The sequence below is a fragment of the Halorientalis salina genome, assembly GCF_005049285.1.
GTDB lineage: Archaea > Halobacteriota > Halobacteria > Halobacteriales > Haloarculaceae > Halorientalis > Halorientalis salina.
The window spans coordinates 1-57671 of record NZ_SOSC01000015.1 but is presented as its reverse complement, the minus strand read 5'-3'; the positions used below and the strand labels follow the sequence as shown (position 1 = coordinate 57671).

Genomic DNA, 57671 nt, shown 5'->3' with positions numbered 1-57671 from the left:
GACGACGATACGTTCCGCGTCCAGCGTGTCAACGAGGTATACGAACAGTTAACGGGGATATCGAATGCTGAGATTGCCGGGAAGACACCGACTGAAGTCGTTGGCGACGAGATCGGGGGTGAAATCGAGTCCCACTATCGGGACTGTGTGAAACGTCGGGAAACGATTCAGTATCTCGAAGACATCCCAGTTGATGGTGAATCACGGCAGTGGGAAACAAAAGTGACTCCGATCATAGAGGAAGGGAATGTCGAGAAACTTATCGGTGCAATGCGCGATGTAACGGAGATGCAAAACGTATAGATATTTTATACGCTGAGCAGGCGCAATACCACGGCCTTCAGGCCGTGGATACGCGCCGTCACTCAGTGATCCATTCCACCGACTCCGACAGGGCCGGATATTCCACCGTTCTCAAACCAACCTTTACAAGAAAACGAGTATAAGCGATTATACAGGCGTTTCACGATGCTGGATGTCCACCGCACCTACCGAGCGAAAATCCGCAACCACTCGCAGGTCGCGGAGTCGCTCGACCGGCACGGGTGGTCGGCCAGCAAGCTCTGGAACGTCGCCAACTACCACTCCCGAGAAGTGTGGGAAGAAACCGGGGAGATCCCCGACCACGAGGAGTTGAAAAACGAGTTGAAGACCCATCCAAAATACAAGGGACTCCATTCACAGTCCAGTCAGCGCGTTCTGGAGGAACTCGCTGAAAGTTTCAACTCGTGGTACTCCTCAGACGACGAACGGGACAATCCGCCCGGCTACCGCAAAGAAAACTACTACGACCAACAGGGCCTCCGCGTCCACGAAGAACACCCGCGTTCCACCGTGACGTGGAAGCAAAACGGCATCCGTCACGACACCAAGAACAACCGCGTTCGCCTGTCAAAAGGTGCAAATCACAAGGACCGTCCCCGAGCGTGGGAATACATCCTTGTCGAGTACGAGACGCGGCCCGGTGTAGCGGTTGATAACCTGCAACAGGTTCGCGCTGTCTACGACCAGCAGAAAGAGCAGTGGGAACTCCACCTCGTCTGCAAAGACGAGATCGAGACGCCCAACGCTCCCGGCAACGAGACAGCGGGCATCGACCTCGGCATCAGCAACTTCGCCGCCGTCGCCTACAGTACTGAGGAAACAGGCCTCTATCCCGGAAACCGCCTGAAACAAGACGGGTACTACTTCTCGAAAGAAATCGCCAAATGCGACGACAGCAGTGGCGACAGGGCCACTCGACTCCACAACAAGTGGTCAGAACGCCGCACCCACTTCTTTCACTCCTTAGCGAGACACATCGTTGAACGGTGTGTTGAGAAGGGTGTTGGTCGCATCAACCTCGGGAAGCTCAACGGTATTCGAGAGGACGAGAACGGCGGGTCGAAGAACTGGGGCAAGCACGGCAACCTCGACTTGCACGGGTGGGCGTTCGACCGCTTCACCTCGATTCTCGAATACAAGGCAAAGGTTGAGGGCATCAAGGTCGTGGAGGTGTCCGAGCGAGACACGAGTAAAACGTGTTGCGTGTGCGGTAGAGAAAACGACAGTCAGCGTGTTGAGCGTGGCCTATACGTCTGTGAGGCGTGTGATGCGGCGTTCAACGCTGCGTGAACGGGGCGGAGAACATCCGCCTCAACAGCAACCAAAGTAACTCCGAGTCTGCGTCCAGTTTGGACAGGGATAGGAGTACCGGCTGGTTGGCACAGCCAGCAGTCCACCTGTATGACCTCTCCTGCGGATTCCAACCGCAACGAGAGATGGTGGACTGCAAACCTTAATATCCCAACCTCGGGATTCCTCCGCCTTCAGGCGGAGGAGGATGTCAAGTAGGGAGGTATTTGGTTCCGACCAGAACTGCTGAATTTGGCTGTCAGGAAGAGTCACTCACCGATCAGTCCAGCAGTATCGAACTCGAACCGAGCACCACCATCTCCTCCGTCAGTGACCGTTACCTCCCAGCCGTGAGCCTCTGCGATGCGCTTGACAATCGTGAGACCGAAACCTGTTCCCCCAGTTGCAGACGTGTGACCTGGTTCAAAGACCTTGTCGCGGTCGTCCGGTAGAATTCCTGGGCCATCATCTTCGACATAGATGCAGTCCTCACCAGCGCGTCCAACCCGGACCGTTACATCCTCTACGCCATGTTCCACTGCATTGCGGAACAAGTTCTCGAACACATGTCGGAGCCGATCACGGTCACCTCGTATCGTGAACTCATCGTCTATTTCGAGCGTCGCCTCGGCTGTCTCGACTCCAGCCCAACATTTACCCACCAAATCCATGACCGGAATTGAACTCATCTCACCGATAGTCTCTCCCTGCCGAGCGAGCGTCAGCGTGTCTTCTATAATACTCTCCATCCGTTCCAGCGAATTCAAAAGCGGAGCGAGGTGCTCCTGAAATTCGTCGTCAGTCCGCTCTTGGAGAATCGTTGCCCGTGACTGGGCGACGTTGAGTGGATTTCGGAGGTCATGAGAGATAACGCTTGCAAACTCGTTGAGTCGGCTATTCTGTCGCTGCAGTTCCTGCTCCCATTCTTTGCGCTCGGTGATATCACGACTGCTCACCAGTATCCCACCAATCACGTCATCGTTGAGTCGGCTTCGGAGCGTTGATTCGATCCAGCACCACGAGCCATCAGCCCGCCGAAACCGTGTCTGAACCGTCTTCGTTTCAGCAGGAGTCTCCATCACGTGCTCGATAGCGGCAGCAACAGCCGTCTTGGTTTCATCTGGCTGATAGCCGAATCCGTCGGTGCCAATCAACTCTTCTGGCTCGTATCCCAGCACATCTTCAACAGCAGGGCTGACATACGTTATTGTCCCTCGGGAGTCGATGATCGTCGCGATATCGGTCGAACTTTCGATAACCTGCTTGGACTTCTCTAGTTCTTTTTGAGACTCCTTGCGCTCGGTGATGTCCTGGAACGTCCCGTGGACGGCAACGATTTCGTCATCCTCGTAGATTGGCTCTCCGCGCGTACGAACCCAGCGTACGTTGTCGTCCGTCCTGACAATCCGCAACTCCAGGTCGTACGGTTCGCCTTCAGTAGTGAGGCGGTCGAAGGCCTCCCTGATAGTGTCTCTATCGTCTGGGTGATAGAACTCGATCCCCTCTTCAGGTGTCGGGTTCGCATCCAGCGGCAGTTCGTGGATGCGATACAATTCCTCAGACCATCGCATTCTCTCGGACTGTAGGCTAACCTCCCATCCACCGACCTTTGCGACTTCCTGAGTGTCTTTCAGGAACTGGCTGGTCCGCTCGAGTTCCTCTTGACGTTGCTGGCGTGTGAGTTCCGTCCCGACCCACTGTGCCATAATCCGAACTAACGACTCCTCAGCGTCTGTGATTGGCGCTTCACGAGATTCAGGACGCGAGAAATTAAGTGTACCATACCGGTGGTCATCGACGAAAACGGGAACCCCGATGTAGGACTCCATACCCTTGTTTTGATACGCTGGATGGTCCTTGACACCACCATCATCTGAACTGTGAAATGAGACTGGTCCGTCCGCTTCATAGACCAGCGAACAATACGTATCAGTGAGATTGAGCGAGTCCCCGGGTTCGATGGCTTCGGCAGGGCCCACGACGTCCCGGACTGTGTACTCGGAGCCGTCGATCTCCGAGAGAATCCCGACATCGAGATCGAGATACGTCGCTCCCAGATTGAGCAGGTCAGTTATTCGTTGGTTGAGTGTTCGCTCTGCATTGGTTACTATTTTCGCGAACGATTTCAGGGCGTCGTTTTGTTCTGCGATTTGCTCTTTGTTTTCTTTGAGTTCCTGCTCGCGCTGTTTTTCCTCAGTGATGTCCTGTTGAAAGCCGACAAAGTGTGAGGGGCCGTTCTCAGTTTGGACTGGTGCTATCGAAACACGATTCCAGAACTGCTCGCCATCCTTGCGGTAGTTGCGAAGTTCGACGGTTACTGATTCTTCAGCCGCAATGGCGTCACGCATTGCTGAGACTGGTTCCTCGTCGGTTGTCTCGCCCTGCAAGAACCGACAATTGCGACCCCGGATTTCCTCGGCAGCGTACCCTGTAATCTCTTCGAATCGCTCATTGACGTACGTGAGTGGATTGTCATCCTGCTGTGGATTGGATAATGAAACGCCGATCGGTGCAGCCTCGATGGCGCGCGTCTTCGCCTCAAGTTCCTGGACCCGTTGTTTGCGCTCGGAAACGTCTTCGATGATTCCAATAATATACTCTGCCCCGCCTATTTCTGTGAGATTTGCCGTCATTGACCCCCAGAACGTCTCTCCTTCAAGCGTCGTCAATTGGACCTCGTACTGCTCGACAGAGCCCGTTTCTCGTAACTGCTCACTGAATCGTTTTCGCTCGTCCGGATTTGCATAGGTATCTCCTGGAGCATGGTCCTGTAGTTCCGACTTCGAGGACGCACCAAGCATGTCGACTGCGGCCTGGTTGACGAATTCGAACCGTCCCTCTTCTCCAGGAGTATTGATACCGACAGCGACGGGAAGCGCCTCAATCGCCTGTTCGTATCGTTCGAGGTCCAACCCACGCTCCTTGCGTTCAGAAATGTGGGTAAAGAAGACCGATACACCATCCTCGTCAGGATAGACACGGACCTCAAACCACCGATCAAGTGCCTCGTTGTACCGTTCAAACGTTTGTTCTTGCCCCGTTTCGAGAGCCTCGGATATTTGTTGTTCCGCAACAGTGTCAGCTACTTCCGGAAAGGCATCCCGGATATAAGTTCCGCGAAGTGATTCTTCGGTCGCGTCAAGGAGTTGTTCTGCACGTGGGTTCGCAAATGTGTATTCGAGGTCACTGTTCAGACTGACAATGGCGTCGGAAACGCGATTGAGCACATTACTGCGCAGTGTCTCTCGACTGTCCGACTTGGTCATGGAATTGTCGTCTATAAAGGTCGATTTTTGTTAAGCATATTCATCGTGCTGATGGCATTACCCAATGACGGAGTCCAGTAGGAGTACAGAGCTTACGCGATTCACCTATGGAAAACGCTGCTACCTGAACAAACCACCGTTGGCGACAAAATGATTACGCCGCCTCGGAATCTGCTCCCCTTCCGGCCGATAGGCGGTCCTCATCGTGATGCGGTGCGGTCGCGGTCTGGCGACAGCAGTCGCTCATGGAAAGCCTCGGCCGGCCGCTGAGGACCGCCCGGTCGGCGGTCCTCAGATTCCTCGTCTACGCGCTTACACCAGGTGGATCGTACACTTCGCCTCGGGTGAGCATGTGGTACATCGACACCAGCATCTTCCGCGCTGTCGCCACAACTGCTTTCTGCGAGTTCTTTCGACTCGCTAACCGATCGTAGAAGCGGCTCAGATACTTGTCGTTACAGGTGTGGACTGCTGTATGAGCAGCCTGAACGAGCAACCACCGGACGCGACTTGATCCACGTTTCGAGATGCTCCCCTCGATCCGCGAGTCGCCGGACTCGCGGATCACCGGGTTCAATCCGACGTAACTGACAACCGCTTTGGCACCGTCAAACCGACTGATTTCACCCAACTCCGCGTAGATCGTCAATGCTGTGTAGTAACTCACACCGGGAATCGTCATCAGCAGCTGGGTCTCCTTCAGAGACCCAGCGCGTTCTTCGATGCACTCTTCGAGGTTCTGGATCTCTTCGGTGAACGTCTCGATCACTTCGAGATACGACTCCAGCACCGAATCCCACGGCGTCGGGAGCGAGAGTTCCCGCAGGAACTCTCGTCCCTCATCAGTCAACGGCTTCACATCCTCGCTGATGCCGTGATCAGAGAGCAATCCGTGAATCTTGTTGGCATACTCTGTCCGGTGTTCGACTAACGACTGTCGCCCGCGCACGAGTGCGCGGGCTTCCCTGATCTCGTCGGTCGGAACATAGCTCTCAGGCACCGAGTTCAGCCGCACCATCCGCGCTAGCTCTTTCGCGTCGACGCGATCAGTTTTCTTGTCGGTGTCAGCGATCTGATTCAGTTCCTTCGGGTGAGCAACGGTCACATCCAAATGCTCCGACAGCGTATCGTGGATGTGGTAGTAATTGCTGGTCGCCTCAATTGCGGCTTGTGCGCCAGCATACCGCTGGGCGAGGTCGTCGAGGTTCGCGTTCTCGACGCGAACCTCTTCGACGATCTCTCCAGCCTCATCCATTACTGCCACCTGTGCGTACCGTTTGTGGACATCAATTCCGAGGTACATGGTCTGTTCACCCGGGACGCCAGTGCGTGAAGCAGAGATTCACCTATTCGGGCTTTCCCGACTGGCGCGCGGCGCGCCAGTCGGGCTGTAACGCCCATGACTCGGCTTCTTTCGCACACGGACCAGTCACTCCCACGTGCTCTGAGGCACGGAATCGCGTTCGGTCTCTTGCGCCCCATGTCTTGTTTCACGCTCTCATGGAGTAGCAGCGTTTCCATCGAGTCACTCCCGCCCTGTTCGCTCCTCGGTTCCGACTGAGCGTCGGAACACTCGTCACTCACGGGAAGGGCGGGATTCTCTCGCTGTATCAAGATAGCAGTTGCCAGCAGGAGTTTTTAGATGAGAATGGGTCATCGGACCCTTCATAAGATGGTGAGTACACGCTGGACTGCAGTGAGTTGGCTGCTCACTGTGTCCGCATATTCAGCACGGTGCCTATGCCAACCGAGAGCGAGATTGAACGGTCTGTACAGGCACCTACAGATGAGGGAACCAATACCCAATCTGCACTGATAGTCGAAGACGAGACAGTACCAAATCGGAAACAACCGACTTAGCCGTAGGAAACTGGAAGAATCGAAGTTGCTGTACTGGCTGTGAATGCGGAACAATTTCGCCACAACACAATAACCCGTCCCGTGCCAAGGCGACTTGCATGGAACGACGAAGCTTTGTTTCGGCCGCCGGAACGCTTGGTGCCCTCCTCTTCGGAAGTGGGACAGCCAGTGCGACGCGTGAGAAGCGCGGGACACAGGCCCAGGATGATCGCCCGTCGCCGCCCGCGAAGACGGTCCTTCACCTGTCAAGTGGTGAGATGACTGCCTACAAGGGCGCTCTGATGAATGCACAGAACCTGCTGGCGGACGAGACGGTGCCCGTGAAGGAACTCGTCTTCCTCGCGAACGGTCCGGGTATCAAGATCTACACGCCGTCGAGCCAGGAGAACGAATTCTACGACCGCATCAACTCGTTGCAGGAGCGCGGAGTCACCTTCCGAGTCTGCCAGAACGCCATGGACATGTTCGAACTCACGGAAGACGATTTGATCGACGGTGTCGAACCCGTTCCTTCTGCCGTTGGCGAACTTGCCCGACTCCAGGAACTTGGCTTCGGTTACATCAAGGTCCCATAGCGAGCGAAGAAGGCACCTGAACAGCCACCGATCTCATCCGTTATGGCCCCTTCTTTTGTAGCCGGTGTATGAATCAGTTGGTGCCAGCACGCCGAACCGATCGGCCAGAGATAAACGAGAATGCTGTGAAGAATATAACCTCCGTATTCAGCATGCTGTTCTTGACAGAACCTGAGTTATTCCGACTGAGGTCAGTGATACAGCGTACACAGCGACCATCCGTCGATCAGCGATTGTTTTTCTCAACTGCTGCCAGGTTGGATGGACGCAGATCCCAGTGAGAGTTGCTCCCTCCATTCAACCAGCGAACGAAAGCAAAAGCGCACCCGTTCAACCGGTACTCGCTGCGCTGTCGGGTGGTTTTTAGCGCTCAAACCCATAGGCGCTGCAGGCTTTGGTCCGATAAACGGACGGAGCTACCTTTAGTTAGAGAATTAACAGCGGCCACAAATTGGAATACTCTTCGCGTGATTGGGTTACCCAGAAAAATGTACTGACAAGTCTTTACACGTCATAACATATAACCCCTTCCGCAGCAAACCATTCTCTATGAGCGGCTCAAGCTACGATAAAACGATACAATTCCGTGCCGGGGCCGAGAAAGAGGCTGCGGAGATCCTTGATGAGATACATATTGGCGGAGTCAATGTGAGCGAGCTTGCCCGAACTGGGTTGGTTGAGATGCTCCGCCGGTCGCTGGACGAACAAGACGAGATCGCGGTCTACGAACGATACAGCCGCGATGAAATCGGCGAAGATGTCGCTCGGGTTCTCCTTGGCGAGAAAATCGACCAGATGGAAGCGGAAAAAGACGCCTTCGAGTCTGCAATGGAGCGAGATACCTCAGACTTCCTCGCAGATAGCGATGGCGAGTGAGCCTCGCCACCCGATCCTATAGTAAACACTAGAAGTAATTGCTCACTTTGAGAACGGAAAGTTGGTCGAGAGCGGTGTCGATCGCTGTTGTAAGATCGTCGAGCGAGTCAAAGAACCGATTGCTGAGTGCCGCTTGGAGCTGTCTTCAACACTCCTCGACCGGGTTCAACTCCGGCGAGTACGAAGGCAGCGTAACGAAGGCGAGGTCGTCACGGGCCGCCAAGTCCGTGACGGCCGACGCCTGAAAATACGGTGCTCCATCCAACACGACGATCAAATCATCTTCAAATTCTTTGCATAACGCAAGAATGAAATGTTTCGCATGATCGGCGGTGACGTACTCTTCAAATCAGGAGAAAAAGCGATCACCGTTCTCGGTAATCGCGCCCAGTAGATACGTCCAGTCGCGTTGGCCAGACAGTTCGACAAAGGGCCGCCTGCCGCGCAAAAACCACGCGGCACGCGGTTTGACGTGGAGGGATTTCTTGGTTTGATCGAGGCAGACTACGGTGGTGTCCATCTCCCGCCGCTTTTTTTGAGTTCGTCGTGGAACTCTTCTTGCTCGCCTTCGTCGGCTTCGGCGGCTGAACGGCGTGGTTTCTGATAACTCAATCCCGCTTCTTTCAACAACCGCCGACAACTCGGGATTGAGTATTCGACATTGTACGTTTCCTGAAGATATTCCTGGGCGACCGCCGGCGACCACGCCGGCGCGTCGATCCCGACTTCTTCGGGTGGATCGTGAACTGTTTCTTCGAATTTTTCTTGCTGTAATTCTGAGAGCTTACGCTTTCTCCCAGTTCGTTTATCATCAGATACAGCCTGCTCAAGCGACTCGTCGGTCTCGAGTCGCTTGAGCCAGCTATAGATTGTGCGTCACTCGACATCGTACCACCCGGCTAACTCGGTTTGTGTGACTCCATTCTTGTACGCGATTGCCGCTAATAGCCGTTTTGTTGGCTTCTTTCCCTCTACATTGTCGAGAGCTCTTTGCAGTTCTTCGACAGAGATCTCGTCAAGGTGATCCACTGTCTACTGCAACACATTTCGAGTAAAAAGTTCTACCGGATACTATAGGTATACGACGGTAGTGTCGTCGACGCACCTGTTGGAGATGGAACCCACTACTGAGGGTGGAAGGGTCCCGAAAGCGACTACGAACTCGGCACTGTCGACAAGTAAGGCCGAGTCGTTGTCGGCTATCAGTTCGACTGGCGATCAACTGTCCGGGGTCCAAAACGCGACCAGGTCTATGTCAAGACTGGTTCCTCCGGTTCCATGGCGGCATCCAATCCCAATTCGAAGTCGACCACAATGCAGTAGATCTTGACAGTCAGGAAATAGAAGCGAAACATTAAAATCTGCCAGACAACTAGGAAATCGCGGACGTGCAACGAACGTGCCCTGAGTGCAGTATTCCGGGAACAGACCAACTCTCCCCCACCATGAGTTCATCAGAATCCCCCCGACAGAACGAACCGGTATCGGCAGTTGACCTACTCACGTTCGAGAAAGAAATTCTGTACGCGATCGCAGAACTCGAAGTCAGCAGTCAGGAATCGTACGGGCTCGGGATCAAACGCGAACTGGAAGCCGTGCTCGACGAAGATATCAACCACGGACGGCTGTACCCCAATCTCGACAACCTCGTCTCCAAAGGCCTCATCGAAAAGTCCGAGCTTGACAAGCGAACCAACCTGTACCATCTCACGAACACTGGAAAAGACTTGATCCAGGACTACGACGATCGGCTCAGCGACATCGCCAACAAGATCTAGTTCGAGCAGAGTTCTGTTCCAAACCTTTTGTGTCAATATTGCGGTTGTGCGACCGTCGTAGACGTTTCTCAGTATGTATGGTGACTATCTCTGTCCCGATTGTGGTTCGTGCACGAACGCTCACGATCCGCAGTGTAGCTACAATCAGGCCTCTCATGCCGATGTGGAGAAGGAGTATACTGATACCATCAGTCGTTTAAACCAATGAATGTCATAACCTGAGAATAAACCTAACAATTTAAAAAACTCGATTTTGTACGCCAAAGTATGGCCAGTAAGAGAACAACATCATCTAGTAGGTCTGACCATTCACAGAGCATTTTTGCAGGGAAACAACTCGCAGAAGAGGAATTGCGAGAAACCCTCAAGAACAATATTCGTGCCATCATGGAGTCGACGGGAGCTGCAATGCGGATTCTCGATCTGGAGTTCAACGTCGTCCTCGAAAACGAGATGATGAAAGAGATGGGTGGCGTCGAAGCCGAAGAGAATGACTCGCTGAAGTGTTTCGACCAGTTCTGTAACCCTGAGGTGTGCGGGACCCCGAACTGTACGCTGAAACAGATCGTCGATGAGGGGCAAGACGAGATCCGCGTCGAGGTGGAGAAGGAGAGCTACGACGGGCGTGTGATTCCCACCGAGCTGGTGGTCAGACCGATTCACGACGAGCAGGGGAACGTGGTCGGGATTAGCGAGACCTTTCACGACATCTCCACGCGACGCGAGGCGACTGGGAACATCAAGAGTGCCGTCGACGACCTGAAAGTCTCATCCCAACACGTCGCCGAGAACTCCGAGGACATCAGCGCGCAGGCGAGCAACCAACTCGAGTCCATCAGCGAAGTGGCGAGCGAGGTGTCCTCGCTCAGCGCGACTGTCGAGGAGATCGCCGCCACAGCCGACGAAGTCCAAGGGATCAGCGATACGGCACGTGAAAAGGCGGAGAACGGAGAGGATGAGGCCACCGAAACGATCGAGATCATGGACCAGGTGGAGTCAGCGTCCGATGACGTGATGGGTGACGTCGAGGAACTCCAGGAGAGCATCCAGCAGATCGACGAACTCGTCGATGTGATCAACGACATCGCGAGCCAGACGAATATATTGGCGCTGAACGCCTCCATCGAAGCCGCACGCGCTGGTCAGGCCGGCGAGGGCTTTGCCGTCGTCGCCGACGAGGTCAAGAGTCTCGCGGAGGAGTCACAAGAACGCGCCAGTGAAATCGAATCCATCGTCGGTGACATCCGCGAGAACACTGACGACACAGTCCAGAGCCTCAAACAAACCAACGAGGTCGTTGAAGATGGCGTCGAACGAGTCAACAGTTCGAGCGAAACGTTCCAAGAGATCGCCTCAGTCGTCGAGGAGGCCTCCGATGGGATCGACGAAGTCGCAGCCGCGACCGACGATCAAGCTGCGAGTGCTGAAGAAATTGCAGCAATGGTTGACGAGACAACAGATGGCTTCCAGCAGGTTGCCGATGAAGCACAGCAGATCGCCTCCGCCAACGAGGAACAGACCGCACAAATCGAAGAGATCAGCCGTGACGTTGATTCATTGAACGAACTCGATATCCAATCCGAACTGTAACGACGAGTATCTGAGTCGCTTCTACGAGCGGTTAGCGAGTCGAGAGAACTCGCAGAAAGCAATCGTGGCGACAGCGCGGAAGATACGAGTGTGGTCACATCGGGCACCGGAACGGCGACGAGTTCCGGTGCCAGAACGACGAGTGTTGGGTATCGGAGTACCACGCAGACATCAACGCGGCGGTCAACATCGCTGACCGCCATGACCCGTGGGGTGAGAGCCTACCGCTGAAACCGGCGGGCGATGACATCTCACGGGATGGGAGCACCTGTGACAGCGCCAAGACCTCGTTCGAGACGGCGGAGCCGTCTCGTGATCACGAAAGACGCGACGCGTCTTTCGAACGACACCGAGAGACGAGCGAGAACCCTCGTAGATGACCCTCTCGACGTTCCACGGGTCGGAACCCTCTGCCAGCAACAGCGAAACGTAGCTGGTATTCCCGTGCCGGGAAGCCACCCCGTCGTCGGGCTTTGCCCGACTGCCTGAGGGATCTTCGATCCCCTTCCGTTTACGGCGCGGAGGATGTCACGAAGCCGGGTTAAATCCGTGGTCAGTCATCTATCCTTCGTGTCGAAAAAATAGCGTGTATGTGTGAGATTCCACCGTGGGCCGAAAACGACGCTCCTCAGAAGCCGGGCATCAGATCGGCCGGGCCGAACACGCCGTACTCCCCGGCGCGGTTGCGACGAACGCCCGCCTTCAGATACCCCAGCGCCGGACCGTTGACGTTCGCTTCCATGCTGGTGTCATCGTCCAACTGGAACGTGTTCGTGCCGGTCTCGCCGTCGAAGGTTGTCCCGGTAACCCTGACAGTGGTCGTCGTGGGCTTTGCATCGGAGGTCACGTCGAGGATGCCACCGACGGTCACGTCTTCTTTGTCACAGATGCCGGCTCGTTCTAGCAGGACATCATCTGCGTGTTCCATGTCCTCGAATTCAATGACGCCCCCGTGATCGTCGATGACGGCTTCGATCTCCTCGTCGCTCATCTCGCGGGCGTCCTCGATGGTGTACCCGTCCAGATGAGCAATGTCCTCGCGGACGGTGCCGCGGTTGTCCTCGTAGCCGGATTTGAGACCGACGCCCCACCAGATGTCGACCGACTTGACTTCGACGAACGACTGGGCGGCGATGGCCGCGGCCCCAGTCAGGAGTCCCGGCGTGGCACCGGCTCCACACACGAAGGAAATTCTCGAATTCTCGAACGTGTCGGCCTTCTCGTCGAGCAAGTCGATGACGCGCGAGCGCTTGAGCACGTCGACGAGTACGCCCTCGTAGTCGGCCTCTGCAAAGCGGTCTGCGACACGAGGGATGAAGTCGTGCTCGAAGTTCGGTAGCGCGATGAGCACGGCGTCGATAGCATCGCTAGCATCGATAATGTCCTCGATGGGTGTCTCGGTCGGGTCAGCCTGCACCGAGGCCGCGACACCTTTGTCATGACCGGACTGCTTAACGCCGCCGTTGGCGTTGTTGGCGGCGGCGGTTGCGCCACCGTCGCTCGCGATGTTGCCCTCTGTCGCCGCGAGCAGTTCGTCCACGTCCAGTCCGTCGTGGTCGACGGCGACGCCGTGGCGGTCACAGGCCGCGACCGGCCTGAGATTGTCCTTGTCTTGGGAAACTTCGAGCGTTCGTCGTCCGATGCCACCAGTTCCGAGTACTGCAAAGTTGATGTCGTCCATATTAGTCGTCGATTTCAGCGTTGCTCGTTGCCGTTCTTGCTGCCGTTTCGATCGTTCCATCGTTAGCAAGACCGTCCTCGTCCGCGCGGGCTTTGACGGCCTCCTTGTCGAACTCGTTGGCGTCCATGTTCGGCTTGAGTCCGGCTTCTTCCATCACCTTGATATCGTCTCCAGCTGACTGTCCGCCTGTGGTAAGGTAGTCGCCGGTGAGAATCCCGTCGGCACCGGCCTCGAACGGCAAGTGCTGTTCGTCCGTGTCGAGGTTGACCTCGCGGCCACCAGTCAACCGGACCCGTGCCTCGGGATGGAGCAGTCTGTAGACGGCGATGGTTTTGATGATCTCCTCGGTAGAGATGTCGGCCGCCTCGCCGAGTTTCTCGCCGAGCGCTGTTCCGGCAACTGGGTTGAGGATGTTCACCGGAAGCGATGAGACGCCGATGTCCTGGAGTGCGATGGCTGCGTCCACGCGATCGGTCGGGGATTCACCCATACCGAGGATGACGCCCGCACAGAGGTCCATCCCGACGTCATTGGCGAGTTCCAGCGTTTTCACGCGGTCCTCGAAGGAGTGGGTATCGATTATCTCCGGAAAGAACTGTGGCGAGGTCTCGATATTGTGATTGTAGTGGTTGATGCCTTCGGCGGCGAGAATTTCGGCTTCCTCCCGCGTGAGGATGCCCAGGCTAGCGTCGACTTCGACATCGGTCTCATCTCTGACGAGCCTGATCGCGCGGATGACGTCGGCCCACTCCTCGGGTCGCTTGTCCTTCGAGACGCCTTTTTCGGCGACGACGATGCCGAACCGCTGAGCACCGTCGCGCTCCGCGCGCTTGGCTGCCTCGAGGATCTCCTCAGGGTCGAGGAAGCCGTAGGTCTCGATGCCGGTATCGAAGTGTACGGATTGGGCACAGAACCCGCAATCCTCGGCGCAGTTGCCTGCCTTCGCGTTTACGATGGAACAGGCATCGACTGTGCCGTCGCCCAACTGCGAGCGCACGTGGTCGGCTGCCGCTGCGAGTTCATCAACCGGCTGGGACAGCAACGCCAATCCGTCAGTCCGGTCCAACGTCTCCCCGTCGAGTACGCGTGCGACCGCTTTACCGATCGTTCGGTTGTCCGTTTCGTAAACCACGATACCAGTACTGGTTTACAGCATCAAAAACATTTTGTTATTTCAACCGCCGATCAAGTTCCTCAATTACCCTCCCCTGACTGCTCTGTTCCGGGAGTCGATTTCGAGGGCTTGACGAGAACCGGTATTTTCGCACCGAACCAACGTGATTCTGGACCGAACTGTTAACTCCCAGTTGATCTAGAGTAGATGTATGTACGACGAAGACGAGCTCGAATCCATCAGGAAGCAACGCAACCAGTGGGAACAAGAGACGCTAGACCCGGTACTCGACGCCCACGGCGAGCGCCGTAAGCGGTTCGCGACCGTCTCGAACATGGAGACTGACCGTCTGTACACGCCCGAGGACGTAGCCAACTTGGACTACGAGGACGACCTGGGGTTCCCGGGGGAGGAGCCATTCACTCGCGGGCCGTACCCAACGATGTACCGCGGCCGCACGTGGACGATGCGCCAATTCGCGGGCTTCGGCACCGCAGAGGAAACGAACGAACGATTCCACTACCTCATCGAGAACGGCCAGACTGGGCTCTCGACGGCGTTCGATATGCCGAGTCTGATGGGGCTGGACTCCGACCACAAGATGAGTGATGGGGAAGTCGGCAAGGAAGGTGTCGCTGTCGACACACTCCGTGATATGGAAATCCTCTTCGACGGGATCGACCTTGGCGAGGTGTCGACTTCCTTCACGATCAACCCGAGCGCGCCGGTCGTCTACGCGATGTACGTGGCGCTAGCCGACCAGCAGGGCGTTTCCCGCGATGAGATACGGGGCACCTTCCAGAATGACATGCTCAAAGAGTTCATCGCTCAGAAAGAGTGGGTCGTTCCACCCGAGCCATCCCTCGATGTCGTGACGGACACCGTCGAGTTCGCCATCGAGGAGACTCCGAATATCAAGCCCATCTCGATTTCGGGCTATCACATCCGCGAGGCAGGCTCGACGGCCGTGCAGGAACTCGCGTTCACGCTCGCGGACGGGTTCGCATACGTCGAAGACTGTCTCGACCGCGGTATGGACGTCGACGAGTTCGCCCCACAGCTTTCGTTTTTCTTCAACTCGCACAACTCCATCTTCGAGGAAATCGCGAAGTTTCGTGCCGGCCGGCGCATTTACGCACGGGTTATGGACGAGTGGTTCGGTGCCGAGGATCCGAAGTCCAAACAGATGAAGTTCCACACTCAGACGGCCGGCCAGTCCCTGACCGCCCAGCAGCCTCTGAACAACATCGTTCGGGTGACGATCCAGGCGCTCGCGGGCGTGATGGGCGGGACACAGAGCCTCCACACCAACAGCTTCGACGAGGCGCTGGCCCTGCCTAGCGAGGAGGCCGTCAGAGTCGCGCTTCGAACGCAGCAGATCATCGCTGAGGAGTCCGGTGCGGCTGATATCGTCGACCCGATGGGTGGCTCGTTTGCCATCGAATCCCTGACCAACGAAGTCGAGGAGAAAACCATGGCCTACATCGAGGAGATCAAAGAGATGGGCGACGGCTCCGTTCGGGACGGCGTTCTCGCCGGTATCGACCAGGGCTACTTCCACCGCGAGATTCAGGACTCGGCCTACGAGTACCAGGAACGCGTCGACGCTGGCGAGGAGGTCGTCGTCGGCGTCAACGAGTACAGCATCGAGGAGGACACGCAGCCGGACGTGCTCAAAGTCGACGAGGACGTGCAGGAGCGCCAGCGCGAGCGCCTGGCCGACGTCAAAGCCGAGCGCGACGACGAGGCCGTCGAGGCGGCACTGGCGGCTGTCCGGGACGCCATCGAAAACGACGAGAACGTGATGCCCCCGATTATCGAGGCCGTCAAGGCCTATGCGACGATGGGCGAGATCATGTCCGCCTTCCAGACGGAGTACGGAAGCTACCAAGAGACGGTCACGCTCGCCTGACCGGCCCGTCGCTCTTTCTGCTGCTGTCGTCACCGATCGTCACAGGGCAGTGACGGCACCTGCTACAGGTCGCGACCCAGCGTGTGGACCTCGTCGTTCGGGCAATTATCAGATATCTGAACTATACGGTTCGAGAAAGTAAAGAAGGACGTCATGGGACTAAACGGTCGAGAACGATCCGTGCTCGATGCGAGGGCGGTCAATTATCCCTGGCCGACCATCCGGTCCTCGTCGTCCCAGTACTCCTTGCGAATCTCGTATTTTTGGACCTTGCCGGTCGCAGTTTCGGGCAGATCATCCTGGAACTCGACGCTCGTCGGCGCCTTGTAGTGAGCCAGTTTGTCCCGGACGAACTCGATCACGTCCTCCTCGGTCGGGTCTGCTTCGGGCTTGGAGACGACGATTGCCTTGGGCGTCTCGCCCCACTTCTCACTCGGAACGGGGACGACGGCGGCTTTCTGGACGTCCGGGTGATCGAAGAGGACGTCCTCGACTTCGATAGAGGAGATGTTCTCCCCGCCGGAGATGATGATGTCCTTCTTGCGGTCCTGGATGGACACCATCCCGTCCTCGTCGATGGTTGCGAGGTCGCCCGTGTGGAAGTAGCCGGGCAGGCGGTCGTTGAACGCCTCCTCCGTGATCTCGGGCTTGTTGAGATACCGGTCCATCACCTGATTGCCGCGGACGACGATTTCGCCGATGGACTTCCCGTCGCGGGCGAAGTCGGACCCGTTCTCGTCGACGACGCGTACGTCCGTACAGAGGGTTTCGGCCCCCTGTTTGACCTTGAGCGAGCGGCCGCGCTCGGCGAGGCGTCGCGGCGAGTTGCTGGTCGTGATGATCGGGGCCGTCTCCGTCAGGCCGTAGATGTGGATGATCCGCCAGCCGAACTCGTCTTCGACGGTCTCGATGGTGGCCGTCGCGGGTGCGCTCCCGGCAGTCGCGATGCGCAGGTCACGGTCGCCCGTCGTCTCCACGTCGTTGTTCTCGTAGAACTGGATGAGGTTGTTGAGGACCGTCGGCGCACCGCACATGTACGAGACGTCGTACTCGCGAATCCGTCGGAGCGCGTCTTCGGCGTCGAACGTCCGCTGGCAGACGTGGGTGGCGCCGGTGCCGGTGATGGCGTACGTGTGCCCCCAGCCGTTGCAGTGGAACATCGGCAGCGTCCACAGATAGTTGTCGTCGTCACGGATCTCCATGTGCTGGTTGAGCACGAGCGCGTGCCAGTGCTCGGTCCGGTGGGTACGGACGACGCCTTTCGGGTCGCCCGTCGTCCCGGAGGTGTAGTTGATGCTCGCGTCGTCGTCCTCGTCGATGTCGGGGCGGTCGGGTTCGTCGGTCGACTGGTCGGCCAACACCGCCTCGTAGTCCTCCCAGTCGCCGTCGATGCGGTCGGCCTCGTAGCCGATGAACGTCTCGGCAGGGACGCCCTCGCGAATCGGGTTCAGGTTCTCGGCGAACTGGTAATCCGCGATGACGGTGTCGGCCGCACAGTCGTCGAGGATATACTTGAACTCGTTGGGCTGCAGGCGATAGTTCAGCGGGACGAACACGGCACCGAGTTTGTTCGTCGCGTACAGGGTCTCGATGAAGTAGTGCGTGTTCGGCGCCAGCAGCGCGACGCGGTCACCCTGATCGATGCCGCGCTCTGCCAGCGCGTGAGCCAACTGATTGACCCGCTCGTTGACCTCTGCGTACGTGTACTCGGTCCCGTCGTGCGCGACGATTCCCGTCACGTCGTCGTAGTTATCTACGGCACGATCCAGGTAGTCGAGCGTCGTCATCTGACAGTGCATCGGTGATGACTAGACTATTTACACACCTCCGACTAATGTATTCTCCTACGAACACTCTATTATATCTACATTATGAGCGCAGTGAATGGCGTAATGGTCAATCGAATGGGGATTAATTCCCCGGCCACTCGTCCGTGGTCAGGGGTTCGCCATCGAGAAACGCCGCAATACCTTCGTAGGCATCATCAGTGGTACAGAGCTCTGCGAACCGTTCGTTCGAGCGGGCGACCGCGTCGTCGTATGTGTCGTCGGCCATGTCGTAGAACAGTTTCTTTCCCATCTGGACGGCGACTGGGCTTTTGGAGGCGATGGTTTCGGCGAGGTCCATCGCGGCCTCGACGTGTTCGTCCGCCGGGACGACGCGGTTCACGAGGCCCCACTCCCGAGCGGTGTCGGCGTCGATCAACTCGCCCGTCAGGAGCAGTTCCAGGCAGCGCTTCCGCGTCATCGTTTCCCGCAACGGGACCGCGGGCCCCATACAGAACAGTCCGACCTTCGGGGCCGTGGCACCGAACTGCGTGCCGTCGGCCGCGACGGCGAGGTCACAGGCGGCGACGAGTCCGAGGCCGTTCGCCGCCGCGTGGCCGTGGGCGGCCGCGATGACCGGCGTCCCCATCTCCCCGAGCGTCAGGAACGGCTCTTCCATCCGCGCGACCCAGGTCTCGTACTCGGATTCAGTGTCGTGATTCCCGTGTTCGGAGACATCGATGCCCGCGGAGAACGCCTGGCCGTTCCCGGAGATGACGATGGCACGCACGTCGTCCGTCTCCTCGAACGTCCTGAGTGCCTCGTCCAGTTCACTCGCCAGGTCCGTGCTGAACGTGTTCATCGCCTCCGGCCGGTCGAGGACGATATGCCCCACGTGGTCAGTTCGCTCGGTCGCGATGGCAGACGCGTTGCTCTCTGTAGTGTCCGATTCCATGCGTTGGCTAGGTCTCGGATGGAAAAAAACCCCCATGGTTGACGCGATCAAAAGCTGGGTGATGGCTCCGTTCGGGACGGCGTTCTCGCTGGCATCGACCAGGGCTACGTCCTCCGCGAGATCCGGGACTCGGCCGACGAGACCGACGATGAAGGGAGATTTTGGCTACCTTCCAGAACAGCGAACGGGCCAGCACGGCGAGGGAGCCGGCCGGAACGGTCGGAGCTACTGATCGCGGCCGAGGTCGTAAAACTCGTCGTTCGGCCGGATGTCCGCGAGGTGGACCAGTCGGTTCGAGAGGTTGAAGAAGGCGGCGACGCTCCCGATGTCCCAGATTGCCCGTCGGCTGAATCCGTGCTCTTCTAGGCGTTCGAAGTCCGCTTCGGTCACGCGCTCTGGGTCCTCGGTAAGCTTGACGGCGAAATCGAGCATCGCTTTGTGGGTGTCGCTTACGTCCGCCGTTCGGTGGTTGGTCGCGAGTTGCTCGGCGATTTTGGGCGCTGATGCGTAGATACGGAGCAACGCGCCGTGGCCCACGACACAGTACAGGCAGTCGTTGACGCCGCTTACGGCCACGATTATCATCTCCACTTCCTCCCGTTCGAGTGCCGTGTCCTCGACGAGAGCGTCGTGGTAGTCGAAAAACGCCCGGAAGTGGGACGGGCGATACGCCATGGCCGGGAAGATGTTCGGCGTGAATCCGGCCTGTTCGGTCTCGTCCTCGATTCGCTCCTGCAGGTCCGCCGGGAGGTCCTCGATGTTCGGTACCTCGAATCGTCGCATTACGTCGTTGGTCTCTGAGTCAGACATTCGTTCGTTCATTGTTGCTTGTAATCAAACACAATGCTTGCTGTCGCAGTCGGCCGATTGCTATCGCGCGTTCTCGACTTCGTCGAGGGCGTCGGGGTTCTCGATGCTGGACATGTCGCCCAGTTCCTCACCGGTGTAGGTGGCTTCGACGGCCCGGCGGATGATCTTGCCCGATTGGGTCTTGGGGAACTCGTCGACGAACAGCACTTCCCGCGGTCGGAAGGGCTTGCCGTGTTCTTCCCCGACGATGCCTCTGATTTCCGTACGCAACTCGTCGATCTCCTCGACGCCCGCCTCCGTAATGACGTAGAGCACCACGGCCGTTCCGGTCGTGTCGTCGGGAACACCGACTGCGGCGGCCTGATTCACGTCTTCGTGTTCCATGGCTGCGCCCTCGATCTCGGCGGGACCGACCTTCCGGCCGGCGACGTTGAGCGCGTCGTCGGCCCGCCCGTGGAGGAACCAGAGATCGTCCTCGTCTTTCTGGGCCCAGTCGCCGTGGTCCCACAGCGGCGGATCCTCGAAGGACGACCAGTACTCCTCGAGGTAGCGCTCGTCGCCGCTCCAGAGCGATTTCGTCATTGACGGACAGGAGTCGCGCGCGACGAGGAAGCCGCGCTCGTGCGTGTCGGCGATGGACTCGCCGGCGTGGTTCACGATATCGATGTCCATGCCGAGGCCGGGACCGCCGAGTGTGCAGGGTTTGAGCGACTGGGTCGGCATCGGCATGAGGAAACAGCCACAGATTTCGGTACCTCCGCTGATGTTGATGATGGGTGTGTCGCCGCCGCCAACCGTCTCGTAGAACCATTGCCAGGACTCGGGGTCCCAGGGTTCACCGGTCGACCCCAGCAGGCGCAGCGATGAGAGGTCGTGGCCCTCGACCCAGTCGTCGCCCTGCTTGCGGAGCGCGCGGATCGCCGTCGGGGAGATGCCGAACTGGGTGATGCCGTGGCGGTCGATCATCTCCCAGAACCGGTCGGGTTGGGGGTGGTCGGGCGCGCCCTCGTACATGAAGATCGTCCCGCCGAAGGTGTGATTGCCGATCAAGGTCCAGGGCCCCATCATCCAGCCGATATCGCTGACCCAAAAGAACCGATCCGCGGGTTGCAGGTCGAACCCGAAGTAGAGCTCCTTTGCACACTGCATCTGAACGCCCGCATGGGTATGAACGATACCCTTGGGTTTGCCGGTGGTGCCCGACGAATACAGCAGCATCGACTCCTGGTCGGCGGGCAGGGATTTCGTCTCGTATTCGTCGCTCTGAGTCTCGACAGCGTCAGCCCACCACTCGTCGCGACCGTCGGACATCGGGATCGAGAGGGAACTGTCGGGGTCGCTCGCGCCCAGTCGGTCGAAGACGATGACCGATTCGACGTCGGTATCGGCCTGGTCGATGGCATCGTCGGCGGTTTCTTTCAGCGTCACCTCGCTGCCGCGACGCTGGAAGCCGTCGCCGGTGAACAGCACCGAACACTCGGGGTCCTCGATGCGGGTCGCCGTCGCTTCGACACCGAACCCCGAGAAGATGGGCACGGCGATCGCGCCGACCTTGAAACACCCGTAGAGGATCGAGATGACTTCCGGCACCATTGGCATGTACAGTGCCACGGTATCGCCGGTGTCGATGCCGCGTGCTTCCAGGGCGTTGGCGACCGCGTTCGACTGGCGGTACAGTTCGTGGTAGGTGACCTCTCGAATGTCACCGTCTTCTCCTTCCCAGATACAGGCAACCTTGTTTCGAGTCTCGCTGTCGATGGCGGCGTGCCGGTCCACCACGTTGTGGCCGATGTTGAGTTCGCCACCGGGGTACCAGTCGGGGAACTGCGGGCCGTCGCTGTCGTCTCGCACCTGATCGTAGTCCTCGAAAAAGTCGATATCGAGGTAGTCGACCAGTTCGTCCCAGAACCAGTCGACGCCGGACTGATCGAAGCCGTCGATCTCGGTAGTCGTGCGCTCTATCAGTTCCTCGTAGTCGTCGATCGCGTAGGTCTGCATAAACTCCCAGACGTTCGTCGACTCGATGAACTGCTGACTCGGTTCGTGAACGATTTCGTCTATCTCCGGTGGTGTTTCTGTCATAACTATTTCCTATCTCGGGGGCCGTTGGTTGGCGAGCGATACGTCGGGATCGTAGGCGGTTGCCAACGGGAACGTCTATGTGCCCGCTGGCCGTGCTGGCGGATATGAAAACCGTCGTCCGGGCGAATTTCGACGCCAGCGTCGAGGCCTACAACAGATACGAGCGGCGAACCGGCCGGTTCACCGCACTGGCGCGCCTGCTGGTTGCCGAGATGAGTGCTCACGGCGAAGGTGCGTTCGACGCCGTCCTCGACGCGGGTGCGGGAACGGGCGTGAGTACGCAGGCGGTCGCCGAGCGGGCCGACAGGCCCGTCGCACTCGATATCAGCCGCGAGATGCTGACTGAAGTCGCGTCGGCGCCGCGCGTCGAGGCCGACTTCGACCACCTGCCCTTCGCCGACGACACGTTCGACGCCATCGCTTTTACCGCTTCGCTCTTCCTGGTTCCCGACCCGGCCGTCGCCACCCAGGAAGCGGCCCGCGTCCTCCGGTCTGGGGGCGTCGTCGGTGCCGTCGCTCCGGTTGGCTGGGTCACTGCGAACGGGACCGACGTCTTCGCCGATCTCGACCGCGAGTCGCGCTCGCCGACGGGCTCCGAGGACGTCGAGCGTGCCCTTGCAGACGAGTTCGCGGTCACCACTGGCACCTGGCGGTTCGCGACGACCGCAGACGACGTCCGGCTCTTCCACAGCATTCCGGCGATGGCTGCGCGGCTCTATCCGCGACTCGAAACCGAAAAACGCGTCGATAAGACACGCGAACTGCTCGATACCCTCGAAGGTACCTTCGAACAGCGCTGGCGATGGATCGTCGGCGTCGTCGAGTAGGCCGCCGCGCGTCTCGGTTCGCCAGCAGTGGGGCGCCATCGTTACTCCGCGTGTTCCCGTTTCAGCGAGAGCGCGGTCCGATCGAACTCACAGACGACGGGTTCCTCCTGGTCGTTCACTTTGAACACTTCGACGTGCATCGTGACGATGCCGCGCTCGCCGTCGCTGGTCTCACGCTTGTCGGTCACTGTCGACTGGACCCGGATCGTGTCACCGTGGAAGACCGGGTTCGGGTGCTCGACGTTGTCGTAGGAGAGGTTCGCGACGATGGTGCCGTCCGTGGTGTCCGGGATGGTTAGCCCGACGGCCAGACTCATCGTGTAGAGCCCGTTGACCAGTCGCTCGCCGAACTGCGTGTCCGCCGCGAACTCCGCATCCAGATGCAGCGGTTGCTGGTTCATCGTCATGTCGCAGAACGCCTGATTGTCGCTCTCGCTCACGGTGCGTCGCTTGTCGTGTTCGATTGTCTCGCCGACCTCGAACTCCTCGTAGTAGCGTCCTGTCATGGGTTTAGAGGATCGTCCCGTGTTTCTTGTCGGGCAGGTCCTTCTCGACGGTCTCGTAGAACGCAAAGCGGTTCGTCAGTTCCTCTCGGAGCGAGGAGGGCGGGACGATCTCGTCGATGACGACCTCGCTGGCCATCCGGTGGATGTCGATGTCCTCGCGGTACTCCTCGCGGAGTTCCTGCTCACGCTGTGCGCGTTCCTCCTCGTCGTCGATCTGGGAGAGCTTTCGGGCGTAGACGGCGTTAATCGCCGCTTCCGGACCCATGATCGCGATCTCGCCGCTGGGCAGCCCGATAACCGATTCGGGATCGTAGGCGGGACCGGACATCGCGTAGATGCCCGCACCGTAGGCTTTCCGCACGACGACGGACTGTTTGGGCACCGTCGCCGAGGAGGTGGCGTAGATCATCTTCTTGCCCTGTTCGAGGATCCCCTCCTTCTCGACACCCGACCCGGCCATGAAGCCCGGCGTGTCACAGAGATACAACAGCGGGATGTTATAGGCGTCGCAGGTCCAGATGAACTCCGCGGCTTTCTCGGCGGCGTCCGGGAAGATCGCGCCGGCACGGTGGTTGGGCTGGTTGGCGACGATCCCGACCGGGCGGCCGTCGATCCGGGCGAACGACGTGATGATCTCCTTCCCGTACTCAGGGCGGAGTTCGAGCGTCGACCCGGCGTCGACGACCCGGTCGATCACGTCGAACATATCGTAGCCCTTGTTCGGTTCCTGCGGGACGATCGAGTCGATACCCTCCGGCGAGAACTTCGGTGCCTCGCCGCTGGTCTGTGGCGGGTCCTCGTCAGAATTATCGGGGAGATAGCCGATGAGTTGGGCGACGAGTTCCCGCGCGTGTTCCTCGTCGTCGGCGACGAGATCCGCGCTGCCTGAGTACTGTGCGTGGACGTCCGGCCCACCCAGATCCTGCAGGTCGATCTTTTCGCCGGTGACCATCTCGACCATCCGGGGGCTGGCGATGGCCATCGCGCTCATGTCCCGGACCATGACGGTGAAGTCCGCGAACACAGGCGTGTACGCCGCCCCGGCGATACATGGCCCGTACAGCACGCAGATCTGTGGGACGCGCCCCGAGAGCATCGAGTGGTTGTAGTAGTACTTCCCGATGCCCTGGCGGTTGGCGAAAAAGCCAGACTGCTGGTCGATGCGACCGCCCGAGGAGTCCATCAGATAGAGGACCGGCCGGCCGGTTTTGAGCGCCCGTTCCTGCATCCTGAGGAACTTCTCGACGCCCTTCGCGGCCATACTCCCGCGTTTGACCGTGTAGTCGTTGGCCATGTAGTGCAGGTCGCGGCCCTCGAACTCCGCGGCCCCCGTGATGAGACCGTCTGCGGGTAACTGGTCTTCGGCGTCGAACTCCGCGAACTTGCCGTCCTCGAACAGGCAGTCCTCGCCGAACCACAGGTCGATTCGGTCCCGGACGAACAGTTTGCCTTCCTCGGGCAGTTGTTCCTTGTACTTCTCGGGCCCACCTTCGAGGATTTCCTCGATCTCGTCGATCAGTTCCTCCTCGCGAGCTGTCGGCCCGAGGTCGTCGTCCACCGGTTCCTCGGTCGATTGTTGAGACCCGCCTCCGCCGTCGTACGACGCGCTCCCAACTTCCTCGCCGCTGTCGACGACGAGTATCACGTCGTCCTGGAAATGGGTTGCCAGTGCATCGGCGATCGCCTGGGCCTCCGATTCCGTCGTGTCGTCTGAGACTCTGATTCGCATGTGTATTCACTCCAGCGTGACGAGCGTGTCTCCCATATCGACGCTCTCGTCCTCTTCGATCGGGATGGATTCGACAGTCCCGCTCGTGGCCGCGACCACGTCGTTTTCCATTTTCATCGCCTCCAGTACGCAGACGACGTCGCCCTGTGCGAGCTCGTCGCCTTCCTCGACCTCGACCGAGAGAATGGTTCCCTGCATCTCGGCGGTGATCGCACCCGCGGCTGCTACGTCCGGACTCCCGCTGCCGCCGGAGCCGCTGGAACTCCCGCCTGCGTCGGTCCCGCCAGTCGGGGCTTGCGGGAGCCCGTCTTCGACGACGACATCGAATCGTTTGCCGTCGACCTCGACGGCGAGTTCAGCTGTCTCGGATCCGTTGCCGGTACTGCCAGCTTCGGGCTCGGACCCCCACTGCTCGACGGCGTCGTCGAGATTCGCGTCGTCGAGGTCCTGATCGAGGTACTTCGTCGTGTGCTCGCCGCTCACGAACGTCTCGTCGTCGAGCATCAGCCGGTGGAATGGGATCGTCGTGTGGACGCCCTCGACCTCGAAGTGTTCCAGCGCCCGCTTGGACCGTTCGAGACAGTGCTCGCGATCTTCACCGGTGACGATCAGCTTGGCAATCATCGAGTCGTAATCGCCACCGATGTCGTCGCCCTGGCCGACGGCGTGATCGAGCCGAATCCCGATGCTCGTCGGCGGCCTGTACGTCTTCAGCGGCCCCGGTGTCGGCGCGAAGTCGTTGGCCGGGTTCTCCGCGTTGATGCGGTACTCGATCGAGTGGCCGTCGATCTCGACGTCGTCCTGCGAGAAGTCGAGTTCCTCGCCGGCGGCGACCCGCAACTGCCACCGGACGATGTCGATCCCCGTCACTTCCTCGCTGACGGTGTGCTCGACCTGAATCCGGGTGTTGACTTCCATGAAGTAGAACTCCCCGTCCTCGACGAGGAATTCCACAGTGCCGGCGTTGGTGTAGCCGGCTTCCTGGACGCCCTGGCGGGCGGCTTCGCCGATTTGCTCGCGGAGTTCGGCGTCGAGCGCCGGGCTCGGGGCCTCCTCGATGACCTTCTGGTGACGGCGCTGCAGTGAGCAATCGCGCTCGCCGAGGTGGCGGACGTTGCCGTGTTCGTCCGCGAGTACCTGTACCTCGATGTGTTTCGGGGCTTCGAGGTACTTCTCGACGTACACCGAGTCGTTGCCGAAGTACGCCTCGCCCTCGCGCTGGGCGCTTTCGAGCGCGTCCTCGACTTCGGCCTCGCTGCGGACGATCTTCATGCCACGACCGCCACCGCCGCCTTCGGCCTTGATGGCGATGGGATAGCCGAACTCCTCGCCGAGTTCGCGCACCTCTTCGGGGTCGTCGACCGGCTCGGTCGTTCCCGGAACGACCGGCACGTCGGCCTCCTGCATCACCGTCCGGGCTTTCGTCTTCTCGCCGAGGGTCTCCATCGCATCACTCGGGGGTCCGACCCAGGTGATGCCGTCGGCGTCTTCGACTTTCCGAGCGAACTCGGCGTTCTCGGCGAGGAAGCCGTAGCCGGGATGAATCGCGTCCGCGCCAGCGCGCTGGGCGACGTCGATGATCTCCGCCTGGTCGAGATACGAGTCGCTGGCCGGTGCGGGACCGACATTGTACGCTTCGTCGGCGTACGCGACGTGACCACTGTTGCGGTCGGCGTCGCTGTAGACGGCGACCGTCTCGATACCCAGTTCTTCACATGCCGCCATGACGCGGACGGCGATTTCGCCGCGGTTGGCGACAAGGACTTTCTCGAACATTAGTATGACTTGGGGAAGCCGAGCTGCTGGCTGATATGATTGTACGCCATCTGCTGGGAGACCGGGGCCAGGCGGGTGAGGTTGATCTCACGCCACCACCGCTCGACATCGTACTCTTTCGCGTAGCCCCAGCCGCCGAAGGCCTGCATCGACTGCTTGACCGCCTCGATGCCTGCGCTGACGGCCGTCGCCTTCGCAACGTTGGTCTCGTAGCCACACTCCTCGCCCTGGTCGTAGAGCCAGGACGCCTTCTCGCGCATCAGCGCCGCAGTCTCCATGCGCGCGTAGGCCTTCGTGATGGGGAACGAGACGGCCTGATGGCTGCCGACCGGTGCATCGAACACTTCGCGATCGTTGGCGTACTGGATTGCCGTGTCGGCGGCCAGTTTCCCGATGCCGGTCCCGGCAGCGGCGAAGCCGATGCGTTCGGGATTGAGCATATCGACGAGCGCCCACCACCCGTCGTCCTCCTCACCGAGCAGGTTCTCCTCGGGCACGCGCACGTCTTCGAGGAACACCTCGCAGGACTTCGAGTAGTTGATGCCGTGTTTATCGATGGGCGCAACGTCGATCCCCGGGGAGTCCATATCGACAATGAACAGACTAATGCCGTCGGTGCCTCGGTCAACCTCGTCGCGCGGCGTCGTCCGCGTGACGATGATCATGTTGTCCGCGCGGTCCGAGAACGTGATCCATGCCTTCTGGCCGTTGAGGACGTACTCGTCGCCGTCCTTCTCCGCTCGTGTCGCGACGTTCAGCGTGTTCGTCCCGGCCTCCGGTTCGGTGATGCCGATGGAGAAGTTGCGTTCGCCGTTGGCGATGTCGGGCAGGTACCGCTCTTTCTGAGCCTCGGTCCCGTTTTCGCGGATGCCGACGGCGGCCATGCCGGCAGTGAGCACCAAGTACCAGGTGCCGGCCATGCCACAGCCCTCCGCACAGAGCGTCTCCATCGCCAGCCCCATCTCTTGCATGCCCATGCCGGCCCCCTCGTACTCTTCGGGAACCAGCAGGCCGTGGAAGTCTGCCTCCGCGAGTTCGTCCCAGAATCCCTGGGCGAACTCTCCGGCTTCCTCTTTCTTGCGCCAATACTCCGGTCCGTACTCGGCCGCCACGTCCTCGGCGGTCGACCGAATCATCGAACGTTCCTGCGTTGTGTCGAAATTCATGATTGTTGTGTGAACGTAGTTCGATCTGGTGTTGGCGACTCCGTCCCCGCTGGATGCCGGTTAGGAGTCTGCTTCTGTCTCTTCTTCGGCTTCGTCTTGGAGCTCTGTCCGGCGGATCTTGCCCGTGACGGTCTTGGGCAACTCGTCGCGGAACTCGATTTCGCGCGGGTATTCGTGGGCCGACAGTTCCTCTTTCACGTGGGTTTTGATGTCATCTTTGAGGCCCTCAGATGGCTCCGTGCCTTCACTAGGTACGACGTATGCCTTAACAATGTTGCCACGTTCCGCGTGCGGTTTCGGAACGACGGCCGGCTCGGCGACGGCCTCGTGTTCGCCCAGCGAGCTCTCGACCTCGAAGGGTCCGATGCGGTAGCCCGACGAGAGGATGACGTCGTCGGCTCGCCCCTCGAACCAGAAGTAGCCGTCCTCGTCCTTGTGGGCGAGGTCGCCCGAGAGGTACCACTCGCCGCTGGGCCCGTCGACGAAGCACTTCTCGGTCTTGGCGGGTTTGTTCCAGTACTCGGCGAAGAAACAGGGGTAGTCGCCGCGCTGGGCGATCTCACCGGTCTCCCCCGGTGGGAGTACCTCACCCGTATCGGGGTCGACGATCTCGGCTTCGATGCCCGGAAGCGGCTTCCCCATCGAGCCGGGCCGGAGCTCCATCGTCGGGTAGTTGTTGATGATCATGTTGCCCGTCTCGGTCTGGCCGTACGTGTCGAGGATGGTGACGCCGAGTTCCTCTTTGCCCCACTCGACGACGCCGGCGCTGAGGGGTTCGCCGATCGAGAGCGCGTGGCGCAAGTCGAGATCGACGCCCTCCAGGACGTCCTCTTTCTCCCGGAGCATCCGGTAGGCCGTCGGCACCGAAAATAGCACGTTGATGGGATATTCGTCGAGCAGTTCGGCCCACTCCTCGGGGTCGAACTCGCCCTCGTAGGTGAACAGGGAGGCACCCCAGAACCAGGCACCGAGCGTGTTGATCGCGCCCGTCAGCCAGCCCAGGTCGCCGGTGCTCCAGTAGAGGTCGCCGGGCTGGAGGTCGACGGCGTACTTCTGGGTCGCGGCGACGCCAGCCACCCAGCGCTGCTTGTGGCGGACACCCTTCGCAAGGCCAGTCGTCCCCGACGTGTAGTACAGCATCGCGTCGTCTTCGCCACCGGTTTCGGCGACCTCGTATTCGGTGCTCGCGTCGTCGAGGGCCGTATTGAAGACCACGTCGTCCGCGGGTGCGCCACTCCCCCGGTCGACTGTGATAACGTGCTCGACCGTTGGTGCGTCGTCCAGTGCTGCTTCGACTGTCTCACGGTTGTCGGTCGTGGTGACGACGACCTTCGCATCGCAGTCGTCGAGTCGGTAGGAGATGCCGTCCGGCCCGAACCGCTCGTTGACGCTCCCCCAGACCGCACCGTGTTTGAGCGTCCCCACGAGTGCCACGTAGTGTTCGGGAATCCGGGGCATGTACGAGAACACCCGGTCCCCTTGTTCGACACCGAGGCCCTCCAAGACGTTCGCGAACTGGCTCGACCGGTCGGCCAGTTCCCAGAACGTCATCGTCGTCAGTTCCCCGTCGGTGCCGACCTGATACAGCGCGACTTTCCCACGATCGGTGGCGTGGCGGTCGGCGACTTCGTGACCGATGTTCAGTTCCGCCGGTGCGTCCCAATCGGCTTCCGCGTAGATGTCGTCCCACGAGAACGATTCACGCTCCATGTCGTAGTCTGAAAGATTGTGGCTCGCAACCATACACCGTCACAAATAGCACTCTGATATATAAACGTGGCCTATAATTTTTACTATATAAGTAATAGATTCAAAATATATTCGCGACATTCATGATATAATATCCTTTACGTATGGTGTAAACGAAGTGTTTACGATTCATAGGATCGCATATACTATTTCGTCCGGTAAAAAAGAAGACTCAGATCTAGTGTAACAGTACTCTCGTCGTATAAGTACGTCTCTTCAGGGCACACTACAGACGCGTTGGAGAATCGCATGGCGGACAGTTCGCATTTCGGCGTGGCCAAGACATCTCTCATTCTGGCAATGGGGATTCGTCCGTAGTATCGCCGACCCGTACGTCACACAGTGAAGCGAACCCAATATCCGCAGTAAACAACCTCGGGCGCGGTGGCCCGAGGCTTTTGTAGTTCCCTCAGCCGTGCGCTAGCACTCCCTGCTCGGCAAGCGAGCGGGATGAGGGTGGGCGGCTTACGCGCCCCGACCCGGACAGACGCACCAACCGAACCTGTGGTTGGGTTTTGTGATTCCGGTAATTCGATTCGGTTCCGTCGAGCTTCGCCTTCTCGCGCCACGCGATGTTCACCGACGCATTCCGGTCGCCGTGGTCTTGCGCTACATCACACTCGTCGTTCGTACACTGGAACCGCCGTCCTTGCCGATACCCACGCTCCCCACAGCACGAACACATCTTCGAGTTGTAGTAAGCGTCAACCGTGTCTGTCGGAATCTCTCGCCACGTCGCCTTGTACGAGACGAATTTCTCGAACTTGTGGAACGGCAGTTTGTGCAATCGACGGTTCATATACGTCCCGTACTTGATTTCGTCGCGGATACCGCTCATATCCTCGAACATGATAACCGGGTTCGAGAACCGTGCTGCGAACTCCACGACGGCACGGGAGAGACGGTGCAGCACCCACTCAGTGAATCGTTCTTCCTTGTCACCGAGTTTCCGGTGGATGCTCGTCTTGCCGTGTTCCTGACAGCGTTTCGTGATCGTATGGTAACGTTGGCGTTCCTGTTTGACTCGTCCATAGTCGAGGACAAGCGTGCCCTTCGTCCGCATCGTCCCGCGGTCGAGGGCGGTGAGTGCGACGTTGCGCTCGTTGATGTCCACACCGACGAGTGTGTCGCTGGTGTCGGGGTCGGGCACATCGAACTCGCGTGTAACCGTGACGTGTAGGTAGTACACGCCATCACGGTACAGGAGTTCGGCCTGCCCCATATCCACCTCATCCGACGTGAGGGCGTCCCGAAGTTCGTCCATCGCATCCGGCTCACCCCGAAGGTGGCCTCTCACCTTCTTGTATGGTTTCGGGCTGATGCGGAACTGGACGCGGTTCGTGTCGTCATCCACGGTGAGGCGGTAGCCTTCCGTGTGTGCCATCACGAGCGGATACGCACCGTTCTTGTCCGTACTCGGCGGCGTCGGTTTGCCGCCATCAGGGTCGTCTTGGTTCTCCCACCACTCCTTGAGTGACTGGTAGGAGTCCCACGTTTGGAGGGCTTTGCCGACGACCGCGCACTTGTTGTTCCGCAAGAAGTCGTCGCGGTCAACCTCCTTCTGTATCTCGGTGCGAGTGTACCCTTGCTGTTTGAGGCGGATGGTTTCGTTGAATATCTCGCGTGATGCGAGGCGGGCATCGTGAAGCCACGACCGCTCACCAGACGCTACGTGAAGTCGCATCTGAATCGTCTTCGTGGCTTTCTCACCCATGCTTTGATAATCGTTTCAGACTGTCATAAATGTGGGGATTAGGGATGGAGGAGTACCGTAGTCATGCACATTCGGTTAGTTCCTGCAAGTATCACTTCGTGTGGTGTCCCAAGTACCGCCATCCGGTTCTCGGTATGGTGGAGAAAGACGTACGGAAGTTGTTTGGTGAGACTGCTGCCCACTTCGGACACGAGATTCTGGCGTTGGAGATTGCGGACGACCACGTTCACCTGTTCGTGCAAACCAACCCGGATCACAGTCCGGCTGACATCGCTCAGCAGTTTAAATCGTACTCTGGAAAGCACCTGCTGGAGCGGTATCCCAAGATTCGAGCGTCGTATTTCTGGGGCGGCGGATTCTGGAAGGTCGGATACTATGTGGGGACGACAGGGGCAGTGTCGGAGGAAGTGGTTGAACGGTATATCGAGGAGACAGAACACGCGCCGGAGTGACGCGCTTCACCCCCGCCCACGGTGGGGCGGGGAACTCGCGCTGTCTTTCGTTTAGATCGCATGACAGAAACCACTAGCTATAGGTGGCCGAAGAGGCTGGTTCAGTGTATGGGTCGTCGTAGTATCTTGTTCGCACCGGGAGACCAGCCCGAAATCATGCGTAAGGCAGTTCGGAGCGAAGCTGACGTAGTCGTCTTTGATCTCGAAGACGCGGTCGTTCCAAGCAACAAACAGACCGCTCGTAAGGCTGTACAGAATGTACTCGACGATGTCAAGGCCGACGGTCGAATTTGTGTTCGCGTCAATCCAATCGAATACGGGGCCAGCACCGACCTCACGACGGTACTGTCTGGAACACACCCGGACAGCGTGATGCTTCCCAAGACCGAATCGGCCAACGACGTAACCAGACTGACGCGCCTGCTGGCGGAAGAGGATGCTGACCTCCCAGTGCAGGCACTTATCGAGTCCGCGAGTGGCGTCCTCCGGGCCGACGAGATCGCCGCGGCGCCGGGGACCGACGCGCTGTTGTTCGGTGCCGAGGATCTGACCGCGGATATCGGTGCGACCCGTACCAGCGAGGGAACGGAGGTTCTGTACGCGCGTGAGCGCGTAGTGCTTGCAGCCAGTGCAGCCGATGTCGACGCTATCGACACCGTTTACACCGACTTCGGCGATGCTGACGGGCTCCGTGAGGAGACGGAATTCGCTATTGAACTCGGCTACGACGGAAAGATGGCGATCCATCCCGATCAGGTGTCGATCATCAACGATGCTTTCACCCCCGATCAGAGCGACATCGAGTGGGCTGAGCGTGTCCTCGCTGCCGACGAGCAGACCGAATCCGGCGTCTACGAGGTCGACGGGGAAATGATAGACGCACCGCTCATCAAGCGAGCGGAACGTATTCTGGAACGCGCTAGCGAAGCGACCAACCGAGACGCGTGACGGTCTGCAGGCCTCCAAGACTTGCTATCCGCTCTCCGAGCGTGATGCGGCCGACCGCAGCTGTCATCCGGAAATATTTAATCGAGCAGTACCAAGCGAAACTATCTCATTGCCGGAGGCGACTCCGGCCGGTTCACAGATGACAGACCAGAATGACGACAGGATTGACGTAGTTCGAGAATTGTACGACGTGATCCCGTTCCACCAGCGACACGGCATCGAAATCGTGGTCGTTACACCCCGACGGGCGGAAACGAAACTCCCGTTCGACGATTCGCTCGTCGGCAACCCGGACCTGGAAGTCCTCCACGGCGGTGTGATCAGTTCGCTCGTGGACCTGACGGGAGCCGCGGTGTTCGCCGGCCGTTGCGGGGAGTACACGCCGACGATCGACCTCCGCGTGAACTACCTGCAACCGGCGGGCAAACAACCGCTGTACGCGACTGCGACGATCGAACGGCAGGGACAACAGATCGGCGTCGCCCACGTCGAAGTCGAATCCGGCGACGAAGTGTGTGCGACCGGAACGGGCGTCTACAAAATGGCAAATGAGTGAAGGATTCCCCGTCAGCGGCGTCATCGACGCCCACACGCACCTGATGCCCGACCGTCTCATGACGGCGATACGCGAGTCGTTGTCCGACGCCGCGGGCTGGTCGTTCGACCACCCAACGGACCTCGATTCGATGACGGCGGCCCTAGAGCGGGCCGGCGTCGAACGGTGTTTCGCGCTCCCGTACGCACATCGCCCAGGTGTCGCGGCGGAGTTGAACGAGTGGATCTGTGAGACGACTGCCGACTCGGAGATGGTGGTCCCGTTCGCGACGGTCCACGCCGCCGACGAGGATGTTGGCGGGATCGTCGAGTCGGCGTTCGAGCAGGGTGCACGGGGCCTGAAGTTCCAGCTCCCGGTCCAGGGGTTCGGTGCCGACGACCCGCACCTCGACCCGGCCTATGAGGTCGCCGCCGAGTGGGACTGTCCCGTGCTCTTTCATGCCGGCACTGCGCCGATGTTCCGGGACGACCCCGCCGTCGGTATCGAACGGTTTCGGTCGTTCGTCGACTCCTACCCGGAGATCCGTGCCTGTGGCGCACACATGGGCACCTACGAGCACGAGGCGTTCATGGACCTGGCGCGGGACCGTGAGAACGTATTTTTGGACACGACCTTCGCCATGTCAGCGGTCGCGGAGACGTACATGGACTTCGACCCCAGTGTGATCGCCGACGACGAACTGACGGCGCTGTCGGACCGCATCATGTACGGCTCCGACTACCCGAACATCCCGTATCCCTACGACAGGGAACGTGCCCACCTGCTCGAACGGGACCTCTCGACTGAAACCCAGCGCGATATCTTCTTCCGAACCGCTCGCCGGTTCCTCGGTGAACTCTAGTAGCGGTTGTCGACGATTCCGTCCGCGTCGAGTTCCTCGACGAGTTCGACCGCGTCCGGGGAGATGAGGAGTCGCTCGCTGAGTTCGCTCGCCAGTTCGTCCGCGTCGGCTGCCCCCTCGCAGACGACGGTCAGGGAGTCGGTCGACCCGTCCTGCTCGACTTCGATCCGGTACTCGCCGGTCAGACCGTCGAAGGCCGCCAGCACCGTCTCGATGCTCTCGGGATAGACCTTCACGCCCTTAATTTTGAGTCGTTCGTCTGTCCGACCGATGACGCCGTCGGGTAAAACGACCTCGTCGCCCCGCTGTTCCAGTTCCGCCAAGTCGCCCGTCCGGTAGCGGATCAGCGGTAGCCCCTCCTTCTGGACGTGGGTGACGACGACTTCACCCCGCTCGCCCTCCGGAAGCACCTCGCCGGAGTCGGGGTCGACGATTTCGACGACGGCGTAGTCGTCGACGACGTGGAGGCCGTCTTCGGTGTCGGTCTCGGCGGCGACGGGCATGATGTGTCGGGTTCCGAAGTAGTCGGTGGCCGTCGAGGCGTCGAGTGCGTCCTTGACCGCTTCACGGCGGCCGGGGACTGACGTGAAGGGTTCTCCTGCACCGACGAACGTGTCGACCCGACCGCCGGCATCGCCGATTTTGAGTGCGAAGCTCGGATTCCCGATGAGCGCGTCGACGTCGTACTCAGTGATGATGCCGGCAGCCTGCTCGGAGTCGCCCGGTCCGAGTGGGAACACTTCCGCACCAAGCGCCTCGAGGGCGCGGTGGATGACGTAGCCAGTTCCGAACAGCTGATAGCCGAACGTGTTGACGACCCGGTCGCCCGGTTCGATGCCGGCGCGCTCGAGGACGTCGGCATTGACAGACGCCTGGTGTTCGATGTCCGATCGGGTGTCGAAGACCGGAGCCAGCCCCTCGCCCATCGGCGAGAACGTCACCATCGACGCCTCGTCGTACAGCGATCCGGTCGGGGGCTCCGCCTCGAAGTCGTCTTCCAGTGCTTCGGTCGTCGTGAACGGGAGGTCGCGAAAGTCGTCCCACGAGTCGATGGCCGACGGGTCGACGTCGGCCAGCCGGGAGTCGTAGAACTCGAAGTCAGTCGCACGTTCCACCTGCTGTTGAACGGCGTCTAACGTCTCGGAATCGTACATCGTCAGCAAACACGACAACTTAGCACATAAAACCTCTCGTTGTTTCCTACGAGCGCGCGGGAAATCTTAAGTCGCCACCGTACGCCAATCGCGTATGAGCGGGACTATCCGGGCTCCCGACCGTCTCGTCGGGACGACGGGTACGTCGACGTTTCGAGTCGCGCAAGCGCACACCACGACTGCTTTCGGCGAGCAGGAGATGCCGCCAGGGCGGCCGGCGGCGGCCGACGCGACGGCCGAGGAGACCGTGTCCGTACTCGGCACGGGACATCTGCTCTCGCGCGTGGAGTTTACTGGCCGAGAGTCGCTCAACGGCGAGATACCGGCCGAAACTGGCGTCGTCGGGCAGCGCGCGACCGTGGACCACACCGGGCCAGCAGCCGTCGGAACCGAACTTCAGGTGACCACGGAGGTGACTGCCGTCGACGGACCGACGATCACCTACGACGGGCGGGTCGCGACCGACGACGGTGACCGGGAGATCGGAACCGCCGAGGTCGCCCTGCGCATCGTCGAACGTGACCGGTTCCGGTCGGCGGTCGCAAATCAGGATCGGTGACCCGGTCGCCGGGCTTTCGTCCGTCGCCTGCAGCAGAACTGTAAAGGGGAAGGATTGTGACCGTTTGGTATATGAGCACGTACCAGAATCTAGCGGGGCGAGACGACGACGTATGGGCGGAAGCGTTGCGACACATGCCGAACCCGATCTACGTCATCGACGCCGACGGACAACAGCTTCTCATGAACGAGGCGATGGAGGAACTGATCGGGCTTCCCCAGGAGGAAGCAGCCGAGTTGGAACTGTACGAGCTGATGCGAACCGACGAGACACACGACACGCAGACGACGTTTCTGGACGTCGCACTGGCCGAGGAGGAGCCCATAAACGACCGCGAGGTCCAGATACTCACGCACGACGACGAACACCGCGACGTCGTCGTCTCGGTTGCCCCGTTGTACGACGGCGACGACGATCTCATGGGTGGCATTGCAGGGTTCGAGGACGTGACCGAACTCAGAGACAAGGAACGAGCACTCAACGAAACCCAGGAGCGGGTCGCTGCGGAACTGGGCGACCTGGCGATCCAGCAGGAGGAAAAGACCGAAGCCGCCGCGGAGACCGCCGAAACCATCCGGTCGAACGCAACCGAACAGGCCGAGAAGCTCGAAGATGTGACCGACGAACTCCACAGCTTCAGCGCCCAGATGGAGGAGGTCGCGGCCAAGACCGACGAGATTTCACAGGCCGCCGATCAGGCGACCTCGTCGGTCTCCGAGGGACGGGACGCGAGTCAGCAGGCCCACTCGGCGACGGAGTCGGTCGTCGACCAGACACAGGACCTCGTGGCGACGGTCGACGAACTGGCCAACCGGATGGACGACGTCGAAGCGGTGATCGATGTCATCGCGGACATCGCCGACCAGACGAACATCCTCGCGCTGAACGCCTCGATCGAGGCGGCCCGAGCCGGCGAGGCCGGCGAGGGCTTTGCCGTCGTCGCTGACGAAGTCAAGGATCTCGCCGAGGAGACCCGGAGCCACACCGAGGAGATAACCGATCAGATAACCCGGTTGCAAGACCAGACCGCGACGACCGTTACGGCGGTCGAGGAGACCGAAGACGAACTCGAAGCGACAAGCGAGAAGATCACCGATGCAATGACCTCGTTCCGGGAAACTGCCGAGCAAATCAACGAGACTGCACACGGCATCGAGGAGATTGCCGAAGCCAACGACCAGCAGGCGAAACACGTCGAGTCCGTCGTCTCGCTCACCGAAGAGGCGCGCGATCAGGCGACAAAGGTTCGCACGGACTCCGCCGACATCGACGACATCGCCGAGGAGTTGCTGACCATTGCGACGCAGCTCCGCGAGAACGTCGAGCGACTCTCGACCGATACAGAGAGCGACTGATTTCTGAAGTGTGTCACTCCCGTCTGCGTTCGCCGACCGTTTCAATCAGAAAACCGACGCGTGTCAGTACGCGAAGGGCCACTTCCGCAGATAGTCTTTGAGCTGTCCAAGTGCAGCCAAGACGCCTTTCGGCTCGACGGCCAGCACCACGATGATGATGACGCCAAAGAAGACCGGTTCGAGCGACGTAGCGTTTGCCGCTACCGACTGCAGGAAGCCACGCAGGAACTCCTGGATAATGGTCACAATGCCGACGCCGAGGAGCGCGCCCCAGACACGACCGAGACCGCCGAACAGCAACATCACGTAATGCTGGAGCGTCAGATCGAGCGTGAAGTAGTCGGGGCTGATAAAGCCGATGTAGTAGCCGAACAGTCCGCCGGAAACGCCGATCATGAAGCCACCGATGGCGAACGCCAGCAGCTTGTTCCGGAAGACGTTGATGCCGAGGACCCCGGCCGCCAGATCGTTGTCGTGGATCGCTCGGAACACCTTACCCATCCCGCTCCGGCTCAAGTTGAGCGAGATCAGCGCGAACAGCAACATCAACACGAGCGAGATGAAGTACAACTCCATGTCGGTGCCGGTGATGGTGAACCACTGGCCGACGAGGCCGACTTCGAACGGTATGGTCTGTTGGGTGCCGCCGTGGATCCACTCCAGTTGTCCGTTGTTGAAGAACCACTCGGAGATGAACTGGAGCGCCAGCGTGGAGATGGCGATGTAGAACCCTTTCACGCGGAACGACGGGATTCCGAACATTATCGCGACGAACGCCGCGAAGACGCCACCGACCATGATGGCCGGCAACAGACCGATCTGGACGCCAAAGAGGCCGTCGGCGAGTATCTGACTCGTCGCGTAGGCTCCGATAGCCATGAACGCTCCCTGTGCGAGGACGATCTCGCCGGCGTAGCCCAAGATGACGTTCAGTCCGAGGACCGCAATGGCGAAGATGTATATCTGCGTGATCGTCGATAGCAACCCGCCCTGCACGGCGAGCGGCGCAAGAAACGGAATGGGAAGGCCGAGCACCAGTGCAATGCGCTGAGTGCGCCAGCGGAACAGCCCCATCCGGCTCCCGTAGCTGGTGAAGTACTCACCGCAGGGCATGGCGTCCTCCTTGTGTACCGTGGTCGTTCAACCGCTGTGCGTCCGTCGAAACGTAATGTCTCGTATGCATTGTTAGATCCTCTCGATGCGTTCCGTGCCAAACAGGCCGCGTGGTTTGATGAGAATGACCACCAGCAGGAACACCATGGGGATGATTTCCCCGGCTCCCGGGCCGATGACGCCGGTCGCGTAGAACGACCCGTACTCCTGGAGGAGTCCGACGACGAGTGCGCCCAGGAAGGCGCCAGGGATACTGTCCAAGCCGCCGAAGACGACCGCAGCGAAGATGATGATGCCAACCGCCTCGATGGTAAAGCCCGCACCACCGCTGGCCATGGCGAGCAGGATGCCCCCGATGGATGTAATGGCGATCGACAGTGCCCACGCGATGATGATGGTTCGCTCGATGGACACGCCGAGCACCATCGCGGCCTGTTCGTCGGCCGCCGCCGCTCGCAGGATGGACCCGGTGACGGTGTACCGGAAGAACAGCATCAGCGAGACGACGACCACCAGCGACAGGACGACGCCCAGCGTGAACGACGCGCCGATCGACGCGCCGAGCGGGAGGTCGATGCTCCAGCCTGGCTTGAGTGCGTCCGGGTACGACATGAAGTTCGGCCCCACCAGAAAGCGCAGGAAGCCGCTGATGATGCCGCCCAGCGCCAGCGTCACGATGATGACCGACAACACCGGCTCTCCGATGAAGTGGCGGAAGACGACTCGCTCCAGGATGATTCCCAGGAGCAGGCCGACCACGATCGTGAGGAGGACGGCGACGACTGCCGGGAGGTTCAACCCCAGCACCGCGGGCGTCGCGAAGATCACGACGCCGTAGGCACCGAGCAGCGCCAGTTGCCCCTGGGCGAAGTTGAGCACGCCAGTGACCTTGTAGATGAGCGAAAAGCCCATCGCGACCAGCGCGTAGAGCGCGCCGAGTCCGATCCCGGCGATCGAGATGCTGAGGAACGTGCTGGCGTCAACCATCCATCTTCCCTCCTTCGATGGCCTCCGTAACCGGTTCGTCGATGTCTATGACGCGCATTTCGCCGCGCTCCTGTGACTCTCTGCCGTTCTGGTAGGTGATCGTAAGCTCCATTTCCACTGTCTCCTGTTCGGCGAAGATACCGTCGAGGAGTTGCTCGTATCGGTCCGTGACGACCTCGCGGCGGATCTTGCCGGTCCGCGTGAGTTCGCCGTCGTCGGCGTCGAACTCCTTGAAGAGGTTGACGAAGCTCGTGATATCGACGTCGTCGAGGCGCTCGTTCGTGTCCTCGATGACGCCCCGGATGAGCTCCAGCACCTCGGGTTTCTGGGTTAGGTCGCTGTAGCCCGTATACTGGATGTCACGCTGGTCCGCCCACTCTGCGACGTTGTCGAACCGAATGTTGACGATCGCCGAGAGCGCGTCGCGCCCGTCGCCGACGACGAGCACCTCCTTGATGTAGGGGTTGAACTTCAGTTTCGTCTCGACGCTGATCGGCGCGATCGGCGTGCCGTCAGCGAGTTCGAGCACGTCGTCCATCCGGTCGAACACCTTGACGTGCCCCTCCTCGGTGAGTGCGCCGAAGTCGTCGGTGTGAAGCCATCCGTCTTCGAGGGCACTCTCCGTCTTCTCGGGTTGGTTGTAGTATCCGCTCGTGACGACCGGCCCGCGGACGAGGAGTTCGCCGCTGGTCGTGATTCCGACCTCGACGTTCGGGAACACTTCGCCGACCGTGTCGACGTCAATGTCCCCGTCGCGGTGCATCGTCACGAAGCCACACACTTCCGACTGCCCCCAGATCTGTTTCAACGGGACGCCGAGCGCGTGGTAGTACTGGAAGTGGTCTTCACCGAGCGGCCCACCGCCGGTGTAGACGTTCTTCGCGCGTTTGAGACCGATCTTGTCGAGGATCGGCCGGTAGGCGATCCAGTAGGACAGCCAGTGTTTCGCCCGCAGCGACAGCGGTGGCTCCTCGTCGCTTTTGTCGCCGCTGATGTACTCGGCGTACTTCTCGCCGATGCTCATGGCCTTGTCGTATACCCAGCCTTTCAGCCTGGTCGTGTTCTCGATTTTGGCCTTGATGTCGGCGACCCATCCTTCGTAGGAGTGGGGTGAGGAGAAGATGATCTCCGGGCCGATTTCCCGGAGGTCCTCCTGTTCGGTTTCGGACTCCTCCGGGAAGTTCGCCGTCCAACCGCCGACGAATGCGGCGGCGATCAGGATCATCTGCTCGCCGACCCACGCCATCGGGAGATATGAGAAGTAGTCCGACTCCTTGGGCAGCGGATCGATCTCGATCGCCGCCTTCGCGAGGTTGAGGAAATTAAAGTGGCTAAGCTGCACTCGCTTGGGCATCCCGGTCGTCCCGCTGGTCGGCGACAGCATCGCTGGGGTCTGTGGGTCGATCTCGCCGATGCGGTCAGTGAGGTAGTCCTCAGACACGTCGCCGGTTTCCAGCCGCTCGCGACCCCGAGACTCGATCTCCTCGTAAGAGACGATGTCGACGCCTTCCTCGTCGCCGTACCGGAACATCCCCCGCTCATCGCGGTAGATGATGGTTTCGAGGGACTCGCACATGTCGGTCACCTTGAGGAGTTTGTCGACCATCTCCTGGTCTTCTGCGTAGGCGACTTTCGGCTCGATGAGGTCGAGTTGTTTGCCGATGTCCTCCGGCAACATCTCCTCGTAGTTCGGGGCGGCGATGCCGCCCAGCGACTGGGCACCCATCCAGGACCACAGCTGGTGTGGCCGGTTGTACCCGATAGTAAAGAGGACATCGTCGGCACCGAAGCCCAGTTCGTCGAGTCCGAGCGCAAACCACTTCACCCGGTCGTAGTACTCCTCCCAGGTAAACTCCTGCCAGACGCCGTACCGCTTCCAGCGCAGTGCGACGTCAGTTCCGTGTTCCTGGACGTGGTCGAGGAGGATTTCGGGCAGCGATCGGTCCTCGACGATATCGACCTGATCGCCCCCGGGTGCGGAGATCACTCGGTCTATCGATAGGTTCTCCGTCTCGATTTCGGTGTCGATTTCGCTTTCGTTCGCAGTCATGGATTAGTCGACCCCCGTGTACACGCGTCGGACTTCCGGATCCTCGACGACGTCTCCAGGCGGTCCGCGGGCGATAATCCCGCCTTTCTGTAGGACGAGCATCCGATCCGAAACGTCGGTCACGACTTCGAGGTCGTGTTCGATCATCACGAGCGTGAGATTCTCCTGCTCGTGGAGGTCCGTGATGAATCGGATCATATCGTACTTCTCGTCGAAGGTCAGGCCGCTCATCGCCTCGTCGAGCAGTAGGACGTCAGGTTCGAGCACCAGCGACCGGGCGAGGTCGACGCGCCGCCGAATCCCCAGCGGGAGTCCCGCGATTTCGCTGTGGCGGTACTCCCAGAGTTCGAGGTAGTCGAGGACCTCCTCGACGCGCTGCATGTTCTGGGCCTCGGTTTTGCGTCCGGGACCGTAGAATGCCAGCGCTTCGAGCAGGTTCGGGTGGTCTTTGACTGCCCTGACGGTCATGACGTTTTCGAGGACGTCCTCGCTCTCGAACAGTTCCAGTCCCTGGAACGTCCGCCCCAACCCGCGTCGGGCGCGCTTGAACGATTTCAGGCTCGTCACGTCCTCGCCGTTGAGGTAAACCTGCCCGCCCGGGTCAGGATCGTAGAACCCGTTCAGAATGTTCAACAGGGTCGTCTTCCCCGCACCGTTGGGGCCGACGATAGATATCCATTCACCCTCGTCAATGCCCACCGAAACGTCGTCGACAGCCGTCACTGCGCCGAACGTCTTGGTCACGTCCTTGCAGCCGAGGACGGACTGTTCAGGCGGGACCTTCGGTCCGTCTCGGAGGGCAGGGTTCGGTTCAGTTGTGCTAGTCGTATCGCTACTCATACTCTCGAATCAGGTCCATCGTTTGCGTATCTTGTAGTGTTTGATGTCCGTGTACCGACCTTCCTCGCGACTGGTGCCGAGGTAGAACTCCTTGATCTCCTCGCGGTCTTTCAGCGTCTCCGCGGGGTCTTGCAGTTCCACCTGACCGTTTTCGAGGACGTACCCATAGTCGGCGATCTCCAGCGTGCGCTTTGCGTTCTGGTCGGCGATGATCATCGTGATATCCTCTTCCCGGTTGATCTCGGTGAGGGTCTCGAAGATATCCTGGACCAGTTTCGGTGCCAGTCCGAGCGACGGCTCGTCGAGCAACAGCAGCTCCGGCCGGTGGATCAGGGCGCGAGCGATGACGAGCATCTGCTGTTCGCCACCGCTGGTGTAGCCCGCCTTGAGGTCGAGGATGTCCTCTAGTTGCGGGAAGTACTCGAAGGCGAGTTCGTAATCCTCCTCGCTGTAGGACAGCCGACGCCCACCGCGATACAGGCCACAGCGAAGGTTCTCCTCGACCGTGAGGTCCTCGAACGTCCGGCGACCCTCCAGGATGTGAGTCACGCCTTTGTCGACCATCGTGTTGGTGTCGGCGTTGGTCGTGTCCTCGCCCTGGTACCGAACCGATCCGCGGGTGACTTCCCCACGTTCGGTCAGCCCGATCCCCGAAATCATCTTCAGGATGGTGCTCTTGCCAGCACCGTTGGGCCCCATCAGCGCGACGATATCGCCTTTCTGGGCCTCCATCGACACACCCTGTACCGCGAGGAAGTGTCGATCGTAGACGATTTCGACGTTGTCGAGTTCGACGACCGGGTGTTGTGCCGTGGTGTCGTCCCTGCTCATGTCAGAGTCCGATCCATTCGTCCTTGCGCGGCAGTTCGATTGTCGTGTCGTACTCGAAGGCCCCGTCTTGGACCTGATAAACCCGGCCATTCATAGTCGGACGGCGGTCGTCCTCCGCATAGGTGAACGGTTCGGCGAGACCGCGGACGTTCCAGTCGTTGATCTGGAACATCCCCTGACGGAAGTCCGGACCAGAACTCATGTTGCCGACCTCCTGTGCGTTCTGGAGGCCCTTGAGTGCCATTAGCGCGTGGATGACGCCGCGGACATAATTGAGGTTGGCCACCGAAGGATCGTCCATCGACCGACCTTCACGCTCGAAGGAGTCTTCAATAATCTGTTTGCCCGCCGCATCACTGTTTATGACCTCGTTGAACACCTTGAACCCGCTCGCGTAGCGGACGCCCTCGAACAATTCCGGCGACTCCTGCGCACGGAGTTCGTCGACTGTGTAGGTCAGCCCCATCACGTTGAGTTCGGGATAGATGTCCTGTTTGTCGGACAGCAACACCTGCATCGGTGCCGCCGTGTTCTGGTGAATGAGGTAATCGATGTCCCGGTTTTTTGCCTTCCGCAACTGAGACTGGGCCGAGTTCGCGGTGAGTGAGAGGTTGATGTTGTCTGCTAAGTCCAATCCGAGGGACTCCGCGTACTGGCGACCGCCCTCGACGGGCGATTTCCCGAACGCAGTGTTCGAGAAAATAAAGCCGACCTTCGCGTCGGGATCGTTCTCCGAAATCCATTTGAGCAGTGTCCGTGCCTGGCTCGTGTAGTCGAGGTTCCCGAAGAAGTTGAACGGGCTCTCCTCAGTCACCAATTTCGCCGAGTACGAAGCCGAAATGTACGCGATCTTATCTCGCGCGACGGAAGGTGCCAGGGCCTCCGTGTCGGAGGTTCCCCAGCCGATGATGGCTGGCGGTTTGTTGCCGCCCGTGTACTCGTCGTACGCGCTTTTCGCCTGTGGGACCTCGTAGGAGTAGTCCTGCCACTCGTGGTCGATCTCCGTGTCGAGTTCGTCGTTCTCGTTGATCCACTTGATCGCGTCACGGGACCCGATCGCGGTCGGTTTTCCGACGTCCGACGTCGCACCGCTCATGTCGTAGATACCAGGAACCGATACGGCGTCACCGTTGCCGCCGCCACCGCCGAGACAACCCGCGAGCGCCATCGTCGTCGCCGCTCCCGCTCCTTTTAGCACTGTTCGTCGACCGAATCGCTCCGAGTCAGAAGCCACACTCTTCTCTGTCATTAGATAACACAAATCAGCGAAATGGTCACGAATTACTTATATGTTTTGGTGGGTGGCTGGTTTCGGGTCGGACAGGGGTGACCGACACTCTAATATACGTGACCCTTCACGTTTGTCCCATGTTCACAGCCGTAATCGGTATTGACACGAACGTTGATCGCGCAGTGGCACAGGCCCGGACAGTCGCTGGGATACCAGGCGCAGACGACGCGATCAAGGCGATTCTCCTGCACGATTTCGGCGAAAACCCGCAAGGCGGGACGGTTGAGCAGGTGAAGTCGGTCAGACAAGCACGGGATATTCTCGAAGAAGCTGGAGTTGAGGTCGAACTCGAAGGGACCAGTGGTGAGGCAAGCGACGCGATCATCCGAGCAGCCGACCGCCACGACGCGGACCGCATCGTTCTTGCCGGTCGCAAGCGGTCGCCGGCCGGCAAAGCGGTATTCGGGAGCGTCACACAGGCCGTCATTCTGAACACGAAGCGTCCGGTCCTTGTCTGTAGCGCCAATGGCGAAACAGCGGAGTGACAGTCATTCGTAACCGGCGGACTATCCGTTCGTGGCGTCAGCGGCTAAGTTCGTAGCCGCTCTTGCGATCCCACGCGTCGGCCGTTCCCTCGGCTTTCAGGTCCCGCTTTCGGATTTTTCCGGACGGGCTCCGCGGTAAGTCCTCACGGAGTTCGATGTAGCGGGGAACTTTGAGATACGGAAGCTGCTGTTCGCAGTGCCTGCAGATATTGACGGGCGTGATGTCGGCTTCGTCCTTCGGGACGACGAGTGCTTTGATCTTTTCGTTGCCCTGTTCGTTCCGGACGCCGACTACCGTTGACTGGTGTACGCCCGGGTGTGCATCGATCACGCTCTCGATTTCCAGCGAGGAGATGCGTCCATCGACCCGACCGCGGTAAATCGAGTTGTCCCTGTTGGCGATGAAATAGAGATACCCTTCTTCGTCCTTGTATCCGATTCCGCCAGTATGGAGCCACTGGTTCCGGAACGCTTCACGCGTCGCAGTCGGGTTTTCGTAGTATTCTTTCATCATCGTGTGTGGTCGCGTCGGTCGCACGACGATCTCACCAGTTTCTCCCAACGAGACCGGCCAGTCGTCACCGTCGACGATTTCCAGATCCACGTACGACGCTTCCGTGCCGACACTACCGAGTTGCCGGTTACCTGGGTGGTTGTACGTAGCAATCGTTGCCGGCGTAACGCCATACCCTTCCAGGACGGTGACGCCGAATCGGTCCTCGAAGTTGTGGAACAGCTCCTTATCGGTCGCGAACCCGAAGCTGTGACCAATCGCCAGCTCCGCTGGGTTGTCGGTCTCGTCGGACGTTACGTCCTGGTTCTGGAGGACCGAGAGCATCCTACTGAGATAGAGAAACACGGTGGCGTCGTAGTCAGAAATCTGCGACCAGAACCGAGACGGATCGAACTGCTCTTCGAGCACAAACACGGCGTCCGCGAGCAGCGCACCCATAACGCCAATTTGGAACGTAAAACTGCTGTAAAGCGGGAGCGTAGTGAAAATGCGGTCGTCCGCTGAGAACTCGAAGAGGTTCCTCGCCGCCTCCCAGCCCGTATTAATGTACGCAAAGTGCGGTATGACAACTCCTTTGGGCCGTTCAGCGGCGGTTCGTTGGACGTATATTACCGTCAGTGGGTCCGACTGGGAAACGGTACTCTCCGGTGGGGCGTTTCGGTTCCCCGCGAGGAGTTGCTCGAAGTTTCGATAGTCGTGTCCGTCCGCGTGTTCGTCCAGAAGGTACTCGGTCGAGATGTTCGGCACGTCTGATCGCACCATCTCGTATTCCGGCCGAGTACTCGCGTCGAAACAGATCGTCTCCGCGTCCGAGTGCGTGAGAACGTACTGCAGCGTCTCGTCCGTAAAACGGGTGTCGATGGGAACGGACACGGCACCTATCTTCGCTAGTGCGAAGACAGCGAACACGTATTCCGGTGAGTTGTACATGAACAGACAGACGTGATCGTCGGGTTCCACGCCCCGGGCGCGGAATTCATTGGCTATCGCGTTGGCATACTGGTTGAGTTCACGATACGATATCGTCCGGTTCCGGTAATTAAGAAACGTCTTGTCACCGTTCTGTGCCGCTTTCCGTGCCACCGTGTCTCGTATCGTCCGGAACTCCTCCGGCGGTGCATTGTCGACCATTCTACCGATTCTCCTTGCTGAGTGAGCTCCCAATGTCCTCGACAACCTCGTTCAACCGCGATGGTATGTTTTCATCCCGATTTTCGCCGTCGAAATCGTGAGTGTATCCGAACACGCCGATTCCATGGCGTCGGCCTTGGGGATCCTCAAAGGCTACGCCGACCGATCGAACGGCCAGTGCCGCCTCCCCCTCGCTGACTGCGAATCCCTGGTCCCGAACTGTCTCCAGTTCCCGCATAAGAGTCGCCTCGTCCGTCATCGTCTCTGTCGTGTGCTTCGGCAAGCCGTGATAGTCGACAATTTTCTGGACCTCCTCCCGAGGAAGCCGTGCCAGAATCGCTTTTCCGGGCGCGTGCGTGTGGAGGTATGATCGCTTTCCGACGCTCCCGTAGCTTTCCGCGCCGTCTTCCGGGACGGACTTCGCGAGGAAGATTCCGCGACCGAACTCCTCAGCGATCCACCAGGCGGGTTGTGAGATATCTTGAGAGAGCGTCGAGAGTGACTGCTGGACGACCTCTGAGACACGAAGACTATTTTTCGCCGCCATGCCGTGAGTGAGAAATCGGAGCCCAAGCCGATAGGTCTCGTCCTGTTCCACAACGTATCCCATCGCTTCGAGTGTCCCAAGATAATTGTGAACCGTACTCTTCGCGAGGTCCAGTTGGTCTGCGACCTCGTTCAGGCTCGCACCACCGAAGTCCTGAATCAACTGGATGATCCGGAATGACGTGCGAACTGACTGCACCTGCCGGGACGATGGATTTGGTATCATATATCATGACAAAGCTAGGGGGGATATATAATTGACGGCATACGTGAACAGTTACCTCAATTCGGATAGCAGAGAACTGAGACATGCTCTACGATATGTAAACAAACTATCCTACGATACCAGTTATAGTATGTTCCAGTATACACATACTGAACGAGACTAGTCCGTTCCAGGGTTGAATCGGGGATAGAATACAGATTAACGGACAGAACTACAATTTGTTCCTCACAAAACCCAACTATTGTCCATAATTGGCCATAAATATGAACGCCCCATCGGATGACTCAGCGAACCTGCATTCACGATACGTGGATCGGAGCTAAGATCATGCACGAACTTCGTTCAGGCCCAAGCACGTATCGAGAACCGGCACTGCGACCGACTGCTGTCAATCATTTCCGCATCGATCGCCCGCAGTCGAGCGACAGTTACAGTACACAACTACGGCAGAGCGTATAACGCGTCCCAACCGACGTGTAACACGGGGCTACTCTGAAATAACAGTTGTATCTTTGTTATAGAAATTCACGTTCGCGACTCGTCGATGGAGACGTTCGGCCATAGGATTACAGTATTAGTTATGTAATGGTAGTCCTATTCGAGACTTGCCGACGGAGACGATCAACACAGTCGACAGGGGTTCTTGACGCCATGAAAATACACGCAAAAACTATTATGAGCGGCACTGTCTAGATAAGCTCTGCTGGCATTCGTCCGTCTAAGGCTTGATGCGGCCGGTGGCGGTTGTAATAAACTGGCGACACCATTCTCTGACGGCCTGCCGACTGCCCATCCAACTCGTATGAAAGTGGTCGGTCCGGACTTTGAAGGTCTGAAACCATCGTTCAATGTGGTTTCGGTCAGTATAGTCACGCCAACCGCTCAATCCTAATCGAGCGAGGGCAGTCGAGTACCCGTAGCCATCGACGAGAAACCGTGTCTCATCGAGATCGTGTTTCTCGGTGAGCCGATGCAGAAACGCAGCTGCCGGATCGGTACTATGGCGGCTGAACACCTCGATATCTAGCAGTAGCATGGTTTCGAGGTCGATCACCGCATACACCCAGCACCACTCACCGTTGATCTGGACAGCGGTCTCTTCAACCGCGACCCGCGACGGCGACGCCGTCGGCGGGTCGCTACCGCTGTCGGCGAGCCGATGCGTCCACTGCCAGATCGCTTGGTGCGAGCGATCTACGCCCAGCAGGTCTAAGATTGCGGCTGTTTCGCGGAGCGACAACCCAGCAGAATGCAGGCGGACGGCGAAGGCCCTAACGGGCGTCGCCGTCCGCTCGTGTTCCCAAACATCATTAGATTCAGCGTCTAAGCTCTCACTGAGAAGTGCTTGGAGCGGTATGGACACCAGCGACAAGGACTCCTCACTTTCTCAAACTCACTAACTAGACAGCGCCGCCTTGCGAAGACAACGACCTTGCACATGAACTCGCGGATCGGGAAGAAGCGCTGTTCTCCGACCTCGCAGGGCCAGAGTAGCTTCACGAGAGGATATCAGTGATTTGTGACCGTTGGACCGAGACTCCGGAAGGAACGATTACGGGCCACGTCTTGTTTCCACCGAACGCACGGAGGCAACGGAACCGTCCGACGAGTTCCCCGCCAGCCCACGGATTCAATCGGTGGACCGCCCTCTATTATAACACAGATACATCTGTTAGACCAGTCCAGAACACCCCTTTCGGGCTAGTCGAGTCTCTGTAAGTTCCGGAATGGTTGTCGGCAAAATTGACAGTTTTCAAATACATTCAGCACCCAAATGTTTACTATTCTAATATAGGTTAACCAAACCGAATCGGTACCCGACTCGGACGGTATTACAAATTCGAAACGCGATATCGTACTCAAATATACTCAACTCGACGACGTGAGGTAAGATAGACAGGCGAGTACTTCACCAGAAATTGGTAGAATTCAATGAGCAATACAGGCAGGCAATACTAGAATAGTCATTAGAAGTAGTTACTCACTTTTGAAATCGAAAGATAGGCAAGAGCAGTATCGATCGCTATCGTTAGCTCATTGAGTAAATCGAAAATCGGTTGCTTAGAGCGTCTTGAAGCTGTCCCTAGCACTCTGTGACTGGATTCAGTTCCGGTAAATGCACCGGTAACGTCACAAACAGAAAGTCGTCACGGACCGCCAGGTACGTGACGGCCGACGCCTGGAAATACAGTGCTCCATCTAGTACCACGACCAGATTATCCATAAATTCTTTGTATAACATAATAATGATGTATTTTGCGTGATAGGCGGTGACGTGCTCTTCAAATCGGGAGAAAAAGCGATCACCGTTCTCGGTGATCGCGCCCAGTAGACATGTCCAGTCGCGTTGGCCAGACAGTTCGACAGACGGCCGCGTGCCGCGCGGAAACCACGCGGCACGCGGCTCAACCTGCACGGATTTCTTCGTCTGATCGATACAGACTACGGTGGCGTCCATTTCCCGCTGCTTTTTTTGAGTTCGTCGTGGAATTCTTCTTGCTCGCCTTCGTCGGCCTCGGCGGCTGAACGGCGTGGTTTCTGATAACTCAATCCCGCTTCTTTCAACAACCGCCGACAACTCGGGATTGAGTATTCGACATTGTACGTTTCCTGAAGATATTCCTGGGCGACCGCCGGCGACCACGCCGGCGCGTCGATCCCGACTTCTTCGGGTGGATCGTGAACTGTTTCTTCGAATTTTTCTTGCTGTAATTCTGAGAGCTTACGCTTTCTCCCAGTTCGTTTATCATCAGATACAGCCTGCTCAAGCGACTCGTCGGTGTCGAGTCGCTTGAGCCAGCTATAGATTGTGCGTCGCTCGACGTCGTACCACCCGGCTAGCTCGGTTTGCGTGACACCATTCTTGTACGCGATTGCCGCCAAGAGCCGTTGTGTCGGCTTCTTTCCCTCTACATCGTCGAGAACTCTTTGCAGTTCTTCGACAGAGATATCGTCGAGGTGATCCACTACCTACTGCAACACTCTCCGAGTAAAAAATTCTACCGGATACTATAGCCCAGCGGCTGCGTCCCGGCGTGCTGCTAGCGACGAGACCGCCATGTACGCCGCCCGATGCGGACCCCCACATTTCACGAGCGTTTGCAGGCCCGACACACAGTCACACTCGGCGTTCCCACACGGTCATACTCGGTGTTCAGACCCGATGCCTCCATTACTCGTGGACTCGAAACCAAATATGAAATCCGGCGATAGTTCCTGAACCGCCCGAAAACACCGAAATCGGGGGTTACTCACAGCGAGGAAGACGACCACGAGACTGGATGTCCTCGCCCACCGATCAGCCGTCGGGAAAGTGGGAGCGGCGTACACGAAGGACCGCTGGTCCAGCAGCTCTCGAAACACGAGGGGTACGTCACAGTCAAGTCGGTTGGGTGGCAACCGACTCCATGACCTGGCAAAGGACAGCAGTCGAATCCAGTCAGGGAACATGTATTATAATTGGTTCGATTCCCAGGTTGTGAGAACACACCGTATGCTTTCATCATACCTCCCTCTAGCGGTTCATGTCACGGGACGACACCGCCAACCATCACAGAACCAGTATCTATCCACCAACACCGAACGTCCGTAGGTGCTCCCGTGACCAAGGCCCCTTTCCTCACCCATCTGCAATCCGTGCTGTCTCCGACCACACAGTCGACGGCTCCGCCGAACACTCGAACTGTCATGCACGGCGATTTCGATCAGAACGAACCGAGTACATAGCTCGATCAGAGACCATACCACCCGTCCTACGGGGACGCTAACCACTCCGATTCTCGACCCACGTGACAGTGGGGGGAGACACACTGCGTACAAGCAAACAATGAAACACTGTGCGATATCGAACCGTCGCCCAGTCGCTAGCACTATATGGACGGCCAGAATGGGTATGTATACCTGAATCAGATCCGATGTCGCTGGAGCGATTTTTTACAGAGCTAGATGCGCCGTCACGCACACTCCTCGTCGTCAACCGCGACGCGCCACGGCAGTTGCAGACGATACTCGAAGAGACGTTCCAAGATCAGAGCGTTGACGTCACCGACGCGATGCTCCCGGACACTGACGCCGATACCGTCGTGTTGGTCGACGACGACAGCGGCGAGATTGTGGCGTCGTCACCGCTCTCGCAACTCGAACGGACGATTCTCCTGGTCAACTCCGATCTGTATAAAACCGGGACAGAGACGCTCGACACGTTCGAACTCCCTGACGTCCTCGCCGGCCTCGATGAGATCCCGTTTCGACTGCAGGGCTATCCCGAATCCAACAACGAGAAGCTCCTCCTGATCGTCATCTCGCGGTATATCGAACGCCTGGCCTGGCAGACTGACGCTGGGCGACACCGGGCCTCGTTCCAGCACCTCTCACGTCTCAACGACGAGAGCGGCACTCGATCCGTCTATGAAACGCTGGGGCCATCAGATGTACAGACCCACGTCTACGGCGTCCCGGACTGGATACCGTCGGAAGACATGGGCCTCATCACGCACGGCGGCTATACGGACGAGTTTACAGACGCTTGGTTCGTGGTCCACTCGCCACCAGAAGCACACGCAGATCAGGCAGCCGCACTGGTTGCACTCGAAACCGACGCCAGACTCTGGGATGGCTTCTGGACGTTTGATCCAGACTGGGTCGACGAGATCGACCGCTACATCGCACACAATCTGTGATGTCCGCGCACCGAGAAACCGCACACCTGACGCTCCCACCGGTGAGCGGACTCGAGGGTTCCGCGAAGCTCGAAATTGCTACTTCCCGTCCGCTCGGAGGTCCACCGCGTGCACGTGGCCAAAATTATCAATTGTGCCGACATTAAAGCACGTCAGCAGTCACGACACAGTCACGAAGTATGTGTTAAATTAGTTAAAACGGAAGTAGCACAGCATTTACTACCGACGGCCAAGTCGTAGGAAGGAAGAGATGCGTCGCCTCAACCAAGATGAAATCGACGAGATACTTGTTCGGAAAGGTATTGGTGTCCTTGCAATGATTGATGGGAACCAACCATATGCCATCCCAATTTCGTTCGGCTATGATTCTGAACAGATGGTATTCCCGATGCAATGGGGTGGTGGATATAATAGCCGGAAAGATGAGGCAATTAATTCTAATTCCAATGTCTGTTTGACCGTCTACGAGCAGGACAGTGACGACGACACAGTCTGGCGGAGTGTGGTCATAACAGGCAAAATCTACGAGATCGAAGAAGACTCGATGGAACAGGCATACGCGAGTTTAGCGGCGAATGCAGAGTTCCCACCAGACTTTGGTGTTTGGGGAATTCCGTTCGAGGACGTCGAATTCCGTCTCTATGGGTTAGACAACACGAATTGTAATGGCCGTGAGTTTTCGACGCAATATGAGGGATAGGAGTGAACTACCCCGACCTACTCAGCGGCTACTGTTGCCGCTTCCTTGAGGTCGGGGCTTCCTTGCTCTCGCGTCGGACTTCCTGTTTCAACGACGGTGCTTGCAGACACCGACCACGCTTGGTCGTCATCCACAGTGGCTCCAGTCTCCAACAGGCGTTGTACTTCGGACTGTCCCAGCCCTAACTGCTTCAAACCACGTTCTAACACGTTGAGTGCGGCGTTCCAATCACGGTCCAACTCAAAGCCACACGACGGACAGCTATGCTCCCGGACCCACAGTGGCTTGTCCGTTTTCACGCCGCACTCGCTACACATCTTCGTCGTGTTCTCTGGTTTGACCTGCCGGACGTGACACCCATGCAGGTCGGCTTTATACTCCAACAATTGGATGAATTGTCGCCACGCCGCATCCTGCTTGTTCTTGGCGCTCTGGCTGCCTTCCAGCATCCGCTTCACGTCCAGATCTTCCACGAACACGGCATCGTATTCCGTGACCAGCCACGTCGTGAGTTTGTGCTGGAAGTCGAGTGTTTTCCGGCGGAGACGGCGCTTGATGGATGCAACCCGTTGGCGTTGTGTCTCCCAGTTCTCACTACCATGCTCTCGTCGTGATAGCGTTCGCTGGGCTTTCCGCAACCGTTCATACTCGGCTTCTACGTCCAGTTTCCCGACGGAAATCCCGTTGCTCGTATGGATATAGTTGCGGATGCCGAGGTCAACACCCACGCAATCTTCGGCGTTGAGTGTTTCGACCGGCGGTTTCTCAGGCAGGTGTTCATCGTCTACGTCAAGTGCGAACGACACATACCATTCTCCGGTGGATTCGTGTTTGACTGTGACTTCTTTAATCACAGCTTCTTCGGGTATGTCACGGTGGTACGTGAGTGGCATGTCTCCGATCTTGGAGAGCCACAGTGTTGCGGTCTGGCCACTCGTGTTTTTGAGTTCGAAGCCAGACTGCGAATAGGTCATACTGCGGAACTCTCGTGGCGGTTTCCATTTCAACCATCCGACGTTGTACCCGGCGTCTTTCTTGTCTTTGAGGTTGCTGAGGTTGTCGTAGAACCGTGTGACTGTTTTCTGGAGGGCTTTCGAGTGAACCTCACCGAACACCGGGAACTCGTCTTTCCACGGTTTGAGCCGTTTGTGGTGTTTGTAGGCACTGCCGATAGTGTCAGTGTCGTCTGGAAGATTCGTGTATTCGTAGCGGGTGTAGTTGTAGGCTTGACGATGGATGTTGATGTGCCGGGTGAGTTCTGCCGCGACCTCGCGGTTCGGATAGGCGCGGTAGCGGTGTGTGTATTCCATCGCCGTACCCCGATTACACACCGTCAGAACCTTAATTGTTTACATGAAATACGGCGATTCATCCCCGTCCTACTCGCCGCCTTCGGCGGCTCCTTGAGGACGGGGCCTTCTCGCCTACCTTTCAGGTAAAAGACTCATAAGCACGTGCAGTGAGCGAGTCGTTCTCCGGTGTCAGTGTGAAACAAACGGAGCCACCGTACCGAATCTATCCTCTATATCCAACAGCTGGCGTATCATCAGGTCTGGCATCCATCAGATTCATCCGTGGAAGATGGGCCGTACATTCAGCGCGCACGATGAAACGCGATAGACATTAGACCAACTTCACCGGTGGTGGACCTGCCAGAGAGCGGTTGCTGTGGTTTTCCGGAGATGCGAATGTACTTTTGGGCTGTCGCCAGGTCGCTCCAGCCCAGATCGACAGAGATCGAAGTGATCTCGTGATCAAATATCCGGCCGTGTTGCAATCCGGGAAGTAGCATACCCACGGTTTGAGAACTCTTGTCACGAATGCTATATTTGGGAGCGACTGCGTCTGGGCTGTGCCTGACACCGGTGTCGACAGTCCAGACGAGTGGACTACTACCCAGATCCTCCCCACCTCAACACGGGGTCCAGTGGAAACCTGATAGAGGAGACGCACCTCAGACCGGAGAGTTGAGCGTTCCGAGATATACCTGCCATGCGAGGAGGGACTTGGCCACGAGACTCAAGATAACGTATGTTTTCTCCCCGAACAGGTAGTTTTTCCATCGTGATATCTCCTGATATTGCAGGGCCATGTTGATTGCGAACAGGTTGAAAAAAATGAAAATCGAGACGTAGATGTAGATGACAAACTCAGGGAACTCACCGCCGCTGGCTGTTACTGTGCCAATGAACGTTATCCCGATTATAATCCAAGGAATGATACCCGCGACGACACCGACCCAGTATGGCGTCCAGTCTGTTTCATCGGTCAACTCGTTGCGCCGTTCCATCATGAGTCCGCTCAAGTTCATCACTGCAACAAGTCCGAACAGTCCCACCAGCGTCCCAAGGTCCCAGATTCCGGCCAACATACCAATGACCACGATCATCAGCGAGGCGCTCACGGCGTATTCGTACCAGCGATAGGGATTCATTCCCCTATCGAGATATTCGACATAGCGCTCGTACAATACAGTCGCAATAGCGGTGTGTGCAAACGCGGAAATAAACAGGAAGGCTGCCACAAGCAGTGGGAGATTCAGATCGATAAAGGAGACTGTCTCCGGGAAGATGGTCTCGGTTTGTTCGTTGAACCCGTATCTCGTGCGCGTGATCGGCCACAGAACTTGCTCGGACAGAATGACCATTGCCAGCGCTTGGCAAAAGTGTAGGATGGCCATCAGCGCATTCCAGAGTCGGAGTCGCGTGTCCCGCGCAGACCTCTGCTGGCCTTGTTCGGTAGCTGTTGTGGTTGCCGTTGACACAGATATAATATCGCACGGCGACAGTTCAATTCCAACTTTTTCTCAGTTAATCACGTTGATGAACACAGTGATACCACGACAGATTACGGGTGATCTTCGGATGCCGCGACTGAGCAAATCAACCAGATCGAGAAGCGGGGACTGATCTAACAGACCGATTCCTATCACAACCTTGTTCTATGGTTTGATTATCGATTGACAAGTGACTATAGATATGGCAGACTGGATTGAGTCGGGGCACAAGTCATCTCCTGGACCAAAGAATTCGCAAATTATACGCCTGCTTTTGTATGTTTCACACGGACTGGTAGGTGGACTTCTCCTTGCGAGCTGGGCTTTCTTACTCGATATTGTCTGCTATCCTATACTAGCTCGCCGGGTCCGTTTGTCTGCAAGCTGATGACGATGAACCGGCCAGTCTGCACAATCTCACTAGTATCTACCCCTCCGTCCTGACCTTTGGATAATTCTGTCAACACCTGGTCGTCTGTTTCACGAACCTCCTCGGCAGTCTCGACCGAATCAAATAGGAGTAGAATACGTACATTCGCTGATTTCAACTCGCTCTCCGAACCACTAACCCCGACAAGTTCCGGCTGGGTCGCAAGATCGTTTATTGTCTCGAATTCCTCTTTAGGTGCAATTACCCCAGCGATTGGGTTCGGGCTAACTCGCTCAACTACTGGCGAGAAGTTGCCGCCGAGATCGGAAGCGGTCTCGATACTTTCATCTCGCGCGTCAATCACTGATTGTGCGTCGTTTGCAGTAATCACTTCTCCGTCAGTGACCGCAATCTCTGACTGGTCCAGTGCATAAATATCATATGAGTGGTATTTTTTCGGACTCGTATTGAACTCAAGATTCTCAGTAATCGTTGACGTCGTAAACGTTCCAGTCACTATCCCTACTCTAGGGTAGCCATCGCTGACAAATATTATATAATCGTCAACAGTATCGACTCCGTTCAGCCCCATCTGCCTCATATCACGAGTATTTAGGTCAAGTTCCGCAACAAACCGTCCTGGGAAAGTGTTGAGAGCTTCTGGCGCATCTATCCGAATGATAGACTCAGACCGAGATTCGACTGCTGGAACCCACTCTATCCACGACATGTCACTCTCGGTAGCGCCCGTTTCAGTGGTTTCGTCCTCGTTTCCACTCTCGTCCGTGCTAGTGTCTTGCTGCGTATTGGCGGTCGTACTTGGACTGCTGGTATGAGTTTCGTTGTCGTCCAAAAAAAGCCAGCCACCGCCACCGATGCCAGCGAGTAGCATCAGGGAGAGTATCGCTCTTCTGGAGCGAGTGGAACCTTTTCCGCCATCAGCCTTGTTTGCCTGATCCGCTGACGACTTTTGATTACTTTTTTCTGTTCCAACAACAGGTCTGTCGTCAAGGACTTTGATTTCACTGTTTTCGGCTTGGCGACGGACGGAATTAGGGACTGACCCACGACAGTGGACCATTGCCGTATCAGCGTTGTATTTCGCGCGTGCTTGTGTAGCTAATCGCAAATGTTCATCGCTTAGTTCTGCGTTTGTTCCAGCAGATATAATCACTACAGCAATTTCGTCGTGTTGTTGATGGGGACCCCCTAAAAGATAGACATCATCGGAGACATGAGTCGTGTCCAACTCCCACCCTCGCTCTTGTAAAGCCGTCCGGACCTGTTCAGCGTAAGCTGCTGGCCCGTCGCTGCTCGTAGAGGCCATACTGTCAGGTTCTTATCACCGAATCATAAAAGAAGTGGGTCACGGGCATTCATAACAGTACCACAGCAGCCAAACGATTTCCCTCTCATCTGTTCAGTGTGTGTTCTGTATCGACCGATTCGCTCCCCCTACGACCGAGGGTATGTGAACCGGTGTATGACACCCTTCTATATTGTCGTCAATACGCTCCAAGAGGGTTGTTCCGTCAGCATGTGGGGTATCATCGTTGTAGGGTTCGTCTGGATAGGGTCGTTTGTTGGTTTCTTCCTTGTCGCACGACGGTGGGAGAGTAAGCCACAATCCAGTGTACTAGTCAAGTGGCGTGAGGTCCGTCGGTGGCCATTGCTGGCACTTGTATCCGTGCTTGTTGGAGGTATGGTAGCGTATTTCGAGTGGCTTGCGTGGCTAGAGTATCGCAGGAGTCCGTTATGGGTCATCGTTCTCTTTATCGCCATACTTGCACACGCCCATTGGTCTTTAGTTAGGCCACACACCTCGGTTGCGTAGCGGTAGCGAGCGTCTCTTGTAAGATCGGTCGTTGCTGGTGGATCTTCTGCGCATCTTCGATCAGTCGCTCCAGCAGTGGCGGTGGTG

At 58.4% G+C, this 57671-nt stretch carries 43 protein-coding genes and 6 pseudogenes (1 of these 49 running past the window's edge); 20 read left to right on the top strand and 29 right to left on the bottom strand.

Annotated elements, in window-relative coordinates; all coding sequences use genetic code 11:
* Both E2481_RS17585 and E2481_RS17580 read left to right on the top strand, forming a co-directional pair.
* On the top strand, positions 1 to 303 hold the final stretch of the coding sequence (locus tag E2481_RS17585) for a PAS domain S-box protein (protein ID WP_136718468.1). It extends 1005 nt beyond the left edge of the window; only the last 303 of its 1308 coding nucleotides appear in the window; its start codon lies beyond the left edge, outside the window; it ends in the stop codon at positions 301 to 303.
* A gap of 165 nt (positions 304 to 468) precedes the next feature.
* Positions 469 to 1781, top strand: a pseudogene (locus E2481_RS17580) (RNA-guided endonuclease InsQ/TnpB family protein).
* A 102-nt stretch (positions 1782 to 1883) separates the two neighbouring features.
* On the opposite strand, the gene E2481_RS17575 reads toward E2481_RS17580, so the two are convergent.
* Positions 1884 to 4880 carry a PAS domain S-box protein gene (locus E2481_RS17575; RefSeq protein WP_136718467.1) on the bottom strand — a complete coding sequence of 999 codons (2997 nt, stop codon included), beginning with the start codon at positions 4878 to 4880 and terminating at the stop codon, positions 1884 to 1886.
* 304 nt (positions 4881 to 5184) lie between these two features.
* The gene (locus E2481_RS17570; RefSeq protein WP_136718466.1) at positions 5185 to 6183 is read right to left on the bottom strand and encodes an IS110 family transposase; all 999 of its coding nucleotides are present in this window, start codon (positions 6181 to 6183) and stop codon (positions 5185 to 5187) included.
* Positions 6184 to 6838: 655 nt separating this feature from the next.
* On the opposite strand from E2481_RS17570, the gene E2481_RS17565 reads away from it, so the two are divergent.
* Both E2481_RS17565 and E2481_RS17560 read left to right on the top strand, forming a co-directional pair.
* Positions 6839 to 7315, top strand: coding sequence for a DsrE family protein (locus tag E2481_RS17565; RefSeq protein WP_136718465.1), 477 nt, complete (start codon positions 6839 to 6841; stop codon positions 7313 to 7315).
* Between the two features lie 549 nt (positions 7316 to 7864).
* Positions 7865 to 8191, top strand: coding sequence for a hypothetical protein (locus E2481_RS17560; RefSeq protein WP_136718464.1), 327 nt, complete (start codon positions 7865 to 7867; stop codon positions 8189 to 8191).
* Between the two features lie 28 nt (positions 8192 to 8219).
* Here E2481_RS17560 and E2481_RS17555 read toward each other — a convergent pair.
* Positions 8220 to 9220, bottom strand: a pseudogene (locus tag E2481_RS17555) (IS630 family transposase).
* A gap of 530 nt (positions 9221 to 9750) precedes the next feature.
* Here E2481_RS17555 and E2481_RS19250 point away from each other — a divergent pair.
* The 4 genes and pseudogenes from E2481_RS19250 to E2481_RS17540 all read left to right on the top strand — a co-directional run.
* A pseudogene (locus E2481_RS19250) lies at positions 9751 to 9933 on the top strand (helix-turn-helix transcriptional regulator); the annotation flags it as partial.
* Between the two features lie 109 nt (positions 9934 to 10042).
* Positions 10043 to 10177: a DUF7474 family protein gene (locus tag E2481_RS19315; RefSeq protein WP_443670013.1), complete on the top strand. Its 135-nt coding sequence runs from the start codon at positions 10043 to 10045 to the stop codon at positions 10175 to 10177.
* A 59-nt stretch (positions 10178 to 10236) separates the two neighbouring features.
* On the top strand, positions 10237 to 11559 hold the full coding sequence (locus E2481_RS17545) for a methyl-accepting chemotaxis protein (RefSeq protein WP_306293932.1): 1323 nt from the start codon (positions 10237 to 10239) through the stop codon (positions 11557 to 11559).
* A gap of 83 nt (positions 11560 to 11642) precedes the next feature.
* Positions 11643 to 11939: pseudogene (locus tag E2481_RS17540) on the top strand (RNA-guided endonuclease TnpB family protein); the annotation flags it as partial.
* 248 nt (positions 11940 to 12187) lie between these two features.
* Here E2481_RS17540 and E2481_RS17535 read toward each other — a convergent pair.
* Both E2481_RS17535 and bioB read right to left on the bottom strand, forming a co-directional pair.
* The gene (locus E2481_RS17535) at positions 12188 to 13240 is read right to left on the bottom strand and encodes a transcriptional regulator (protein ID WP_136718462.1); all 1053 of its coding nucleotides are present in this window, start codon (positions 13238 to 13240) and stop codon (positions 12188 to 12190) included.
* Between the two features lies 1 nt (position 13241).
* The gene (gene bioB, locus E2481_RS17530) at positions 13242 to 14372 is read right to left on the bottom strand and encodes a biotin synthase BioB (protein ID WP_136718461.1); all 1131 of its coding nucleotides are present in this window, start codon (positions 14370 to 14372) and stop codon (positions 13242 to 13244) included.
* A 193-nt stretch (positions 14373 to 14565) separates the two neighbouring features.
* Here bioB and E2481_RS17525 point away from each other — a divergent pair, with 193 nt between their 5' ends.
* Positions 14566 to 16266, top strand: a complete 1701-nt coding sequence (locus E2481_RS17525) for a methylmalonyl-CoA mutase family protein (protein WP_136718460.1) — start codon at positions 14566 to 14568, stop codon at positions 16264 to 16266.
* Between the two features lie 203 nt (positions 16267 to 16469).
* Here E2481_RS17525 and E2481_RS17520 read toward each other — a convergent pair whose 3' ends face one another.
* Together E2481_RS17520 and E2481_RS17515 are read right to left on the bottom strand one after the other, a co-directional pair.
* Entirely contained in the window at positions 16470 to 18065 is a 1596-nt protein-coding gene (locus tag E2481_RS17520; protein ID WP_136718459.1) for a class I adenylate-forming enzyme family protein, read from the bottom strand.
* 112 nt (positions 18066 to 18177) lie between these two features.
* Positions 18178 to 18987, bottom strand: coding sequence for an enoyl-CoA hydratase/isomerase family protein (locus tag E2481_RS17515; protein WP_136718458.1), 810 nt, complete (start codon positions 18985 to 18987; stop codon positions 18178 to 18180).
* A gap of 34 nt (positions 18988 to 19021) precedes the next feature.
* On the opposite strand from E2481_RS17515, the gene E2481_RS17510 reads away from it, so the two are divergent.
* Positions 19022 to 19219: a hypothetical protein gene (locus E2481_RS17510; RefSeq protein ID WP_136718457.1), complete on the top strand. Its 198-nt coding sequence runs from the start codon at positions 19022 to 19024 to the stop codon at positions 19217 to 19219.
* Here the strand turns inward: E2481_RS17510 and E2481_RS17505 are convergent.
* Both E2481_RS17505 and E2481_RS17500 read right to left on the bottom strand, forming a co-directional pair.
* Positions 19213 to 19797: a peroxidase-related enzyme gene (locus E2481_RS17505; protein ID WP_136718456.1), complete on the bottom strand. Its 585-nt coding sequence runs from the start codon at positions 19795 to 19797 to the stop codon at positions 19213 to 19215. The genes E2481_RS17510 and E2481_RS17505 overlap by 7 nt on opposite strands.
* 60 nt (positions 19798 to 19857) lie before the next feature.
* Positions 19858 to 21879, bottom strand: a complete 2022-nt coding sequence (locus tag E2481_RS17500) for an AMP-binding protein (RefSeq protein WP_136718455.1) — start codon at positions 21877 to 21879, stop codon at positions 19858 to 19860.
* Between the two features lie 104 nt (positions 21880 to 21983).
* Here E2481_RS17500 and E2481_RS17495 point away from each other — a divergent pair, with 104 nt between their 5' ends.
* Positions 21984 to 22706 (top strand): class I SAM-dependent methyltransferase, encoded by a 723-nt coding sequence (locus E2481_RS17495; protein ID WP_136718454.1) that lies wholly within the window; start codon positions 21984 to 21986, stop codon positions 22704 to 22706.
* 41 nt (positions 22707 to 22747) lie between these two features.
* Here E2481_RS17495 and E2481_RS17490 read toward each other — a convergent pair whose 3' ends face one another.
* From E2481_RS17490 to E2481_RS17465, 6 genes are all read right to left on the bottom strand, one after another.
* Positions 22748 to 23212, bottom strand: a complete 465-nt coding sequence (locus E2481_RS17490; protein ID WP_136718453.1) for a MaoC family dehydratase — start codon at positions 23210 to 23212, stop codon at positions 22748 to 22750.
* A gap of 4 nt (positions 23213 to 23216) precedes the next feature.
* Positions 23217 to 24941, bottom strand: a complete 1725-nt coding sequence (locus E2481_RS17485) for an acyl-CoA carboxylase subunit beta (protein ID WP_136718452.1) — start codon at positions 24939 to 24941, stop codon at positions 23217 to 23219.
* A 6-nt stretch (positions 24942 to 24947) separates the two neighbouring features.
* Positions 24948 to 26717 carry an acetyl-CoA carboxylase biotin carboxylase subunit gene (locus tag E2481_RS17480; protein ID WP_136718451.1) on the bottom strand — a complete coding sequence of 590 codons (1770 nt, stop codon included), beginning with the start codon at positions 26715 to 26717 and terminating at the stop codon, positions 24948 to 24950.
* Positions 26717 to 27883: an acyl-CoA dehydrogenase family protein gene (locus E2481_RS17475; protein WP_136718450.1), complete on the bottom strand. Its 1167-nt coding sequence runs from the start codon at positions 27881 to 27883 to the stop codon at positions 26717 to 26719. Before E2481_RS17475 ends, E2481_RS17480 begins: the two co-directional genes overlap by 1 nt.
* 60 nt (positions 27884 to 27943) lie before the next feature.
* Entirely contained in the window at positions 27944 to 29626 is a 1683-nt protein-coding gene (locus E2481_RS17470) for an acyl-CoA synthetase (protein ID WP_136718449.1), read from the bottom strand.
* 415 nt (positions 29627 to 30041) lie between these two features.
* On the bottom strand, positions 30042 to 31346 hold the full coding sequence (locus tag E2481_RS17465) for an RNA-guided endonuclease TnpB family protein (protein ID WP_136718448.1): 1305 nt from the start codon (positions 31344 to 31346) through the stop codon (positions 30042 to 30044).
* Between the two features lie 44 nt (positions 31347 to 31390).
* Between E2481_RS17465 and tnpA the strand changes: the two genes are divergently transcribed.
* The 4 genes from tnpA (at position 31391) to E2481_RS17445 (ending at position 34143) form a co-directional block, all read left to right on the top strand.
* Positions 31391 to 31798 (top strand): IS200/IS605 family transposase, encoded by a 408-nt coding sequence (gene tnpA, locus E2481_RS17460; RefSeq protein ID WP_136718447.1) that lies wholly within the window; start codon positions 31391 to 31393, stop codon positions 31796 to 31798.
* A 108-nt stretch (positions 31799 to 31906) separates the two neighbouring features.
* Positions 31907 to 32746 (top strand): HpcH/HpaI aldolase/citrate lyase family protein, encoded by an 840-nt coding sequence (locus E2481_RS17455; protein ID WP_136718446.1) that lies wholly within the window; start codon positions 31907 to 31909, stop codon positions 32744 to 32746.
* 139 nt (positions 32747 to 32885) lie between these two features.
* Positions 32886 to 33302: a PaaI family thioesterase gene (locus E2481_RS17450; protein ID WP_136718445.1), complete on the top strand. Its 417-nt coding sequence runs from the start codon at positions 32886 to 32888 to the stop codon at positions 33300 to 33302.
* Complete coding sequence (locus E2481_RS17445; RefSeq protein WP_136718444.1) at positions 33295 to 34143, top strand: amidohydrolase family protein; 849 nt, start codon at positions 33295 to 33297, stop codon at positions 34141 to 34143. The genes E2481_RS17450 and E2481_RS17445 overlap by 8 nt, the downstream gene beginning before the upstream one ends.
* Here the strand turns inward: E2481_RS17445 and E2481_RS17440 are convergent.
* Positions 34140 to 35297, bottom strand: a complete 1158-nt coding sequence (locus E2481_RS17440; protein ID WP_136718443.1) for a phenylacetate--CoA ligase family protein — start codon at positions 35295 to 35297, stop codon at positions 34140 to 34142. The two genes, E2481_RS17445 and E2481_RS17440, sit on opposite strands and share 4 nt — an antisense overlap.
* Before the next feature lie 94 nt (positions 35298 to 35391).
* Between E2481_RS17440 and E2481_RS17435 the strand changes: the two genes are divergently transcribed.
* Together E2481_RS17435 and E2481_RS17430 are read left to right on the top strand one after the other, a co-directional pair.
* On the top strand, positions 35392 to 35856 hold the full coding sequence (locus E2481_RS17435; protein ID WP_136718442.1) for a thioesterase family protein: 465 nt from the start codon (positions 35392 to 35394) through the stop codon (positions 35854 to 35856).
* 71 nt (positions 35857 to 35927) lie between these two features.
* Entirely contained in the window at positions 35928 to 37211 is a 1284-nt protein-coding gene (locus E2481_RS17430) for a methyl-accepting chemotaxis protein (RefSeq protein WP_169302486.1), read from the top strand.
* 63 nt (positions 37212 to 37274) lie between these two features.
* Here the strand turns inward: E2481_RS17430 and E2481_RS17425 are convergent, their stop codons facing one another.
* The 6 genes from E2481_RS17425 to E2481_RS17400 all read right to left on the bottom strand — a co-directional run bounded on the left by E2481_RS17425 (position 37275) and on the right by E2481_RS17400 (position 44230).
* Positions 37275 to 38324 (bottom strand): branched-chain amino acid ABC transporter permease, encoded by a 1050-nt coding sequence (locus E2481_RS17425; protein WP_136718441.1) that lies wholly within the window; start codon positions 38322 to 38324, stop codon positions 37275 to 37277.
* Positions 38325 to 38396: 72 nt separating this feature from the next.
* Entirely contained in the window at positions 38397 to 39311 is a 915-nt protein-coding gene (locus tag E2481_RS17420; RefSeq protein WP_136718440.1) for a branched-chain amino acid ABC transporter permease, read from the bottom strand.
* Positions 39304 to 41361, bottom strand: coding sequence for an AMP-binding protein (locus tag E2481_RS17415; protein WP_136718439.1), 2058 nt, complete (start codon positions 41359 to 41361; stop codon positions 39304 to 39306). Before E2481_RS17415 ends, E2481_RS17420 begins: the two co-directional genes overlap by 8 nt.
* A gap of 3 nt (positions 41362 to 41364) precedes the next feature.
* On the bottom strand, positions 41365 to 42201 hold the full coding sequence (locus tag E2481_RS17410; protein ID WP_136718438.1) for an ABC transporter ATP-binding protein: 837 nt from the start codon (positions 42199 to 42201) through the stop codon (positions 41365 to 41367).
* Positions 42202 to 42210: 9 nt separating this feature from the next.
* Complete coding sequence (locus E2481_RS17405; RefSeq protein WP_136718437.1) at positions 42211 to 43032, bottom strand: ABC transporter ATP-binding protein; 822 nt, start codon at positions 43030 to 43032, stop codon at positions 42211 to 42213.
* Position 43033: 1 nt separating this feature from the next.
* Positions 43034 to 44230 (bottom strand): ABC transporter substrate-binding protein, encoded by a 1197-nt coding sequence (locus tag E2481_RS17400; protein ID WP_169302485.1) that lies wholly within the window; start codon positions 44228 to 44230, stop codon positions 43034 to 43036.
* Positions 44231 to 44400: 170 nt separating this feature from the next.
* On the opposite strand from E2481_RS17400, the gene E2481_RS17395 reads away from it, so the two are divergent.
* Complete coding sequence (locus E2481_RS17395; protein WP_136718435.1) at positions 44401 to 44808, top strand: universal stress protein; 408 nt, start codon at positions 44401 to 44403, stop codon at positions 44806 to 44808.
* A 37-nt stretch (positions 44809 to 44845) separates the two neighbouring features.
* Here the strand turns inward: E2481_RS17395 and E2481_RS17390 are convergent, their stop codons facing one another.
* From E2481_RS17390 to E2481_RS17375, 4 genes and pseudogenes are all read right to left on the bottom strand, one after another.
* The gene (locus E2481_RS17390) at positions 44846 to 46453 is read right to left on the bottom strand and encodes an AMP-binding protein (RefSeq protein WP_136718434.1); all 1608 of its coding nucleotides are present in this window, start codon (positions 46451 to 46453) and stop codon (positions 44846 to 44848) included.
* Position 46454: 1 nt separating this feature from the next.
* Positions 46455 to 47225, bottom strand: a complete 771-nt coding sequence (locus E2481_RS17385) for an IclR family transcriptional regulator (protein WP_136718433.1) — start codon at positions 47223 to 47225, stop codon at positions 46455 to 46457.
* Positions 47226 to 47914: 689 nt separating this feature from the next.
* Positions 47915 to 48582, bottom strand: a pseudogene (locus E2481_RS17380) (IS6 family transposase).
* Positions 48583 to 49192: 610 nt separating this feature from the next.
* Positions 49193 to 50192 (bottom strand): annotated as a pseudogene (locus E2481_RS17375) (IS630 family transposase).
* Between the two features lie 947 nt (positions 50193 to 51139).
* Between E2481_RS17375 and E2481_RS17370 the strand changes: the two are divergent.
* Positions 51140 to 51904 (top strand): histidine kinase, encoded by a 765-nt coding sequence (locus E2481_RS17370; protein ID WP_136718432.1) that lies wholly within the window; start codon positions 51140 to 51142, stop codon positions 51902 to 51904.
* Positions 51905 to 52154: 250 nt separating this feature from the next.
* Positions 52155 to 52604, top strand: coding sequence for a pyridoxamine 5'-phosphate oxidase family protein (locus E2481_RS17365; protein WP_136718431.1), 450 nt, complete (start codon positions 52155 to 52157; stop codon positions 52602 to 52604).
* 17 nt (positions 52605 to 52621) lie between these two features.
* Here the strand turns inward: E2481_RS17365 and E2481_RS17360 are convergent, their stop codons facing one another.
* The 3 genes from E2481_RS17360 to E2481_RS17350 form a co-directional block, all read right to left on the bottom strand.
* A complete protein-coding gene (locus E2481_RS17360; protein ID WP_136718430.1) occupies positions 52622 to 53914 on the bottom strand; it encodes an RNA-guided endonuclease InsQ/TnpB family protein in 1293 nt (430 codons plus the stop codon).
* A gap of 644 nt (positions 53915 to 54558) precedes the next feature.
* Positions 54559 to 55368, bottom strand: a complete 810-nt coding sequence (gene heR, locus E2481_RS17355; RefSeq protein WP_256867915.1) for a heliorhodopsin HeR — start codon at positions 55366 to 55368, stop codon at positions 54559 to 54561.
* A 362-nt stretch (positions 55369 to 55730) separates the two neighbouring features.
* The gene (locus E2481_RS17350; RefSeq protein WP_136718428.1) at positions 55731 to 57077 is read right to left on the bottom strand and encodes a hypothetical protein; all 1347 of its coding nucleotides are present in this window, start codon (positions 57075 to 57077) and stop codon (positions 55731 to 55733) included.
* Between the last annotated feature and the right edge of the window lie 594 nt (positions 57078 to 57671).

Bases quoted from the DNA above. Each gene is read 5' to 3' on its own strand.
- E2481_RS17560 (WP_136718464.1), top strand. From the start codon at position 7,865: ATGAGCGGCTCAAGCTACGATAAAACGATACAATTCCGTGCCGGGGCC.
- E2481_RS17575 (WP_136718467.1), bottom strand. From the start codon at position 4,880: ATGACCAAGTCGGACAGTCGAGAGACACTGCGCAGTAATGTGCTCAAT.
- E2481_RS17455 (WP_136718446.1), top strand. From the start codon at position 31,907: ATGGGTCGTCGTAGTATCTTGTTCGCACCGGGAGACCAGCCCGAAATC.
- E2481_RS17385 (WP_136718433.1), bottom strand. From the start codon at position 47,225: ATGATACCAAATCCATCGTCCCGGCAGGTGCAGTCAGTTCGCACGTCA.
- E2481_RS19315 (WP_443670013.1), top strand. From the start codon at position 10,043: ATGTATGGTGACTATCTCTGTCCCGATTGTGGTTCGTGCACGAACGCT.
- E2481_RS17405 (WP_136718437.1), bottom strand. From the start codon at position 43,032: ATGAGCAGGGACGACACCACGGCACAACACCCGGTCGTCGAACTCGAC.
- E2481_RS17485 (WP_136718452.1), bottom strand. From the start codon at position 24,941: ATGCGAATCAGAGTCTCAGACGACACGACGGAATCGGAGGCCCAGGCG.
- E2481_RS17565 (WP_136718465.1), top strand. From the start codon at position 6,839: ATGGAACGACGAAGCTTTGTTTCGGCCGCCGGAACGCTTGGTGCCCTC.
- E2481_RS17490 (WP_136718453.1), bottom strand. From the start codon at position 23,212: ATGACAGGACGCTACTACGAGGAGTTCGAGGTCGGCGAGACAATCGAA.
- E2481_RS17505 (WP_136718456.1), bottom strand. From the start codon at position 19,797: ATGTCTGACTCAGAGACCAACGACGTAATGCGACGATTCGAGGTACCG.
- E2481_RS17525 (WP_136718460.1), top strand. From the start codon at position 14,566: ATGTACGACGAAGACGAGCTCGAATCCATCAGGAAGCAACGCAACCAG.
- E2481_RS17480 (WP_136718451.1), bottom strand. From the start codon at position 26,717: ATGTTCGAGAAAGTCCTTGTCGCCAACCGCGGCGAAATCGCCGTCCGC.
- E2481_RS17390 (WP_136718434.1), bottom strand. From the start codon at position 46,453: ATGGTCGACAATGCACCGCCGGAGGAGTTCCGGACGATACGAGACACG.
- E2481_RS17475 (WP_136718450.1), bottom strand. From the start codon at position 27,883: ATGAATTTCGACACAACGCAGGAACGTTCGATGATTCGGTCGACCGCC.
- E2481_RS17360 (WP_136718430.1), bottom strand. From the start codon at position 53,914: ATGGAATACACACACCGCTACCGCGCCTATCCGAACCGCGAGGTCGCG.
- E2481_RS17445 (WP_136718444.1), top strand. From the start codon at position 33,295: ATGAGTGAAGGATTCCCCGTCAGCGGCGTCATCGACGCCCACACGCAC.
- E2481_RS17350 (WP_136718428.1), bottom strand. From the start codon at position 57,077: ATGGCCTCTACGAGCAGCGACGGGCCAGCAGCTTACGCTGAACAGGTC.
- E2481_RS17365 (WP_136718431.1), top strand. From the start codon at position 52,155: ATGCGTCGCCTCAACCAAGATGAAATCGACGAGATACTTGTTCGGAAA.
- E2481_RS17425 (WP_136718441.1), bottom strand. From the start codon at position 38,324: ATGCCCTGCGGTGAGTACTTCACCAGCTACGGGAGCCGGATGGGGCTG.
- E2481_RS17515 (WP_136718458.1), bottom strand. From the start codon at position 18,987: ATGGAATCGGACACTACAGAGAGCAACGCGTCTGCCATCGCGACCGAG.
- E2481_RS17440 (WP_136718443.1), bottom strand. From the start codon at position 35,297: ATGTACGATTCCGAGACGTTAGACGCCGTTCAACAGCAGGTGGAACGT.
- E2481_RS17535 (WP_136718462.1), bottom strand. From the start codon at position 13,240: ATGGACGACATCAACTTTGCAGTACTCGGAACTGGTGGCATCGGACGA.
- E2481_RS17495 (WP_136718454.1), top strand. From the start codon at position 21,984: ATGAAAACCGTCGTCCGGGCGAATTTCGACGCCAGCGTCGAGGCCTAC.
- E2481_RS17370 (WP_136718432.1), top strand. From the start codon at position 51,140: ATGTCGCTGGAGCGATTTTTTACAGAGCTAGATGCGCCGTCACGCACA.
- E2481_RS17510 (WP_136718457.1), top strand. From the start codon at position 19,022: ATGGTTGACGCGATCAAAAGCTGGGTGATGGCTCCGTTCGGGACGGCG.
- E2481_RS17545 (WP_306293932.1), top strand. From the start codon at position 10,237: ATGGCCAGTAAGAGAACAACATCATCTAGTAGGTCTGACCATTCACAG.
- tnpA (WP_136718447.1), top strand. From the start codon at position 31,391: ATGGAGGAGTACCGTAGTCATGCACATTCGGTTAGTTCCTGCAAGTAT.
- E2481_RS17420 (WP_136718440.1), bottom strand. From the start codon at position 39,311: ATGGTTGACGCCAGCACGTTCCTCAGCATCTCGATCGCCGGGATCGGA.
- E2481_RS17450 (WP_136718445.1), top strand. From the start codon at position 32,886: ATGACAGACCAGAATGACGACAGGATTGACGTAGTTCGAGAATTGTAC.
- E2481_RS17465 (WP_136718448.1), bottom strand. From the start codon at position 31,346: ATGGGTGAGAAAGCCACGAAGACGATTCAGATGCGACTTCACGTAGCG.
- E2481_RS17520 (WP_136718459.1), bottom strand. From the start codon at position 18,065: ATGCACTGTCAGATGACGACGCTCGACTACCTGGATCGTGCCGTAGAT.
- E2481_RS17395 (WP_136718435.1), top strand. From the start codon at position 44,401: ATGTTCACAGCCGTAATCGGTATTGACACGAACGTTGATCGCGCAGTG.
- E2481_RS17410 (WP_136718438.1), bottom strand. From the start codon at position 42,201: ATGAGTAGCGATACGACTAGCACAACTGAACCGAACCCTGCCCTCCGA.
- E2481_RS17500 (WP_136718455.1), bottom strand. From the start codon at position 21,879: ATGACAGAAACACCACCGGAGATAGACGAAATCGTTCACGAACCGAGT.
- E2481_RS17435 (WP_136718442.1), top strand. From the start codon at position 35,392: ATGAGCGGGACTATCCGGGCTCCCGACCGTCTCGTCGGGACGACGGGT.
- E2481_RS17430 (WP_169302486.1), top strand. From the start codon at position 35,928: ATGAGCACGTACCAGAATCTAGCGGGGCGAGACGACGACGTATGGGCG.
- E2481_RS17570 (WP_136718466.1), bottom strand. From the start codon at position 6,183: ATGTACCTCGGAATTGATGTCCACAAACGGTACGCACAGGTGGCAGTA.
- E2481_RS17470 (WP_136718449.1), bottom strand. From the start codon at position 29,626: ATGGTTGCGAGCCACAATCTTTCAGACTACGACATGGAGCGTGAATCG.
- E2481_RS17415 (WP_136718439.1), bottom strand. From the start codon at position 41,361: ATGACTGCGAACGAAAGCGAAATCGACACCGAAATCGAGACGGAGAAC.